This is a genomic window from Veillonella parvula (assembly GCF_018378075.1).
Classification (GTDB): Bacteria; Bacillota; Negativicutes; order Veillonellales; family Veillonellaceae; genus Veillonella; species Veillonella parvula_K.
In genome coordinates this window covers 1-57,671 of the sequence record NZ_JAGZYE010000009.1, presented here as the reverse complement: position 1 = coordinate 57,671, position 57,671 = coordinate 1, and the positions used below count along the sequence as shown (strand labels likewise).

62 protein-coding genes, 4 tRNA genes and 2 pseudogenes (1 of these 68 running past the window's edge) are annotated in these 57,671 nt (G+C 37.9%); 54 read left to right on the top strand and 14 right to left on the bottom strand.

All coding sequences use genetic code 11. The annotated features are described in order from the left end of the window. A protein-coding gene (gene pgtP, locus KH286_RS08565) for a phosphoglycerate transporter PgtP (RefSeq protein WP_004693689.1) crosses the window boundary here: on the bottom strand, positions 1 to 718 show its 5' portion. 656 nt of this gene lie to the left of the window's left edge; only the first 718 of its 1,374 coding nucleotides appear in the window; its start codon is at positions 716 to 718; its stop codon lies beyond the left edge, outside the window. Between the two features lie 212 nt (positions 719 to 930). Between pgtP and KH286_RS08560 the strand changes: the two genes are divergently transcribed. Both KH286_RS08560 and KH286_RS08555 read left to right on the top strand, forming a co-directional pair. Further along, positions 931 to 1,143, top strand: a complete 213-nt coding sequence (locus KH286_RS08560; RefSeq protein ID WP_004698357.1) for a hypothetical protein — start codon at positions 931 to 933, stop codon at positions 1,141 to 1,143. Between the two features lie 66 nt (positions 1,144 to 1,209). Beyond that, the gene (locus KH286_RS08555) at positions 1,210 to 2,295 is read left to right on the top strand and encodes a hypothetical protein (RefSeq protein ID WP_004698384.1); all 1,086 of its coding nucleotides are present in this window, start codon (positions 1,210 to 1,212) and stop codon (positions 2,293 to 2,295) included. Positions 2,296 to 2,380: 85 nt separating this feature from the next. Here the strand turns inward: KH286_RS08555 and KH286_RS08550 are convergent, their stop codons facing one another. Continuing rightward, positions 2,381 to 3,172, bottom strand: coding sequence for a carbon-nitrogen family hydrolase (locus tag KH286_RS08550; protein WP_004698326.1), 792 nt, complete (start codon positions 3,170 to 3,172; stop codon positions 2,381 to 2,383). Positions 3,173 to 3,341: 169 nt separating this feature from the next. Here KH286_RS08550 and KH286_RS08545 point away from each other — a divergent pair, with 169 nt between their 5' ends. From KH286_RS08545 to KH286_RS08485, 13 genes are all read left to right on the top strand, one after another. After that, positions 3,342 to 3,905 carry a nitroreductase family protein gene (locus tag KH286_RS08545; protein WP_004698371.1) on the top strand — a complete coding sequence of 188 codons (564 nt, stop codon included), beginning with the start codon at positions 3,342 to 3,344 and terminating at the stop codon, positions 3,903 to 3,905. 68 nt (positions 3,906 to 3,973) lie between these two features. Further along, positions 3,974 to 4,777 carry a polysaccharide deacetylase family protein gene (locus KH286_RS08540; RefSeq protein WP_004698353.1) on the top strand — a complete coding sequence of 268 codons (804 nt, stop codon included), beginning with the start codon at positions 3,974 to 3,976 and terminating at the stop codon, positions 4,775 to 4,777. A gap of 11 nt (positions 4,778 to 4,788) precedes the next feature. Next, complete coding sequence (locus KH286_RS08535; protein ID WP_004693677.1) at positions 4,789 to 5,727, top strand: phosphodiester glycosidase family protein; 939 nt, start codon at positions 4,789 to 4,791, stop codon at positions 5,725 to 5,727. 8 nt (positions 5,728 to 5,735) lie between these two features. Then, a complete protein-coding gene (locus KH286_RS08530; protein ID WP_101928966.1) occupies positions 5,736 to 6,680 on the top strand; it encodes a hypothetical protein in 945 nt (314 codons plus the stop codon). A gap of 72 nt (positions 6,681 to 6,752) precedes the next feature. Next, entirely contained in the window at positions 6,753 to 7,928 is a 1,176-nt protein-coding gene (locus KH286_RS08525; RefSeq protein WP_101928967.1) for a glycosyltransferase family 9 protein, read from the top strand. Then, positions 7,915 to 8,241, top strand: coding sequence for a hypothetical protein (locus KH286_RS08520; RefSeq protein ID WP_101928968.1), 327 nt, complete (start codon positions 7,915 to 7,917; stop codon positions 8,239 to 8,241). The genes KH286_RS08525 and KH286_RS08520 overlap by 14 nt, the downstream gene beginning before the upstream one ends. Before the next feature lie 544 nt (positions 8,242 to 8,785). Beyond that, on the top strand, positions 8,786 to 10,138 hold the full coding sequence (locus KH286_RS08515; RefSeq protein WP_008602782.1) for a pyruvate carboxylase subunit B: 1,353 nt from the start codon (positions 8,786 to 8,788) through the stop codon (positions 10,136 to 10,138). A 449-nt stretch (positions 10,139 to 10,587) separates the two neighbouring features. Continuing rightward, positions 10,588 to 11,928: a sensor histidine kinase gene (locus KH286_RS08510; RefSeq protein WP_077708186.1), complete on the top strand. Its 1,341-nt coding sequence runs from the start codon at positions 10,588 to 10,590 to the stop codon at positions 11,926 to 11,928. Further along, positions 11,925 to 12,614: a response regulator transcription factor gene (locus KH286_RS08505; RefSeq protein WP_004693664.1), complete on the top strand. Its 690-nt coding sequence runs from the start codon at positions 11,925 to 11,927 to the stop codon at positions 12,612 to 12,614. Before KH286_RS08510 ends, KH286_RS08505 begins: the two co-directional genes overlap by 4 nt. A gap of 668 nt (positions 12,615 to 13,282) precedes the next feature. Beyond that, on the top strand, positions 13,283 to 14,380 hold the full coding sequence (locus tag KH286_RS08500) for a S1C family serine protease (protein WP_024061350.1): 1,098 nt from the start codon (positions 13,283 to 13,285) through the stop codon (positions 14,378 to 14,380). Positions 14,381 to 14,739: 359 nt separating this feature from the next. Further along, a complete protein-coding gene (locus tag KH286_RS08495) occupies positions 14,740 to 15,069 on the top strand; it encodes a PadR family transcriptional regulator (protein WP_004693657.1) in 330 nt (109 codons plus the stop codon). Beyond that, positions 15,056 to 15,631 carry a DUF1700 domain-containing protein gene (locus KH286_RS08490; protein WP_024061349.1) on the top strand — a complete coding sequence of 192 codons (576 nt, stop codon included), beginning with the start codon at positions 15,056 to 15,058 and terminating at the stop codon, positions 15,629 to 15,631. Before KH286_RS08495 ends, KH286_RS08490 begins: the two co-directional genes overlap by 14 nt. Before the next feature lie 9 nt (positions 15,632 to 15,640). Further along, the gene (locus KH286_RS08485; protein WP_024061348.1) at positions 15,641 to 16,069 is read left to right on the top strand and encodes a hypothetical protein; all 429 of its coding nucleotides are present in this window, start codon (positions 15,641 to 15,643) and stop codon (positions 16,067 to 16,069) included. A gap of 276 nt (positions 16,070 to 16,345) precedes the next feature. On the opposite strand, the gene pyrE is transcribed toward KH286_RS08485, so the two are convergent. Beyond that, complete coding sequence (gene pyrE / locus KH286_RS08480; RefSeq protein ID WP_004698369.1) at positions 16,346 to 16,933, bottom strand: orotate phosphoribosyltransferase; 588 nt, start codon at positions 16,931 to 16,933, stop codon at positions 16,346 to 16,348. Further along, a complete protein-coding gene (gene pyrF, locus KH286_RS08475; protein ID WP_008715622.1) occupies positions 16,930 to 17,649 on the bottom strand; it encodes an orotidine-5'-phosphate decarboxylase in 720 nt (239 codons plus the stop codon). The genes pyrE and pyrF overlap by 4 nt, the downstream gene beginning before the upstream one ends. A gap of 188 nt (positions 17,650 to 17,837) precedes the next feature. On the opposite strand from pyrF, the gene KH286_RS08470 reads away from it, so the two are divergent. Genes KH286_RS08470 through KH286_RS08455 form a run of 4 tightly spaced genes read left to right on the top strand, consistent with a single transcriptional unit; the run spans position 17,838 to position 20,935 of the window. After that, entirely contained in the window at positions 17,838 to 18,467 is a 630-nt protein-coding gene (locus KH286_RS08470; RefSeq protein ID WP_008715623.1) for a 3'-5' exonuclease, read from the top strand. A 14-nt stretch (positions 18,468 to 18,481) separates the two neighbouring features. Then, positions 18,482 to 19,144 (top strand): deoxyribose-phosphate aldolase, encoded by a 663-nt coding sequence (gene deoC / locus KH286_RS08465; RefSeq protein WP_004698377.1) that lies wholly within the window; start codon positions 18,482 to 18,484, stop codon positions 19,142 to 19,144. 53 nt (positions 19,145 to 19,197) lie between these two features. Next, a complete protein-coding gene (locus KH286_RS08460) occupies positions 19,198 to 20,499 on the top strand; it encodes a pyrimidine-nucleoside phosphorylase (RefSeq protein ID WP_021147799.1) in 1,302 nt (433 codons plus the stop codon). Positions 20,500 to 20,509: 10 nt separating this feature from the next. Next, complete coding sequence (locus KH286_RS08455; protein WP_174892240.1) at positions 20,510 to 20,935, top strand: cytidine deaminase; 426 nt, start codon at positions 20,510 to 20,512, stop codon at positions 20,933 to 20,935. Here KH286_RS08455 and KH286_RS08450 read toward each other — a convergent pair. Further along, positions 20,913 to 22,370: an ArnT family glycosyltransferase gene (locus KH286_RS08450; RefSeq protein ID WP_021147801.1), complete on the bottom strand. Its 1,458-nt coding sequence runs from the start codon at positions 22,368 to 22,370 to the stop codon at positions 20,913 to 20,915. The two genes, KH286_RS08455 and KH286_RS08450, sit on opposite strands and share 23 nt — an antisense overlap. A gap of 4 nt (positions 22,371 to 22,374) precedes the next feature. Then, positions 22,375 to 23,010 (bottom strand): phosphatase PAP2 family protein, encoded by a 636-nt coding sequence (locus KH286_RS08445; RefSeq protein WP_021147802.1) that lies wholly within the window; start codon positions 23,008 to 23,010, stop codon positions 22,375 to 22,377. A 159-nt stretch (positions 23,011 to 23,169) separates the two neighbouring features. Here KH286_RS08445 and KH286_RS08440 point away from each other — a divergent pair, with 159 nt between their 5' ends. Next, the gene (locus KH286_RS08440) at positions 23,170 to 24,654 is read left to right on the top strand and encodes a HAMP domain-containing sensor histidine kinase (protein ID WP_021147803.1); all 1,485 of its coding nucleotides are present in this window, start codon (positions 23,170 to 23,172) and stop codon (positions 24,652 to 24,654) included. Between the two features lie 4 nt (positions 24,655 to 24,658). Beyond that, on the top strand, positions 24,659 to 25,378 hold the full coding sequence (locus KH286_RS08435) for a response regulator transcription factor (protein WP_021147804.1): 720 nt from the start codon (positions 24,659 to 24,661) through the stop codon (positions 25,376 to 25,378). Positions 25,379 to 25,481: 103 nt separating this feature from the next. On the opposite strand, the gene KH286_RS08430 is transcribed toward KH286_RS08435, so the two are convergent. Next, complete coding sequence (locus KH286_RS08430; protein WP_004698373.1) at positions 25,482 to 26,300, bottom strand: MetQ/NlpA family ABC transporter substrate-binding protein; 819 nt, start codon at positions 26,298 to 26,300, stop codon at positions 25,482 to 25,484. A gap of 143 nt (positions 26,301 to 26,443) precedes the next feature. Then, positions 26,444 to 27,346 (bottom strand): 1,4-dihydroxy-2-naphthoate octaprenyltransferase, encoded by a 903-nt coding sequence (gene menA / locus KH286_RS08425; protein ID WP_021147805.1) that lies wholly within the window; start codon positions 27,344 to 27,346, stop codon positions 26,444 to 26,446. Between the two features lie 242 nt (positions 27,347 to 27,588). Here menA and KH286_RS08420 point away from each other — a divergent pair, with 242 nt between their 5' ends. From KH286_RS08420 to KH286_RS08400, 5 genes are all read left to right on the top strand, one after another. Continuing rightward, positions 27,589 to 28,533 (top strand): hypothetical protein, encoded by a 945-nt coding sequence (locus KH286_RS08420; protein ID WP_021147806.1) that lies wholly within the window; start codon positions 27,589 to 27,591, stop codon positions 28,531 to 28,533. Between the two features lies 1 nt (position 28,534). Next, on the top strand, positions 28,535 to 29,314 hold the full coding sequence (locus tag KH286_RS08415; RefSeq protein WP_021147807.1) for a hypothetical protein: 780 nt from the start codon (positions 28,535 to 28,537) through the stop codon (positions 29,312 to 29,314). Between the two features lie 132 nt (positions 29,315 to 29,446). Next, complete coding sequence (locus KH286_RS08410) at positions 29,447 to 29,818, top strand: RidA family protein (protein WP_021147808.1); 372 nt, start codon at positions 29,447 to 29,449, stop codon at positions 29,816 to 29,818. 1 nt (position 29,819) lies between these two features. Continuing rightward, entirely contained in the window at positions 29,820 to 31,067 is a 1,248-nt protein-coding gene (locus KH286_RS08405) for a serine dehydratase subunit alpha family protein (RefSeq protein WP_021147809.1), read from the top strand. Between the two features lie 156 nt (positions 31,068 to 31,223). Then, a complete protein-coding gene (locus tag KH286_RS08400; protein ID WP_004698339.1) occupies positions 31,224 to 31,856 on the top strand; it encodes a hypothetical protein in 633 nt (210 codons plus the stop codon). 76 nt (positions 31,857 to 31,932) lie between these two features. Here the strand turns inward: KH286_RS08400 and KH286_RS08395 are convergent, their stop codons facing one another. The 3 genes from KH286_RS08395 to tadA all read right to left on the bottom strand — a co-directional run bounded on the left by KH286_RS08395 (position 31,933) and on the right by tadA (position 33,768). Continuing rightward, entirely contained in the window at positions 31,933 to 33,120 is a 1,188-nt protein-coding gene (locus tag KH286_RS08395) for an MFS transporter (RefSeq protein WP_101928969.1), read from the bottom strand. Positions 33,121 to 33,178: 58 nt separating this feature from the next. After that, positions 33,179 to 33,269: transfer RNA gene (locus KH286_RS08390), tRNA-Ser, on the bottom strand. Beyond that, entirely contained in the window at positions 33,223 to 33,768 is a 546-nt protein-coding gene (gene tadA / locus KH286_RS08385) for a tRNA adenosine(34) deaminase TadA (protein WP_024061301.1), read from the bottom strand. The genes KH286_RS08390 and tadA overlap by 47 nt, the downstream gene beginning before the upstream one ends. Before the next feature lie 83 nt (positions 33,769 to 33,851). On the opposite strand from tadA, the gene KH286_RS08380 reads away from it, so the two are divergent. From KH286_RS08380 to KH286_RS08260, 25 genes are all read left to right on the top strand, one after another. After that, entirely contained in the window at positions 33,852 to 34,478 is a 627-nt protein-coding gene (locus tag KH286_RS08380) for a trimeric intracellular cation channel family protein (RefSeq protein ID WP_004693621.1), read from the top strand. Positions 34,479 to 34,626: 148 nt separating this feature from the next. After that, positions 34,627 to 36,441, top strand: a complete 1,815-nt coding sequence (locus tag KH286_RS08375; RefSeq protein WP_021147812.1) for a DUF4127 family protein — start codon at positions 34,627 to 34,629, stop codon at positions 36,439 to 36,441. A 10-nt stretch (positions 36,442 to 36,451) separates the two neighbouring features. Next, positions 36,452 to 37,573 carry an acyltransferase gene (locus tag KH286_RS08370; RefSeq protein WP_021147813.1) on the top strand — a complete coding sequence of 374 codons (1,122 nt, stop codon included), beginning with the start codon at positions 36,452 to 36,454 and terminating at the stop codon, positions 37,571 to 37,573. A gap of 282 nt (positions 37,574 to 37,855) precedes the next feature. Beyond that, entirely contained in the window at positions 37,856 to 38,713 is an 858-nt protein-coding gene (locus tag KH286_RS08365) for an aminotransferase class IV (protein ID WP_021147814.1), read from the top strand. Positions 38,714 to 38,768: 55 nt separating this feature from the next. Next, positions 38,769 to 39,815 (top strand): methionine ABC transporter ATP-binding protein, encoded by a 1,047-nt coding sequence (locus KH286_RS08360; RefSeq protein ID WP_021147815.1) that lies wholly within the window; start codon positions 38,769 to 38,771, stop codon positions 39,813 to 39,815. Next, positions 39,796 to 40,449, top strand: coding sequence for a methionine ABC transporter permease (locus tag KH286_RS08355; protein WP_008715638.1), 654 nt, complete (start codon positions 39,796 to 39,798; stop codon positions 40,447 to 40,449). The genes KH286_RS08360 and KH286_RS08355 overlap by 20 nt, the downstream gene beginning before the upstream one ends. 9 nt (positions 40,450 to 40,458) lie before the next feature. Then, positions 40,459 to 40,755 (top strand): YerC/YecD family TrpR-related protein, encoded by a 297-nt coding sequence (locus KH286_RS08350; protein ID WP_004693609.1) that lies wholly within the window; start codon positions 40,459 to 40,461, stop codon positions 40,753 to 40,755. A 65-nt stretch (positions 40,756 to 40,820) separates the two neighbouring features. Next, positions 40,821 to 41,615: a TSUP family transporter gene (locus KH286_RS08345; protein ID WP_021147816.1), complete on the top strand. Its 795-nt coding sequence runs from the start codon at positions 40,821 to 40,823 to the stop codon at positions 41,613 to 41,615. An 11-nt stretch (positions 41,616 to 41,626) separates the two neighbouring features. Further along, positions 41,627 to 42,394: an SDR family NAD(P)-dependent oxidoreductase gene (locus KH286_RS08340; RefSeq protein ID WP_021147817.1), complete on the top strand. Its 768-nt coding sequence runs from the start codon at positions 41,627 to 41,629 to the stop codon at positions 42,392 to 42,394. Positions 42,395 to 42,520: 126 nt separating this feature from the next. After that, the gene (locus KH286_RS08335; protein WP_021147818.1) at positions 42,521 to 43,372 is read left to right on the top strand and encodes a hypothetical protein; all 852 of its coding nucleotides are present in this window, start codon (positions 42,521 to 42,523) and stop codon (positions 43,370 to 43,372) included. A 22-nt stretch (positions 43,373 to 43,394) separates the two neighbouring features. Next, on the top strand, positions 43,395 to 43,739 hold the full coding sequence (locus KH286_RS08330; RefSeq protein ID WP_012863982.1) for a YkvA family protein: 345 nt from the start codon (positions 43,395 to 43,397) through the stop codon (positions 43,737 to 43,739). Positions 43,740 to 43,855: 116 nt separating this feature from the next. Continuing rightward, positions 43,856 to 44,275, top strand: coding sequence for an acyl-CoA thioesterase (locus tag KH286_RS08325; RefSeq protein ID WP_012863983.1), 420 nt, complete (start codon positions 43,856 to 43,858; stop codon positions 44,273 to 44,275). Further along, positions 44,268 to 45,071: a glutamate racemase gene (gene murI, locus KH286_RS08320; RefSeq protein ID WP_012863984.1), complete on the top strand. Its 804-nt coding sequence runs from the start codon at positions 44,268 to 44,270 to the stop codon at positions 45,069 to 45,071. The genes KH286_RS08325 and murI overlap by 8 nt, the downstream gene beginning before the upstream one ends. A 12-nt stretch (positions 45,072 to 45,083) precedes the next feature. Continuing rightward, positions 45,084 to 45,623, top strand: a complete 540-nt coding sequence (locus tag KH286_RS08315) for a hypothetical protein (protein WP_004693598.1) — start codon at positions 45,084 to 45,086, stop codon at positions 45,621 to 45,623. 12 nt (positions 45,624 to 45,635) lie between these two features. After that, positions 45,636 to 46,286 (top strand): coenzyme F420-0:L-glutamate ligase, encoded by a 651-nt coding sequence (locus KH286_RS08310; RefSeq protein WP_004693597.1) that lies wholly within the window; start codon positions 45,636 to 45,638, stop codon positions 46,284 to 46,286. A 192-nt stretch (positions 46,287 to 46,478) separates the two neighbouring features. After that, complete coding sequence (locus KH286_RS08305) at positions 46,479 to 48,191, top strand: hydantoinase/oxoprolinase family protein (protein ID WP_101928974.1); 1,713 nt, start codon at positions 46,479 to 46,481, stop codon at positions 48,189 to 48,191. Continuing rightward, complete coding sequence (locus KH286_RS08300; RefSeq protein ID WP_101928975.1) at positions 48,181 to 49,605, top strand: histone deacetylase family protein; 1,425 nt, start codon at positions 48,181 to 48,183, stop codon at positions 49,603 to 49,605. Before KH286_RS08305 ends, KH286_RS08300 begins: the two co-directional genes overlap by 11 nt. Positions 49,606 to 49,768: 163 nt before the next feature. Continuing rightward, entirely contained in the window at positions 49,769 to 50,524 is a 756-nt protein-coding gene (rph, locus tag KH286_RS08295; protein ID WP_004693589.1) for a ribonuclease PH, read from the top strand. A 1-nt stretch (position 50,525) separates the two neighbouring features. Next, positions 50,526 to 51,101: an XTP/dITP diphosphatase gene (locus tag KH286_RS08290; protein WP_012863989.1), complete on the top strand. Its 576-nt coding sequence runs from the start codon at positions 50,526 to 50,528 to the stop codon at positions 51,099 to 51,101. A gap of 66 nt (positions 51,102 to 51,167) precedes the next feature. Then, positions 51,168 to 51,665, top strand: a complete 498-nt coding sequence (locus tag KH286_RS08285; protein WP_004693585.1) for a metallophosphoesterase family protein — start codon at positions 51,168 to 51,170, stop codon at positions 51,663 to 51,665. 77 nt (positions 51,666 to 51,742) lie between these two features. After that, the gene (speD, locus tag KH286_RS08280) at positions 51,743 to 52,525 is read left to right on the top strand and encodes an adenosylmethionine decarboxylase (RefSeq protein ID WP_008715652.1); all 783 of its coding nucleotides are present in this window, start codon (positions 51,743 to 51,745) and stop codon (positions 52,523 to 52,525) included. 288 nt (positions 52,526 to 52,813) lie between these two features. After that, entirely contained in the window at positions 52,814 to 54,019 is a 1,206-nt protein-coding gene (locus tag KH286_RS08275; RefSeq protein WP_101928976.1) for an NAD(P)-dependent malic enzyme, read from the top strand. Positions 54,020 to 54,399: 380 nt separating this feature from the next. Further along, positions 54,400 to 54,476, top strand: a tRNA-Pro gene (locus tag KH286_RS08270). 10 nt (positions 54,477 to 54,486) lie between these two features. Beyond that, positions 54,487 to 54,560: transfer RNA gene (locus KH286_RS08265), tRNA-Gly, on the top strand. A gap of 101 nt (positions 54,561 to 54,661) precedes the next feature. Continuing rightward, a tRNA-Arg gene (locus KH286_RS08260) sits at positions 54,662 to 54,738 on the top strand. 135 nt (positions 54,739 to 54,873) lie between these two features. Here KH286_RS08260 and KH286_RS08255 read toward each other — a convergent pair. From KH286_RS08255 to KH286_RS08245, 3 genes are all read right to left on the bottom strand, one after another. Further along, on the bottom strand, positions 54,874 to 55,122 hold the full coding sequence (locus KH286_RS08255) for a tyrosine-type recombinase/integrase (protein ID WP_180773335.1): 249 nt from the start codon (positions 55,120 to 55,122) through the stop codon (positions 54,874 to 54,876). Beyond that, positions 55,100 to 55,555, bottom strand: coding sequence for a tyrosine-type recombinase/integrase (locus tag KH286_RS08250; protein ID WP_187658817.1), 456 nt, complete (start codon positions 55,553 to 55,555; stop codon positions 55,100 to 55,102). The genes KH286_RS08255 and KH286_RS08250 overlap by 23 nt, the downstream gene beginning before the upstream one ends. A gap of 137 nt (positions 55,556 to 55,692) precedes the next feature. Continuing rightward, on the bottom strand, positions 55,693 to 56,028 hold the full coding sequence (locus KH286_RS08245; RefSeq protein WP_077708207.1) for a hypothetical protein: 336 nt from the start codon (positions 56,026 to 56,028) through the stop codon (positions 55,693 to 55,695). Between the two features lie 187 nt (positions 56,029 to 56,215). On the opposite strand from KH286_RS08245, the gene KH286_RS08240 reads away from it, so the two are divergent. The 3 genes and pseudogenes from KH286_RS08240 to KH286_RS09630 form a co-directional block, all read left to right on the top strand. Next, on the top strand, positions 56,216 to 56,866 hold the full coding sequence (locus KH286_RS08240) for a hypothetical protein (RefSeq protein ID WP_077708208.1): 651 nt from the start codon (positions 56,216 to 56,218) through the stop codon (positions 56,864 to 56,866). A gap of 384 nt (positions 56,867 to 57,250) precedes the next feature. Then, positions 57,251 to 57,499 (top strand): annotated as a pseudogene (locus tag KH286_RS09635) (hypothetical protein); the annotation flags it as partial. Positions 57,500 to 57,610: 111 nt separating this feature from the next. After that, positions 57,611 to 57,671, top strand: a pseudogene (locus tag KH286_RS09630) (IS200/IS605 family transposase); the annotation flags it as partial.

Genomic DNA, 57,671 nt, shown 5'->3' with positions numbered 1-57,671 from the left:
TATGCGGTGCTTCAGAACTTCTGTGCGCCTTATGAGCTGTGTCGGCGATGATTTCACTTGTTGGTGGTAAGCCTTCACGTTCAGGGCTTTCTTTGATTAAGAAAGAAATGGCAATTGCTATGATAACTGCAATAAGCGCTGGTACACCATAACTCCCTAATTGCCAGTGATCTGTAGTAGTGAAATATAATGCGGCGGCTACGATTGGTGCTACGATACCACCACCGAGATTGTGTGAAATATTCCAGATAGCTCCATAACGGCCACGTTCCTGTTTTGGGTACCATTTAGCTAAGGTGATAAAGGATGGTCCTACACCAAATCCTTGGAAAAAGCCATTTAGTACTACTAAAACTAAGAAGAAGGCGAGACTATCGGCAAAGCTCATAAAGATATTGATAATTGCACAGCAAATGAGACCGAAAGCCATAAACTTGGCAGGACTTGCTTTGTCCGCAAGACTACTCATAAAGCCTTTACTTAAACCATAAGCGATAAGCATACCACTAGATAGCAAACCAATTTCTGTTTTGCTCATATGGAGGATATCTGATAAAAAGTGTGTTGATAAGGCAAAGTTATTACGAACAATATAGTACGCAGCATAACCTATAAAAATACCAATTAATGATTGCAACCTATATTTATAATATAGATTCATAATCATGCTTTGTGGAACTGATGATTTTGCCTCTTTAGGTTGTAGAAATGAAAACATAGTTATTACCTTTCTTTCTTAATAACTAAATCCTATTGCATTGTTAATACTACCATTTCTATAGAATTCATGTAAATGATTTATGAGATAAAAATATTAATTTGTAACTTTAAATTGCTTATTATTAGCTGAAAATGTGTATAGAAAATATTTGAATTATAGACAAGTACTTCTTAATATATTAGATTAAATATATTGGGAGGTTATTATCTATGAAATATTTACGCCGTGAACTTAATCAAGTGGAAAAAGAATATGTAAAACAATTTGGTGAAGATTCTTTAAATCGTGTCATCCTTCATGATCTTGATACAAAGGATAAACAAGAGGTGCAAGATACTATTGATATTCTAAAAGAAGCAATTGCAAAAAATAAACCTCTAGAACAGGTTCCAGAGGATATGTGGAAGCTTATTGAGTTTTAATGTATATGACTAACTATATGAGATGTATAGCCAGTTTTTTAATATAATTATTTGATGGAGACTTGAATGAATTTAAAAGGAATTGTACTAGTTGCGACAGCATTGGTTTCTAATATAGGAATAATAAATGCTGAGCAGATACCCATTCCATCTGTATCAACGCCATTAGGCGCAAAAACTACTCAACTTGATAGAGTACAATCTCAAGAAGTTATGCCTTATTTGGAAAGTAAAGTTACGGGCGAAACAGAATTATCTTATGCTGTTATGTCCGTTGCTAAAAAAACATTTAATGAACAAATGTTGCTACATCGAGAGGTAGAATCACGTATGCACGCTCATATTGAGGAACATAATAGAACAATAAGAAGTGTGCCACAACGAGACCTTATTAAAAATCCTTATACACGAGAAGAAATTGAAAAACAAATTGTAAAGGCCATTAATTTTAGAGAAAGCAGTAAGTATCCAGTTAATGACAAGGAATATTACAATCATATAGATATAAATAAAGTAAATGATTTATCTGGTTTTCCAAAGAAAATACCTTCTTTTGCTAAACAGGTTGATATTCATTTAAAGCCGCCTAAGGCGATTGAAGATGGTCGGTATATTCAAGTTTCTTTTACAGGCAAACCATCAGAACTAAAACCTTATATTCAAGATGCAGAAAGTCATGCTAAGGTTATTATTACTAAGGGTGAGGCTGAACGTGTTTCTATTAAACCGTACGAAGATGTTAAGACGAATTATAGAAAATACTTGTCTACTATATTGCCAAAAGAATGGATTGAAGTAACTAATATATTCAATAATATGTATCAATATAAAATGGCGCTAAGCAATGAGAATATTAAGCGAAAGGTTGATCGTGAGCTCTCTAACCAAATGAATAATCAAATGGTTTTGGACTTAGAGCAAGATACTAGTAAATTAAGTTCTGATAAAGTGTTGCCTAATGATGAAAATAAGACTTTACAGAAAAAATATTTAGGTTACTATTCGTATAAAGAAGTAAAGCGACCATTTAACGCAGAGTACACATTCTACATCTTTAAATTTGATTATTCATATAATATGTTTACTGTTGCAGGCATGGCCGTTAATCCAGAGCAAACTAGAGTCATTTATTTCCTTACTACAGTACAATAAAATAAAAAAGGCACATTGTCATATGAACAGGCTATCTAACAATGAAATAATTTTAGATGGGTGTTCAATACAATGTGCCTTTGTTTTATAGTTTGTAGAGTTCAGGTTTGCGATCTCTAAAAATGTTAATTTTATTGCGAATATCCTCTACTACGGTGAGGTCGATATCTACAGATGAGATGCCCTCCCTAGTGTCCATTTCGAGGAGGTTTGTACCCCATGGATCGTATACAGCGGAGTGACCAGTGCTTTGAACTCGACCTACTGTACCACAGCCGTTGACAGCACATAAGAAGAGTTGGTTTTCAATAGCTCGCACTTCGTTTAATACTTGCCAGTGGCGTAAACGCATAGTAGGCCATTGAGCAGGTACAAATAATAGCTCTGTATTTGATAATGCAGCCATTCTTACGAGCTCAGGGAAGCGAATGTCGTAACAGATAACCGTACTACAAGGAATGCCATCCAATTCAAAATGAGTGGTATGCGTACCGCTAGCGAAGTATTGGTCCTCTTTAGCAGGACTAAATCCGTGCATTTTGGAATACTCTCCTACGAGCTTGCCTTCACGGTTGTAAGCATAGGATGTATTAAATACTAAATCCTCTTTTGCTACGGCTACAGAACCGCCCACAATGTTTACATTGTGTTCTTTTGCGAATGTACTTAATAAAGCTTTTGTTCTTTCTCCATTTCTGTCAGAAATATTGATTAAATCCTTAGATGGATGAAATCCTGTATTCCATGTTTCGGGCAAGACGATAATGTCAGGCTTTTCTGATAGGGCTTGTGAAAGTAATTCTTGGACGCGCGCATAATTGTATTCCACTTCGTTTACATAGACGTCCATTTGTATAAGGCTTAAGCGTTTTTTCATAAGAAATCCTTTGTCTATTGGATAAGCATAATTTTAGAAATATGTATTATAATTAGAATATTAAAGCATTATTGAACGGATTACAATATAGCTCTAAATAATCGTAGAAGTTTTGAATGATTTTAGATACCGAAGATTTATATGAATTTAGATGTTTTGGTGAAATATTATGGAATTAACAGAAGTTATAAACTCTCGTACTAGCGTACGTAAATATAAAGAAACTCAATCAGTAGGGGTCAACATAATTCAGGAGTTAGTATCTCTTGGTATGCGAGCTCCATCGCCTAAAAATCGTCAGCCCTGGCAGGTTATTCATGTGACGACAGTGGAGAAAGAACATTTTGTGAATTTAGGCTTTCAGGTGTTAGAGCAATATAAAGAACATAAGGAACATTTTGGTAGTTTAGAGATTAGTCTTAAGGCTATGCAAACTGCTAGTGACTTGCTATTTGTGTTTAATCCTTATGATCACTTGCCTGACTATACTCGCGTGTGGGAGAAAAGTGACTTACAAGCTATTGGCGCTTTTATAGAACATATTTTATTGGGGGCAAAAGCAATTGGGTTAGGTACACTATGGATGAATGATGTGTATTTTATGCAGTGTGAAAGCAAAACCTTTTTAAATATTCCTCACGATGTACAGGCAATCATTGCTATAGGTATTCCAGATGAAACTATGTATCCTAGACCTCGAAAATCGATTGATGAAGTACTAATAAAGCGTTAATTTTTACTATTCTTCATGGAAATGTTATAATATTCTGTATATAATTGTGTTCTAATAGAGGAGGACCTATGAAACGGATTCCGTTGGTAACACTGTTAGTTTTGGTATTGGCAATGGTTGTGGCAGGTTGTGGATTGCTTTCACAAAAAACAGAACCTACTAGTTCAGTACCGCCTGCAAAAGAAGTTAAGATGGTACATCCAACGGGTATTCCTGTTCTTATGTATCATAAAGTCGGCGACGACAAAGATAATGATGCAGTTATTCGGGAGGATTTGTTTAGAGAACAAATGAAGTTCCTCAAGGATAATGGCTATAATCCATTGACGATGGATCAATTGTATGATTATGTTGTAAATGGTGCTGCGGTGCCTGAAAAACCTGTTGTTTTAACCTTTGATGACGGTTATGCAGATACATATTCTATCGTATATCCAATTATGAAAGAATATGGATTCCCGGCGACTGTATTTATCAATCCTGGCGATGTTGGGACGCGTCTAACTTGGGATCAGGTGCGTGAAATGCACAAAAATGGTATTACTATTTCAAACCATGGTTTCCAACATATAGAAATGGGCCAATTGTCAGAAGCAAAACAAATTGAAAATATTACAAAGGCCCAAGAGGCACTTGCTAAAGAAGTAGGCATTAAGGATAATCCTTGGTTCTGCTATCCATATGGAGATAAAAATGAATTCACCGACTCAGCATCTAAGAAAGCTGGTATTAAAATGGGGCTGGCTATGAAATCTGGCTGGGCTCATACTGGTGATAATCCATATAATATTTTGCGTGTTTGGGTAGGTAATGCGGTGGATATCAAGCATTTTGAAGAACGCATTAGCACTGAACATTTCACTGATTTATAAGGAGAAATACATTGTTCAAAAAGAATTGGGTAAAGTTCATCATTATGGTGTTCTTATTTACCGTTGTCACATCACCCTTCGTGGTGCTCTTTGGACCATTTAATAATGTAAAGCGCGCTGTAATTGGTGCTATCTTACAATCTCGCCATCCTCATTACATTACATGGTTGTTTAATGAAGACGAGTTACAATCTATTTTGGGGACTGTAGGGGTTGTTAAAAGCCAAGATTTGTTCAAGTTTAATGCTCGTGAAGATAAGACTTTAAATCTTGAAAAAATCCAGTCTGCTCGTTATGTAGGCTATATTTTAGAAATTCCTGATCCTCGTCGTATTCAAGTAGGTACAGCGGCTAATATTCAAGAAAAAGGCGATACTACAAGTAATATTGCAAAAATGAATAATGCTGTAGCAGCGATTAATGGCGGTGGTTTCCACGACCCTAATGGTACTGGTACAGGCCGTTTGCCATATGGTTTCATCTTGCATGACGGTGAGTACGTTATCGGTAAGGATGTAGGCCCTGATGAAGACGTAGACTTTGTAGGTTTCTCTAAATCTGGTAATCTTATCGCTGGTAACTATGATAAAACTCAGCTTAGTGATATGAAGGCCATGGAAGGTATTACCTTTGGTCCGCCTCTTATCGTTGATGGTAAGAAGATGATTACCGAAGGTGATGGTGGCTGGGGCGTAGGTCCTCGTACTGCTATCGGTCAAAAGAAAGATGGCACAGTGCTATTCCTTGTAATCGATGGTCGCCAACCAGGGTATTCTATTGGGGCTACCTTGCGTGACGTACAAGATATTCTATTTGAAAAAGGTTGCTACATTGCAGCAAATTTAGATGGCGGTTCTAGTTCAACTTTGTACCTAAATGGTAAAGTCGTAAATAAACCTGCCGATTTGTTAGGGGAACGCATGATCCCAACGGCGTTTATCGTGAAATAGGAGGACAGATGAAACCTTTTACGCGTGTACTGAGCGCCTTTGCGGTAGGTATTCTTCTGCAAGGTGGGGTATACCTATACCTTGATCAATATATGTTTGCGCCGACTACAGAGTTTAACGTAGCAGGCGCATCAAAAGATGATACTAAAAACTTCCCTGATGTGAAGGAAGGCACTAAATATGTATCCTATGACCGTCAATTCATGGCCGTTGTTACAGAAAACTCTTTGAAAATTTACAAGGCTAATGAAAGTACCCCTACGAATATTGATTTGAAGGGGCGTTCGATTAGTTACTTCAACTGGATGCCAGACCGTAACTATGCTATCATGGGTTTATATGACTCCAGAGATGTTGTCATGGCTCGTCTTAATGCGGATGATCCAGAACATGAGGTTGATACGAAACTTGAAGACTTGCCTCGGGGCAGTAAAATCGTAGATGCTGCGTACTCTGAAGCGACGAATGTGGTTTATATGAAGGTAAAAGTTCAAGAACATACATATCGTATTTATCGTACCGATGCTAACTACGATACACGTCGTGTTTACATGCAAGCTACTGATATCGGTCATATCGGCGTATTCTACGATGAGGATAACTTCTTCTACGATAATGTGAGAACTGGGGATGTCTTCATGTTTAATGGCATTGAAGGTGGTTGGCGTGTTATCAACCCTGAAGGGCGCTTCCGCTTTATCGGTGTTGATATGGACAAAACTATCTATATCGCTCGTGTTGATGAGGATAATAATGCATTGACTGTTTACACTGGTAAACTAGGTGTAGGCTTCAATCCAGTTTACAAATACAACCACCCTACTACATTTAATGAGTTGACATTATCAGATGTAAAAAACATCATTAAGAATGGTAGTGAAGAAACTACTAAGGTAACAGAAGATACTACATCTTCTAAATCATCCAATAGTAGTAGTAAAAAGAAATCTTAAGAAAAAGCCTTTATAATGTTCTTTCATTATAAAGGCTTTATTCCTATAATAGTATGTACCCTAAGGATATCTATGAATATATTATTTGTACGCCTTAGTTACATAGGTGATATTTTGCATGCTACACCTGCTGCGCGGTGGATTAAGAAACAGTATCCTGATGCTAAGTTGCATTGGATTGTAACGCCTAGTATGGTAGAGCTTTTACAGGACAATCCCTATGTAGATGAGATAATTCCCTGGGAACGGGATGAATACGAGGCTCATTCTAAAAAACTACATATCCCTACAATGTGGCGCATGTGGTGGGATCTTAAGGCCAAATTAGAACCTTATAAATTTGATGTAGCCATTGATGTACAAGGACGTCTTATAACAGGGTTAGTACTATTAGCTTCAGGAGCCCCCATTAGACTTGGCCTTGGTGGCACAAAAGAGTTGAATTGGTTGTTTACTAACTATAAAACGAAGCCTAGTACAGAACACATGATTAAGCGCTATGTAGAGGTAGCTCAGTTGTTAACAAAGGCTGTTACTGAACATGCAAATTTAGATACATCGCTTAACATAGCTAAATGCGGTGTTGAAAGCAGTTCTCCACTAAATGAATCTAGTGCTAATACGCTGTACCACATGGATTTTCAGGTGCCATCAAATTTACATAGTTGGGCAGAAGAACAGTGGAAAACGATTGATAACGACATTTCTTTGAATCGTGGGGAGGTGGATACACCTCTACGAGTTGGGCTTGTATTAGGCACCTCTTGGGCAACGAAAGAATGGCCTCAGGAAAAATGGTACTCCCTCATTAAATCCCTTCAATATAGAGCAAATTTTGTTTGTTTAGGTGGCCCTAAAGAGGCTACTCAATACAAACCCTTGATGGACTCGCTAACAGATGAGGGCATTGATAAAATTGTACTGAATATGTTAGGGAAAACGACGCTTCAAGAATTAGGGGCTTTAATTGAAAGTTGTGATGTAGTAGTTACTGCTGATACTGGAGCTCTGCATATTGCGTTAGCTTTAAATAAGCCTGTAGTAGCACTCTTTGGCCCTACGGATCCTAAATTATGGGGACCTCTGACGGGAACCTTTAAGGTGCTCGTAAATGATGAATTAGATTGCTTGGGCTGCCGAAAACGACGTTGTCCTAAGCCTGATCAATATTGTATGTCTGGTATTGAACCAGTACGCGTAAAAAAAGCAATTTTTGAATTGATAGGAGATACACATGGCAAAGTTTAAAATCCAAAAAGGTTTATCCGATGCGGATATGATGAAAAATTTTAAGGATACGGAAAATTTTGAAGATACTATGCTCAATATGGAGCGAGATGCTAAGAAGCCAGTAGTTTACCAAAGTCCAAAGCAAAAAGAAGATGCATTTTACCGTGAGTTCTTAACTGAAAAAGTAGAGACTATAATTGGTAAAATGCTCCTTGATATCAAGATGGAGTATTTTAAAGAAGGAGAAGGGGCCTTTTCTATTCAAGTAAAACGGGAAGGTAAAAATATTGTCCTTGAAACTGCGCCTAAAAAGGTTAAGCCTGAGAAGTAATGCGTATAATGGGAACTCTTAAATTTTAAAGATTACGTCAGAGCCTGTCCGTAAATGGACAGGTTCTTTTGTATGTTTATGCATTTAAAAATATCGACTAAGTTATTAATAAAATTGATGAACTCATAAGCATACAGATGTTTATCGAATTACTACATTTATAAATACCGATATATTTTGAAAAGTATTTAATAATAACTAAAAATTATTACGATATAATTTTTAGTTTCTCATTAAAATGAGCAATTACAAAAAAATTAATTTGATTAAACATACATGCTAAACTCTAGTTCCTCTGCAGTTTTTTGTGATATTCATCACGAAAAAATCATCTTTGTATACATGAAATTATGAGTAAATAGCATAATGTGGTTGTTGACAAAGAATTTTATAAGTAGTCTAATATAAGTATGTATTACGATTTTAGCGCGTTTGGCTAGTGTGAGCAGACATCGAAAAAATCGTAAAAAAAATAGGTATGAGATAGTTGCTTGATGAGTGTATAAAGTTACATACACAGACTATTTCGATTTGGAGGATTAACATGGCTAAAAAATTAAGAATTTGCGAAACCGTTCTTCGTGACGGTCATCAATCTATTTTGGCAACACGTATGCGCTACGAACAAATGGAGCCAGTGCTCGGCCTTTTAGATGATATTGGTTATGAAGCTCTTGAATGTTGGGGCGGCGCTACTTATGACAGCTGTCTTCGTTTCTTGAATGAAGATCCATGGGAACGCCTTCGCAAATTGAAAGCTAATTTGAAAAATACCCCATTGCAAATGTTGCTTCGCGGTCAAAATTTGTTGGGCTATAAACACTACTCCGACGACGTAGTAGAAGCATTCTGTAATGCGGCTGTAAAAAATGGTATCGACCGTATCCGTATTTTCGACGCATTGAATGACCCACGCAATATGGAAGCTGCTATTAAGTACTCCAAAAAAGCTGGTGCACACGTTCAATCCGCTATGGTATACACAATTTCTCCAGTTCACACAACTGAAAGCTTCTTGAAAGTAGCTGAAACTTTGGTAGAAATGGGTACTGATTCCCTTTGTATCAAAGATATGTCCGGTTTGTTAGGACCTGCTGATGCATATGATTTGGTTTCTACTTTCAAAAAACGTTTTGGCGAATTGCCAATCGACTTGCATAGCCATTTCACTTGCGGTCTTGCTAGTACTACATACTGGGAAGCTGCTAAAGCTGGCGTAGATATCATCGATACTGCTATCTCTCCATTCGCTCATGCAACTAGCCAACCAGCTACTGAAACTATGATTGAAATGTTCAAAGGTACTGAATGGGATCTTGGTCTTGACCTTGATAAATACATTCCATTAGTTGACCACTTCCGTAAAGTAAAACAACAAATCGCTGAAGAATTCAACTTGAAACCAGCTAGTGATGTAATCCCTGCTGTTCGTCGTTACCAAATTCCTGGCGGTATGTTGTCCAATACTCAAAACCAATTGAACGAAATGGGTATGGGCGATCGCTTCTTTGACGTTATGGATGAAATGCCACGCGTTCGTGAAGACTTGGGTTACCCTCCATTGGTAACTCCAACATCCCAAATCGTTGGTACAATGGCTATGATGAACGTTATGATGGGTGACCGTTACAAAATGGTTCCTAACGAAGTTAAAGATCTTGTTCGTGGTAAATATGGTCAATTACCTGGTACAATTTCTGATGAAATTCGTCAAACTATCATTGGTGATGAACAACCTATTACTTGCCGTCCAGCAGATCTTATCGAACCTGAATTGGAAGGTTACCGTCAAGATTTAGCTTCTAAAGGCTACAATGGCATCACTGACGAAGACGTATTGACTTACGCTATGTTCCCAGAAGTTGCTATTAACTTCTTCGATGCAAATCGTCGTTAATCCAAATTTTAAAAGAGGATTCTTAGGAATCCTCTTTTTTTTGACCATATTTAAACTATCCTCATAGAGAAATAGTATAATTCAGTATATATTTTGTTTTATTAAATGAAGAGATTCAATAGTTGTTTCATTTTTTATATTTTAGCTTTTTTATAAACAGTATAGACGAGTTCCTATTAAAAGGGGAGACTAAGGAACTATGAAATATCAGATATTACCAATTTTCATATCGCCATAAGATACATGGGTGCGTGTGAAAATATAATTTTTACGAAAAGTATTAGATATTAAAAGGGTCGAGATACCTTTGAATAATCGGTCAATTATAAACTACGTATGAAAGAATAGTGAAAAATATGTTGGATATTTGCGTGTTTTACTTGCGTTAAGTTATAAAAATAGCGTAAACTATAGAGAGTATCTACTATTTATGATATTGAGGTAATCCTGTGAATTTACAAATACGAATTTGGATATCCAATGTTGTGCTGTTTGTTGTACCTATTTTAATAGCAATTATTTTATTTTTGCTATATTTTACAGGTTTGCGCATATTGGCCAATGCCGGTTACTATTTGCGTATTGAGCAGGAACAACAGTTTAAAAGTGTCAGTCGAATAACTGAAACCATTACCTTTTATGGGTTAGAAAATGATCTAATTAATAGCTTGGTTAAGCCTAGCTATAGCTTACTTGATCCAAAGGAAGTATATGTTGAAGTACTTGATCAAGGAAGTATGGTGTATAACTACGGTAATCCACAAATCTATAGTGCTTCTGCCATTGTTGGTCTTATTGATGTTAACCCTGAATTACAGGGCATCGTATATCAATCCAATAATACTTTCGTTTATGAAATGAGAAAGTACGATGGACGTCATTCCTATGTATACCATATTGCGATTAGGCGTGCTACTCATGGTAGTGATAGCTTAATGGAATCCGTATCTTTCTATATTATCGTAGTTTCCATATTGCTCTTTATTGTTACATTTTTTGCTATTAACCGATTTGTTACACGATTTATCATGATTCACGTTAAGAATATGACAAAGTCGTTAGAAATGGCGAATCGTCAAATTGAAATGGAACAGGAGCAACAAAAAGAGCTACTCGCTGGTATATCCCATGATATACGAACTCCATTGACGGCTATTAAAGCGTATGCTGAAGGTGTTCGTGATGGTATTGCACCAACGGAAGAGCAACAAAAAAGATACATGGGAATTATTTTGAAACGGGCCAATGATTTAGATTCTATGTTAGAGGAACTATTCCTCATAACAACATTGAACTATAAAAAAGAATCTCGTCCATCTGAACGAATTGAATTAGGTCAGTTTGTACGTGACTTTGTAGAAGATCATTTAGCTCCGTATCAATCGAAGGGACTTGAGATTAAGGCCCGTATAGCTACGGAAACACCTTTTATCAATGCTAACCCACAATTGTTACAACGTGTTTTGCAGAATGTGTTGAACAATAGTGCTAAGTATAAAATGACCGATATTGGTCATTGCGTCATAGATGTAACGAGTGATGATGATTTTGTATACTGTGTCATCAGTGATGATGGACCAGGTGTGCCGCCAGAATCTCTAGAGCGTCTGATGCGCCCATTCTATCGTGTAGATTCGTCTCGTACGAATCCTCAAGAAGGTAGTGGCCTAGGATTGTCGATTATCCGTCGAATTATGGAAATCTTTGAAGGCCGAGTTATGATTGAAAATGTAAGGCCACATGGTCTACGTATTATATTAGAGTTTCCTAAGCAAGGAGAAGAATCATGAGTGAACATATCTTAATTATTGAAGACGATTTGGATATTGCCAATATTGAGCGTGATTATTTAATGGTGGCGGGCTATGATGTAACGATTATGACTAATGGTACAGATGGCATTGAAGCAGCATTAAATACTCCTGTAGACCTTATTATCCTTGATGTTATGTTGCCAGAAATGGATGGCTTTGAAGTTTGTCGTCAAATTCGTGACAAAGTTCGTGTACCAATCGTTATGGTAACTGCGCGTCTTGATGATATCGACAAAATCCGTGGCTTAGGCGTAGGCGCTGATGATTATATTGAAAAGCCATTCTCTCCATCTGTATTGATTGCGAAGATTAAAGCTATGTTGGCGCAATATAAACGTTTAACAGAGCGCGATGCAATGGAAACAAACGCTATTCAATCCGGTGAAATCCGTCTCGACCCTAAAATGATGAAAGTATGGGTGAATGAAAAAGAGGTTCATCTTAAAAAGAAAGAATTCCAGTTGTTAGAGTTCTTGATGCGTAACCGTGATATTGTATTTAGCAAAGAAGAATTGTATTCTCGTGTATGGGGACTTGACTCCTATGGTGATTATGCAACTGTAGCGGTTCATATTAATCGTTTACGTGAAGAAATTGAGGATAATCCATCCGATAGTAAGCATATTATTACAGTGTGGGGTGTAGGGTATAAATTCGTTTAGTATCGAGAATATGCATTCACATTATACTCACGTTGTTCGTGGCTGTTGATTAGATATGACTTTATAGAGATTTTATTATAGAGATATAATCAAAGGTTTAAGAATTGTTTATATAGTTACTTTGATAGTTTAGATATTCCATGTATACTTATTTAAGTAAGGCTGACTATGACTCTAGATAAGTAATATTTTAACTTCTCTCTCTTAATAAGTTCTCTCTAAAGCTTATCTAGATCACATATACTCTCTCTCTCAACAGTCCTTACACTCTCAAACTATATGCATAAAGGGCATTTGCTAGCGACGGCTAGTAAATGCCCTTTATGTTTTTTAGATTTTAGATATTTGAATACATTCTATACAGCTTCTTTCAGGATTCTAGGTATTTATCTAGTGGAGGATATACGGTTATAATAATTATACTTTCATAAGAAAAGTTATAAATTGATATCTTGCATTGTAAAAGCAGGCGTACTATAATAGGTTCATCAAAATCAATTTTATAAAATTAATTTTGAGATGATTTGAATTAGTGTGAGACGTGGCGTATTTATAAAGTATCATAATTATATGATTTATGATTTGATTCTTATTTTAACTTTTATAATCATCATTAAGATGTTATGGGTGATGTAGAAGAATATTAAGAAGAATATAAGGAGATCTACATGACATTTTCAAAATATAAGAAAACAGTAATTGCGTGTATTCTTGCTTTGGGTATTGGGGTAGGCGGAGGATACTATTTCTTTGGCAGCCCTGTTAATACGCAACCAACAAACGTGAGAGAACAAACTAAACAGACTAAGCCTATTACTGAAGCGCGTAATACCTATGTAGTGCAAGCGGCTAAAGAATCTGGGCCAGCTGTAGTAGGGATTACAACACAAGTATTTCAAAAGGATATATTTAACCGTACAATCTATGCTGGAGAAGGTGTCGGATCTGGTGTACTTATCGATAATGATGGACATATTGTAACCAATAAACATGTGGTAGCAGGGGCTAGAAATGGGGAGGTTACAGTATCATTGTCTGATGGCAGTACGGTGACGGGGACTGTTATAGGTTCAGATTCACAGACGGACTTAGCAGTTGTAAAAATTAAACCTCCAAAAGATATTAAACCTATCAAAATTGGTGACTCTGACTCCTTGCAAGTGGGGGAGCCAGCTATTGCTATTGGCAATCCTTTAGGTCTTGAGTTTAAAGGTTCAGTTACCTCTGGTGTTATTAGTGCCTTAGCACGTACAATTGATGATCAAGGTCAACGATTCCCATTGATTCAAACTGATGCAGCCATTAATCCAGGTAACTCAGGTGGTGCGCTTATTAATGCAGATGGTGAGTTAATTGGTATCAATAGCTCTAAAATCTCTAAAGAGGGAATTGAAGGTATGGGCTTTGCTATTCCAATTAATTCTGCGATGACAATTGTTGATTCTATTATTAAAAATGGTAAGGTCATTCGCCCTTATATTGGGGTGTGGGCTGTAGACCGTCAAACTGCAGCGCGCAATAATGTAACCTATGAAGGTGATGGACTTCTTGTTGTTCAACTTGATCCTAATGGTCCTGCTGCACAAGCTGGTCTCGTAGAAGGGGATACGATTGCACAAATTGATGGTAAAGATATTACTACATTACTTGAATTAAAAGAACAAATTGATGCTAAGAGCCCTGGAGATACAATTTTGGTATCCTATACTCATAACGGCAAAATGAAGAGTGCACAGCTTAAATTAGGGGAAGCGTCTTCAAATTAGAATCTAGTAAATAAAACTTAATTAAGTATTCCAATAATGCACTAATTTCTTTTGTAGTGTTAGAAAATCCTCATCTTTTAGATGAGGATTTTTAGTTATAATAGGGTGCTTTAATAGATTTTGTATAAAAAATACCATAAATAAGAAAATTTTTTTGAAAAAATTTTTCCCTATAAACGCAGAAATTAACTGTGTTTATAGATTAGAAATAAGAAAAAATATATTAAATTTCAATATTTTTTTACAAAGTACCTTGCGTTCCGAGGTACCTTATGTTATTATGTATTTGTCAGTACATGATAGTGACCGTAAGAGAGCTTTCACATTGGCAGGCAAGCACAGCCTAAAAGGGAGGAACTATGCAAGTTCAATTAAAAAAAGGTGTTATGGACATGCTGGTGCTAGCATTATTAACACAAAATGATCGTTACGGATACGAAATCGTAAGCACCATTTCGGAATATATTGAAATATCTGAAGGAACGATATATCCATTGTTTAACAGACTGAAAAAAGAAAAGTATGTTGAAACGTATTTAAAGGAGTCTTCTACAGGCCCATCACGGAAATACTATCATATCACGAACGAAGGCCGTGCAGCATATAACAAGATGCGTCAAGAATGGGATGATTTTTCTGGTGTTATCAATATGCTGTTGAAAGGAGTCGATAATAATGAACAAAAATAGCTTTTTGGATGCATTGCGTAATATATTTAAAAAAGCGCGTGTTGCAGATGTAGAGAGTATTATAGAGGTTTATGAAGAGCATTTTGCGGTAGGTTATGAAAAAGGGCTTACCGATAGTGAGATCATTAAATCCTTAGGGTCTCCAGAGGAAATATATGCATCCTACGTAGATGCAGGTATTATTACTGACACAATGAATCAAGATGGTAGTGAAAGTAAATCCGTTAATATGCAGGAAATTTATGCACGATTTGATGATTATAAAGAGCGTCTTTTACCTCAATTACCGGGGATGGCTAAAAAAGCATCTAAGACTTTGCTCTCTATTGGAAGTGCCTTATCCTATATTGTAGGTGCTCTTATATTCATTATTACACCGGCTATCTTGTTCTTACTAGGTAGCTCATGGCAACCATTTGAGAATGTTACTGCATTTCCAGTATTGTCCATTGTAACTTTAGTGGCACTTGGGGGTGTAGGTTTATTTGGTGGACTTACATGCGTCTTTGTTGGTACAGAGCTTCGTGGCGTACGTGAACGTTATTTCCGCAATTTAAATTAAGGAGGACCTATGAGACGTATTATAATTACAGCAATTTTAACAGTAATCTGTGCTGTTGGAGCATGTACATCTTTTGCTGTTAATGATTTACCTAATTTTGGTGAATGGATGAAAACGAATGAACAACAGTTTAGAAAACCACATAGACATGATGGTCCTAATCAGTATATGGATAAACATATGATGGATAGAAATAATCATATGATGCCTCAAGATAGTATGGGGCCAAATAATGGCCAACATATGCACCAAAATGGTCAAAATCAAATGATGCCTCAAGATGGTATGGGACCAAATAGTGGTCAGCATATGCACTCAAATGGTCAAATGCCTCCGCAAGGTCAAATGCCTATGCAAGGCCAACCACCTCAACAACCTAATGGCAATGCACCACAACAACAAACTGATCAAGGTGCACCGCAAACTACACAAAACTAATGATACTTTATGAGTTCATTTCTCTCATAAGATATAGAGAACGTGGTCATGAAAGTGCATTCATGGCCACCATAGAGTCACACACTCTATGTGATACATTCGTATCAGAATCTCTCTCTTACACACAATAACTACACACAAACAAAAAGAGCTCCTTAGCGAAGGAGCTCTTTTTGTATCTATTTATAAATATTAGATAGTACTTGATGGTTTGGGAATATATTATTAACTTCTCAATGAAAAACGACCTATACATGTATATAGGTCGTTAAAAAATTATTTGATATGTTTAGAGCCACGTTCTGTCATAGCTACGCCGTCTTTGCAAAGAGGGCATTCTTCAGGTTTATAAGTTGGAACTTCAAGATTAAGTAATGCTTGTACCTTTTCGTGAGGTACACCGAATTCTGCTTTACCCCCAGAACGGTTAACAAGAAGGCCTACACCTACGATTTCACCACCGGATTGGTTTACCACATTTACTACTTCTTGTACAGAACCACCAGTAGTTACGATATCTTCAACGATAAGTACTCTTGTGCCTGGCTCGATTTTAAAGCCACGACGTAATGTCATAATGCCTTTTTCGCGTTCTGTGAAGATAGCACGGGTGCCAAGCGCTTTACCTACTTCGTGAGCAAGTAAGATGCCACCGGTCATAGGTCCAATAACAAGTTCCACATTTTGATCGCGGAAGCGTTCAGCTAATTCTTTACAAAGTTTTTCTGTATATTTTGGATGTTGTAATACATTAAATTTTTCAACGTACATTGGACTGTGGAGACCAGATGTCAAAAGGAAGTGACCTTCTAAAATAGCTTGAGTGTCGATCAGTAATTGTTTTACTTCTTGTTCTGTCATCATTTGGATACTTTCTCCATTTCTTCAATAATTAAACGAACCGCTTCACGAGGGTTTTCGGCTTGTGTAATAGGTCGACCGATAACAAGGCGAGATGCTCCATCTTGTAGTGCACTAGCTGGTGTAGCAACCCGTTTTTGGTCGTCTGTTGTTGCAAAGGAAGGGCGAATACCAGGGGTAACGATGAGGAAGTCATCGTCACATGCTTCACGAATCATTTTGGCTTCTAATGCGGAACATACAACACCATCCATACCACAGTCTTTAGCGAGTTTTGCAAGGCGAATGACTTGGTCGGAAATTGGTAGCTGACCACCAATAGCAGTCCAAGATTCATCGTCAAAGCTAGTTAATGCGGTGATGGCTAATAATTTTGGGCGTTCCACGCCTAGTTCTTTGCCACTCTCATGAGCTGCCTCAACAGCAGCTTTCATCATGACAGGACCACCTTGACCATGTAAAGTAATTAAACTAGCACCGAGACGTGTTAAGGAAGCTACGCCATGGGCTACGGTATTTGGAATGTCGTGCAATTTCAAATCAAGAAATACTTGTTTGTTTTGCTCCTGTAAAAAACGAATTGTTTTTGCTCCTTCGGCGTAGAATAGCTCCATGCCGACCTTGTAAAAGCTAACCGAATCACCGAGGGATAATACGATTTCTTTCACTGCATCCATCGTGGATACGTCAAGGGCAACGATTAATCTGTCATCTGCCATGTTGCAACCTCCATACTACATACATATCTAAATAATTTTCACATACTGAGGGCCTATCTGTCAATTAAAATTGGTGTGAATGAGGTGATTATTGGTCACCTTTGAACAGTAGATTATAGTCTATTTCATGCTATAATAAGTAGAGTAAATGAATATAATTCTTATATATAGATTTTGAAAGGAGTCCTATGTTAGATTTTGTTGCATTAGACTTTGAAACAGCAAATAAATTTAAAAATAGCGCGTGCTCCTTGGCGGTTATTACCGTAAAGGACGGACAAATTACCAAAAAGGCATATAGCCTCATCAAGCCTCCGTTTATGAGTTTTGATGATGAATGTATTGAAATTCATGGTATCCAACCGAAGGATGTTCTTCATGAAAAGACCTTTGATGAGTTGTGGAATGCCATTTATGAAAACCATTTAAAAGGGAATATTATGGTGGCTCACAATGCGAAATTCGATATGAACGTATTGCGTGCTACTTTAGATTATTATAAAATCCCTTGGCCAGAACTAGATTATGCATGTACAGTTAAACTTTCACGTGCGGTATGGCCTGATTTAGTTAATCATAAGTTGAATACAATGGCCGCATATATTGGAGTTGAGTTTAAACATCACTATGCACTGGATGATGCAGAGACTTGTGCAAAGGTTGTATTAGAAGCTGCTAAGTTGAAAGGCGTTAATAGTTTACCAGATTTATTAAAGACTACAGGCGTACCGTTAGAACCATTCATTGATGATAAAAATCGCTCTGCTCAAGATGCATTACATAAAGAGCCAGAACCAGAACAAATGTCGTTCTTTTAGTAAGGAGAGGTACTATGTTGGGGAAAGAATTATTAGCTTATGTAGATCATACATTATTGCGTCCTACAGCTACATGGGATGATATTAAAGAAGTTTGTGAGGATGGTATAAGGTATAAAACCGCATCTGTTTGTATTCCTCCAGATTTTGTAGCATCTGCCCATGAAGCATATCCAGAACTTAACATATGTACCGTTATCGGCTTCCCTTTAGGATATGAAACAACAGAGGTAAAGGTGGCAGAAACGAAACAGGCTATTGAAGAGGGCGCTTCTGAAATTGATATGGTTATTAATCTTGGAGATGTAAAGCAAGGTGATTTTGAAGCGGTAACTAGCGAAATTGAGGCGCTTAAGAAGGCTTGTGGTGATAAAATTTTAAAAGTTATTATCGAAACTTGTTATCTTACAGATTCTGAAAAGGTGGCGCTTTGTAAATGTATTACAAATGGTGGCGCAGACTATATTAAAACATCTACTGGATTTGGTAGCGGCGGTGCAAGCCTTGAAGATATTAGACTCTTTAAAAAGCATATTGGTCCTAATGTACAGATTAAGGCTGCAGGTGGTATTCGCTCTATTACGGATATGAAAGCCTATATTGCAGAAGGTTGTAGCCGAATTGGAGCCAGTGCAGCTGTAGAGTTACTAAAGAATCACTTGAACGAAGAAGTATAATAGAAAACCACCTAGGCTATGCTTAGGTGGTTTCTTAGAATGGCGGTGTAACTATGCGTATGTATGATATTATTCTGAAGAAAAGGGCGAACTTGCCGTTAACAGATGAGGAAATCCGCTTTGTCATAGATGGTTATGTAAAGGGGGAAATCCCTGATTACCAAGTGAGTGCGCTCTTGATGACCATAGTTTTTAATGGTATGAATGCTCGCGAACTAGGAACTTTGACCTTGGCTATGGCTCAATCAGGTAATATGGTAGACTTGTCAAATATTGATGGGATTACCGTAGATAAACATAGTACAGGCGGCGTGGGAGATAAGACAACACTTATTATTGCACCTCTCGTAGCCGCTTCTGGCGGCAAGGTGGCTAAGATGTCTGGACGTGGACTTGGTCATACAGGTGGCACTATTGATAAGATGGAATCTATTCCAAATTTAAAGGTATCTTTAGAGCAAGATGCTTTTATCAATCAAGTTAATAAAATTGGTCTTGCTGTTATTGGTCAGTCGGAAGGGCTTGCACCTGCTGATAAAAAGCTATATGCTTTGCGCGATGTGACGGGAACTGTTGATAGTATCCCTCTTATTGCATCCTCTGTTATGAGCAAAAAATTGGCTTCTGGTGCTCAAGCAATTTTGTTAGATGTAAAGGTTGGCAGTGGTGCCTTTATGAAAAACATAGAGGATGCTCGTGAATTGGCTAAAGCAATGGTAGATATTGGAAAGGAAAATGGCCGTTCAGTTAAGGCTATTTTGACGGATATGGATCGACCGCTAGGCCATGCTATTGGAAATGCGTTGGAGATTCGCGAGGTTATTGATACGTTGAAAGGTCATGGTCCAGAAGATTTAACGCATGAATGTATTATCATGGCTGCCCACATGCTCGTATTGAGTCATATATGCGACTATGAAACGGCTCTCAGTCGTGTGCAAGAGGCACTCGACTCTGGTGCCGCATTAGAACGATTGCGTATGATGATTGATGCTCAAGATGGCGACAGCCGAGTTATTGATGATGAAAGCCTATTAGCCATTGGCAAATTCACCTATGATGTTACAGCGCCTCAAGACGGTTATATTACCCATATGAATACAGAACAATGCGGGATTGCATCCGTTATGCTTGGAGCCGGTCGCACTGTTAAGGATGGTCCTATCGATTATAGTGCGGGCATCTTGATGCACAAGAAAACAGGCGACTCAGTTACAGTAGGTGAATGTATAGCTACCTTGTATGCTTCTGATGAGAGCTTGCTTTCTAATGCTGCAAAGACATATTTAGAGGCGATTACCTTTGGCGAAACTGCACCAATCATGGCGGATACGATTCTTGATATAGTGGAATGAGGAGATCCATATGATAGAAAAGGAAACTCATATGACAGAACAGGAAATTCAAAACCTTATAGATCGCGCCATCGTTGCTCGTGAGAAAACTTATAGTCCGTATTCCCATTTTGGCGTAGGTGCAGCTATTCTCTGTGAGGATGGGACTATTTATGAAGGGTGTAACATAGAAAATGCTTCTTATGGCTTAACGAACTGTGCAGAACGAACCGCTATATTTAAAGCTGTATCAGAAGGGCATACAAATTTTAAGGCTCTTGCCGTAGTTGCTGATACGGAAGGGCCTTGTGCACCATGTGGTGCTTGTCGTCAGGTAATGGGAGAGTTTAACATTCCTATTATCATTATGAGAAACATGAAGGGCAATATAAAAGTAGTATCTATTGAAGCGTTATTACCATTTAGTTTTTCATCTAACGATGTAATTGATAGATAGTACCTTCAGCATTGGAATATTCCAAAGACAAATTATCTGAATTTATTGTATCTGGAAGATAATCGTCACCATAAACGAGTAGATATATTTTTTTATTTGTTGGTAAGTCATTTATAGATATAAACGGCATGACATCTTTAGCGTTCCAAGAAATAGTAGTTGGATCAGGGGCTACTTCATTGGGGCCGAGTAATTGATATACTTCATGACCGCTATAGTAAGTAGGTGAAACGCGATATCTACCACTACCTTGTACAAGAATGGAGTCATCACTAATAGACTGGCTAATAAATTGGCTAATACTAGGTGTTGAGGCTTTCTTCATTTGTGGTACTGCTACTGCAAATGTAAGCACTATATAAGCAATACCCATAACGAATGCCGTTTTATAAATTAAGTTGATACGTTTGTAGCACATAACAGCTATTAATATAGTTAACGGTGTTAAAGCAGGAAAACTATAGGTGGAGTACTTAGTTGCCATACAAGTGAAAAATAGGATAACTATACCAGCCCAGACAGCTAAAAAGCTATGGAATGGAATATTGGTAAACCAATTCTTGCGATTACTATAAATTGACTTCGGTAATATAATGGACCAAGGTAATAATGCTATGATTGTTATAGGAATGTAATAGTACCAAACATTGAATCTTGGATGCTCAGACACTGTAGCACGAAGCCAATTATGGACACCTAGAAAGACATTGATAAAGTCATTTCCATGGGTGATATACATATAATAATACCAACTACCACCGAGGCTTAGAAATAGTAACAGTCCAGGTATAATCTGTAGACTAAATAATTCTCGAATATCTCGTCTGATTGCAAGGTAAACTAATATGATGAGACCTGGCAATAGGAATCCAATTGGACCTTTAGTCAATACGGCAAAAGCAGATGCTATATAGGCTAATAGATAGTAACGTTTATAACCTCGTTGACCTGTTTTATGATGTATGTATCCTATGTAAAAGCTCATTAAGGTAGCATTAAAGTATAGTCCTAGGGTCATATCTGTTATAAGAGATTTTGCGATAATCCAATATTCTGCTGACACGGATACGATAATGGCGCTCACAAGAGCAATAACGTGGTTTGTTTGTGCTTTTACAAAGCGATAGATTAGAAAAATATTGCAGAGAGCTAAAAGGCTAGAAAAGAATCTAGCGCCAAAGTTTGTAATGCCAAATAGTTTGAAACCAACAATGAGTTCCCAATAATAAAATATAGGCTTATCATACCAATAATGACCAAAAATTTGTGGAGATAAATAGTTTTTGGTTAGAAGCATTTCTTTTGCGGTTAGCGCATAATTAGACTCTACAGGATCCGTAATACTAAGATATGCATTTCCAATAAAATAAATGATGGCAGAGAAGATAAGGACTATCAAAATATGATAGTTCTTATTTTTTAAGACATACTTCATAGCCTTAACCTTTCATGCTAAATTGTTTACTCAATGGTTGGTTTGCTTTTTTTATAAGATATAGGCTTAGTTTTGTATTTATGAGTAATCGGAAAATATTATATTTAGGGTGATTTAATAGCGTATCAATCTTAGAAGATAAATAGTTTTGATAGACTTTAAATAACAAATATGTGATGAGGATACCCATGATAACGTCTAGAGGATAATGATGACCAACAAAGACTTTCGCAAAACCTGTTAAAATGGTTCCACTTAGTAGAATAGAACCTAGTCTCTTATAAACTGCTAAAATTGGTAATGAAATAGCAGTCATTGCCATAGCATGGGTGCTAGGAAAACTAGAATCAGCTACATGAGGAATAAGTAGATTTACTGTGTGTGTGACGAATGGTCTTGGTTCTTGCACTATGAAACCAATGATACTATGAGCTATCATGGTAATACCAAGAAATGCGATAGTATGTATGCAGGTTTTTATAAGTCTTTTATCTTTAAAATAGAGGCCTAATCCAGATAAGAGTATCAGTAATAAAGCAAAGACTATTGAAAGGTATTTTACAATGTATATCATACTTGTATCTAGCCACGTATATGTACCTGCTAGGCTGTTGATAAGTTGAAAGATTTCGTAATTCATATATATCTCCTTTTTATTTGATGACTTTCTTGTATGAATACATCATAAAGGAGAAATATTACGAAAATATAACGATGAAATTACATCTTCTAAAAGATTGATTTCTATATCATGACAGATAAGATATAGGTTTGTATAATAGTTAAAAAGGAGGTATCTATGCTTTTTAACTGGTTTAATAGCTTAGGCGTACGGCGAAAGATGATAATTAGTAATTTATTAATTATTATCATACCTTTTATTGTTTTACTTACCGCCTTATCTATAGTATGGGGGGTTATTCGTTATACTAATCCTGTAAATCATCGTCAGTGGATGATGCTAGCGCCTAGTACAATTCAGTCTCAAGTATTTCAATTGGGGTTAGAACAAATAAATAAGAAACTTTCAAAAGAGTCTACATCAATAAGTGATATTTTGGATAGTAGTGCTGTTTTAGAAGCACAAGGCTTAGATATAGTCATTCTCAAAGATAATAAAATAGTTTATGCTACGCCAGATATAGAGCCTAATATAATGTTATCGAACGTTAAAAATATGATAAATGGCTTAGAGTCTAATCATTATTTGAACTGGGAAGGCAACCAATTTACCTATGTGAATTCCTATGATATGGGACTTACAGTGTATGGTGCTGGTAGAATCCCATTTATGACTAAAAGTATGGGGCCAGAATCAACGGATAAGAAAATGGTGGAAGGCGCTTTTGGTATAGGTATTTTAATGATAATAGCTATTATCATTGGTATAGGCCTATATATATCCAATCGATTAGGTGAGTATATTTTGAGACCTGTCATAGATTTGAAGCAAGCTGCTGATGATCTCAAAAATGGGATAGTGCCAAAAAGAATTGCTGTAAGAAATCACGATGAATTAGGGGTTACTTGTGAGGCATTTAATAATATGCAGGAATCATTGCTTAAAGCCCGTCAAGAGCAAGACCTTTATGAAGAGCGTAGGCGCGAAATGATAGCAGGGGTTTGTCATGATATTTCAACACCACTTACATCGGTAAAGGGGTATGCTAGTGGTATTATTGAAGGTATTGCAAATACAGAAGAGAAGCAAGCACGCTATGTGCAGCGGATTTATGATATGGCGGGGCGTATTGAACATTTAGTTAATATGCTATCGGACTTTTCGCAACTAGAGTTAAAACAAATTCACTACAATCGAGATACATATGCATTAGATGATTTAATTCGAGAGTATATTAGAGAGCGACATTTAAATAATCATGAACTTATCGTTTTACATGAATCGTATAGTGCCGAAGATAGTTTAATAGTAATTGATCGGATACAGTTTTATCGTGTTTTGGATAATCTTGTATCCAATAGTATAAAGTATAGACGTGGCGAATCTGTATCTATTGATATATCTACAGCTAAGATAGATAATGGCTGTAAACTGACTTTTTCAGATGATGGGAAAGGTGTTCCTACAGAAATGTTAAATCGTTTGTTTGATATTTTTTTCCGTACTGATGAAGCACGTACAGAGGTAGCTAATGGTAATGGCATTGGGCTGGCTATTGTAAAACAAATCGTTGAAGATATGAATGGTTCTATTCATGCTGAACATAATGATAGTGGACCTGGACTATCCATTGTGATGGAGTTTCCTTTGGATAAGGAGTAAAAGTATGGGAAAAGTTTTAATTATTGAAGATGATATGGGTATCTATGAGTTAGAGCGAGATTATTTAGAAATCGAAGGCTATGAAGTAGACATTCAAACTAATGGCGTTGATGGGTTAAAGGCAGCCCTTGATTATGAATATGACTTAATTATTCTTGACATTATGATTCCTAAAAAGGATGGATTCTCTGTGTGTCGAGATATTCGTAAGGAAAAAGAAATACCTATTATTATGGTCAGTGCTAAACGTGAAGATATTGATAAAATTCGGGGGCTAGGACTTGGTGCTGATGATTATATGATTAAACCTTTTAGTCCGGCAGAGCTTGTAGCACGTGTTAAATCACACATTCAGCGTTATAATCGCATCCGTAATAGTCTAAGCCCTACAGTTGTGTTGGACGCAAAAATTACTGCAGGTAGCTTAGAGATATTGCTTGATTCTCATCAAGTTTTTTTAGGTGGTACTGAGGTGAATTTGACTCCACGTGAATATGACATTTTAGTTCTTCTTGCATCTAGCCCTAATCGTGTATTTACAAAAGAAGAAGTATTTGAAAGTATCTGGGGGATAGACTCTTTAGGAGAAACTTCAACAATTATGGTTCATATAAATAGATTAAGAGCTAAAATTGATAAACAATTCCAAAATGAAGAGTATATTGATACTGTTTGGGGTGTAGGGTATCGTTTCCATAAATGGGATAATTATATAAAACAATAGTATAAAATATTAAATAAAAAAGGCGTCTCAATGGAGACACCTTTAAACATAATTTTGACTAGTATATGAAGAAAGCTAGCCGCTGAGGCTAGCTTTTTGATGCTTAGAATGCAGGAACAATAGCACCTTGGTATTTTTCTTGGATGAATTTGATAATTTCAGGACTATGAAGTGCAGCCATCAATTTTTTGATGCGAGGGTCATTTTCATTGCCTTTAAGTACAGTTACGATATTTACGTAAGGGGAATCGTTATTTTCAATTGCCAATGCATCTTTGCCAGGGTTAAGACCTGCGTTTAATGCAAAGTTAGTGTTGATAGCGGCTAAGGCTACATCGTCAAGGGAACGAGGTACTTGTGCTGCTTCTAATTCTACGAATTGATATTCGTTAGGGTTCGCAGTAATATCTTGCACTGTAGATAAGATGTTTGTAGAGTCTTTTAATGTAATTAGACCTTGTTTTTGTAATAACAATAATGCACGGCCACCGTTTGTAGGGTCATTAGGAATAGCGATTTTAGCGCCTTTTGGAAGATCTTTCAAATCTTTGATTTTACGGGAGTATAAACCCATTGGCTCAAGATGAACACCACCGGCAGATACTAAGTCAAGTTTGTGAGCTTTTGCGAATTCCTCCATGTAAGGTACGTGTTGGAAGAAGTTGGCATCAATCTCTTTGTCCCCTAAAGCCAAGTTAGGTGTGTTGTAATCAGTAAATTCTGTGATTTTTAATTCGATACCATCTTTTGCTAAGATTGGTTTAACTTGTTCCAAAATTTCTGCGTGAGGTACTGCTGTTGCCCCAATTTTTAATACTTGTTTGCCATCGCTAGCAGCTTGTTTGTTGTCGTTACCACAGCCTGCGATTAATAAAGCGCCGCCAAGGATGACAGTAGCTGCTAATGCTAAAAATTTTCTCATTAGACACACTCCTTATACAATAATTACATATAAAATATTAAATCTATAGTACTAAATAATTTCCTATCTATCAAGAAGGAATTATTATAGGTTCTCCATAACTAAAAACTATGGAGAACCTATAATATAAGTATGTTCATTTTTTAAATTAATTTGCCCATGATAAGTCCAATCGCCCACATTAGTTGATAAATCATAGCGGCTCCAGCGGTAGTACCCATAGCCTTATCTAATTGGAACTCATCTGTATTGGTAGATAATGTATGAATTGTTTTGAAAGCTAGTGGTGCTGCAAGGAACGCTAATAAGGCGAACCATGTCATATGGCCTACTATAATCCAAGCAATGATCCAAATAAAATTGAAAATATATGAGATACTCATTAAGCTGAGTGCTCTTTCACGACCAAGCACGATTGGCAACGTGTGACGTCCATGGCTTTCATCATTACGAATATCTCGGATATTATTCGTCAACATGATGGAACCAACTAGCAATGTAGATGGAATTGCAGGAATTAACAGGGCTAAGGATAATTCTCGTATCCAGGCATAGCCTGTAATGAGTACGATAGCAAAACCCATGGCGATACCAGAGGAAATTTCCCCAAATGGTGTTCGAGAAATTGGTTTTGGACCGCCAGAGTAAAGGAAACTAATTAGAATACATAAGAAGCCTACCGGGATGTAGTACCAAGTTATAGTAGCAGATAAATAAAGACCAATAATAATGGGTACAAACATGAGTACTTTAATCATCGTTATAATGAGCTCTGGTGTTATAACGCCACGTGTGATAGAACCAGCATTACCTACCTTTTGACCAGCATCGAGTCCAGATTTAAAGTCTTTATATTCATTCCATAAATTAGCTACAATTTGGGCTGTTACAACAGCTAAAAATATGAGCATTGTATGGAAAATGGCAAGACCTGTACCCTGAGCAGCACCAAATGCATAATAACTAAAGGCGGCACCTAAAATGGTAGGCCCCAATGTAGCAGCTAATGTGCGAGGCCTAGTGAGGGGAATTAATTCTTGTATCATGTTAAAAGCACACCGAGTGTGCACTCCTTTCCATTTCTCATACATATATCATCTTTACATGTCTATTTATGTATTGTATAGCAGAAAGGTAAGCTTGTAAATTATACTATACAGTTATATATGTCGATATAGTATAATAATTAATATATGCAGTATAGATTCTCCTTTAAACTCTTAATATATACTGCACAGATTATCTAACAATCTATACATAGTGTATTGTTAAAAAGGTGAGGTGTCTTATGAGAACTCTCAATAAAAAGTTGATGACATTGGCTTGTGCCACCTGTTTAACTGTGGGTATGGGGGCAGTGGCATGTGCTGATACGGTAGATTTAGGTTATGGTATGTACGGCACAACTTCCCCAACTGTGAAAGCTGTAGAAGTTATGCATATTTCTACTGATACAAGATTGCGTAATCAAGAACAAGATAAATTTCTTAAAGTAGCAAATAAATCTGCTGTTGATACTATTAATAATGTTGTGAAAGCACAGACTGGTGTAGCTGTTGAACCAGTGAAGGGGGACTTTCTTGATGGTTACTCCTTCTATCAATTGCAAGGTACTGATAAACAAGGACATCATATAGGTGGTTTAATTGTTATTAACTATTCTAAAAATGCAATTGATCAAGTTATAGGTATGAATAAGACTATTTTAGAGAAGGGGGCAGATGCGGAAAAAGCCGCATTAAAGCATTCTATCTCTAAATATGTAGAATCTTACTCTAAAGAGACGGCCCAACAACAATTACAAGGCCTGAAGAGCAATACTATTGAAGGTGCTAAATTAGCTAAAGATCTAAAAACGATAAATGATAAGTTACCTTCTCAAATTATAGGTGTCTTTGATAAAATGCTTGCCACAGATAAGAAATCATCTCCTAAAAGTATAGAAGAGATCCGTTCTTATGTAGACTTTATGGCAAAACAAGTAAGCCTAGATGCAACGCATGTGGCCTATAAACCTGTTCAAACACGCTATGGTACAGCTGTGACAGGCGATTTACGCGGTAGTCTAAAATATGATGGCTTTAGAAATACTTATTCCTTAATTGGTTATGCTGTTCCTACAGATAAAGGTGTATCTTTACAGATTTTAATGTCTGATGACTCTAGCTATGATTATTGGGCTAATGAGTTGAATCATATGTATCAAACACAATCTCTCAAGGGAGGTAAATAATATGAAATCTTTGAAAGTATTGGCTTGTGCAGCTTGCCTAATGGGTACTGTATCTGGCGTAGGTTTTGCTAAGGATGTACAAACAATTGCAGGATCCATGGTAGTGCCTAATAATGTAAATATTGTTTCTGCGTCTAAAACAAATACACGTGATTTTGTAGAGAAACAAATGCAACAGAATCCCTCAAAATCTACGATGGCGAATATGATGGCAAAGGAATTTTTCCAAAACTTTGGTACTAATTTTGATATATACCAATTGCAAGGGGCAGATAAAACTGGTCAAAAAGATGCATTCGTAGTGGCTGTAGATGTTAAACAAATAGCGCAACAAGTGGCTAAAGAAAAGGCTAATGACCCTATGTTTATAGCGGCAATGGCCGCTCTTGATAAAGGTCAAATTGATCCTGTAACAGAGCAACTTCTATTAGGAACAATAAATAAACAGATTCCCACTAGCACAACAGTAGTTCCTTTGAATGGACCTATTAATGTGTCTAGTCGTGATTCCCAAAAAGCAACGATTATGCCTAAAACACTTAAAACTCTAACCGTAGAAAATGCAGAACAAGTACATCCGGTGGCTGGTACAAAATATCAAACATATGCAGCAAGCTCTCGCTTGTTATATGCAGATGGAAATGTACAAACTCCACTCTATGCAAATGCTGCATTTGTGTTGAAGCCAGGAAAACCAGTGTTGTATGTAGGTATAACAACTGATGTACAACGTGATTATTTCAAACCAATATTTGATAATGCATTTAAATCAATTAAATAATTGGTTATATACGTACTTTTGTGTAATATGTGATATATTGAGGTAAGTCATATATATCGAGGCATCAACATGAGTTTCGCACCTTAAATATAGTCATATTAATTTATATTTATTTATAAAAGGAGATTTATCATGAAAACAATTTCTACAGACAAAGCACCAGCAGCAGTAGGCCCTTACTCTCAAGCTAAAGTTATTGGCGGTTTATTATTTGCTTCTGGTCAAATTCCACTCAATCCTGCAACTGGTACAGTTGTTGAAGGGGGCATTGTAGAGCAAACTGAACAAGTATGCAAAAATATTGAAGCCGTATTGACTGAAGCTGGTACAGACTTTTCCAAGGTTGTTAAAACAACTTGCTTCTTAGCTGATATTGGTGATTTCAAAGCATTTAATGAAGTGTATGCTAAATATTTCACTTCTAAACCAGCTCGTTCATGTGTAGCAGTAAAAGACCTTCCATTAGGCGTTATTGTAGAAGTGGAAATTATTGCGGAAGTATAAGATGGATTATATTTCTTTGTTACAGTCAGAGATGCGTCCTGCCTTCGGTTGTACTGAGCCAATTGCATTGGCTTATGCGGCTGCGAAGGCAGTCTCTGTTTTAGATGAGTTTCCTAACCATATTCACGCAAGATGCAGCGCGAATATTATCAAAAATGTAAAATCTGTAGTCATTCCAAATTCTGGGGGGCGAAAAGGACTAACGGCGGCCACTACACTGGGTGCTATTGTAGGTCATCCAGAGCGTGAACTAGAGGTGTTGGAATCTGCTACAGACGAAGATCGCAAATGGCTTGGTACATTGCTTGATGCTAACTTCTGTACCGTTTCACTTGCTGAAGGCGTAGATAATCTATATATAGAAATCACTGCAGAAACAGATGAACATACAGCGGTTGTTCGCATTGAAAATGACCATACGAATGTAACCTATGTATCAGTAGATGGTGAGATTGTCTCTGAAACAGTCAATGAAATTAAGAAAGCGGCTAAAACAGAATATGCCATGACCTTCGATAGCATTTACGAATTTGCTTTAACAGGTGATATTTCTGGTATCCTACCTCAAATTAAACAGCAAGTTGAGTATAATACTGCAATTTCTAAGGAAGGTCTGTCCAATGATTATGGATCTAATATTGGACAATTGTTATTGTTAGATGAAGAAAATCCATCTCTCGAAACGAAATGTAAGGCTCGTGCCGCAGCTGGCTCTGATGCGCGTATGAGTGGTTGCCCATTGCCTGTCGTTATCTGCTCTGGCTCTGGTAATCAAGGTTTAACCGTGTCTGTACCAATCATTACGACTTCCGATGAACTTGGTAAAAGTGAAGATGAATTGTATCGCGCTCTCGTCTTTGCTAACTTGCTAACGCTTTACGTTAAATCTGGTATTGGTAAATTGTCTGCATACTGTGGCGTTGTATCTGCCGGTGTGGTAAGTGTAGCAGGTATTGCCTTCTTGAAGGGTGATAGTAAAGATATAATCGAGAACACTCTTGTAAATGGTCTTGCAAGTTTATCTGGTATCGTATGTGATGGTGCGAAACCATCCTGTGCAGGTAAAATTGCAATTTCCCTTGATGGCGCCTTTATGGGATATAAACAAGCTCGCCTTAACAAAAACTACCAAAAAGGCGATGGACTTGTAGCATACTCCGTTGATGAAACTATCCGCAGTATTGGTGCTGTGGCACAAGGCATGAAAGAAACGGACGTAGTTATATTGAATGAAATGCTAAAACACTAAGTTTTAAAATAAATTAACCCCCGATGCAGAAAAATTTTTGCAAAGGGGGTCGTTTTCTTAGCCTTACTAAGAATATGATGTATAGTTGGTGATATATAAAGGTATATTAGAATAAGATATTCTAATTATAATCTAGATAGTTTGAGGTGTGTTTATATGAGTGTGTTATTACCTAAAAAAGCTAGCTTTCCCCAAAAGTTTGTTTATTTTTATCATAAAGTATTTCCGAGTGCAGATAAAAGATATTGGCGTACATACAAATTGAAAATTTGCGATGAGATAAAAAATCTTTCAGTGCGTGATTTGAGCTGGGAAATAATTAAAGGACGAGCAGAATTAGACAGTAAGTTTACTTTTATATGGAGTTCCGTTGTATTTGGTGTGATAAGTGCGGGAATTTTCACTTATGGATTAGATTTAGCTACTCAAGTAATTGTATTAGGACCAGCCACTAAAGAGTTTATGATTACTACTGTTTATTTTGATTTTTTATCTATGATTTCTTTATTTACTCTTGTTGTCTCTTTTGCTGGATGGTTAGTAGCTTTATTTATGGAGCTTCCAGGAGGGCGTGCTTGGTGGTTTTACGGAATTTTCTTTGTGATTAGTGTTCTCCTTGTCGTAATAGGATATTTAAAGCATACAATAATTATTGATTTTGTTTTTTTGTTGTTAAATACATTTTGCATAGCTATACTACTGGGAATTGTAGCAGATTTAAAGAAGCAAAGGGCATTGATTAAAATATCTATTATGGAAGATAGACTGAAAGAACTAGATAAGGTATAAATATATAATTTGGCAAAAATTCAAATATTTTGATACTAAAAAACCGTTGTTTCCAATTTAGAAACAACGGCCTTTTTTATTGTAATTTTTTAGGATCTTTAAGTATCAATGAAGCCCCAAGACCCACTACTAGGAATGGTACGAGTGTCATCATAGCGGCAGGTAAAGAATAGGTATCCGCAAGGTTACCTACTACAGGTGCGATGATACCGCCGATAGTTTGGCTCACCCCGAGGGTAATACCGGACGCAAAGCCGATGCTTTTAGCAAGGTAGGTTTGGCCTAGTACAATAACGGGGCTGTAGCTAAGAGCTTTAGCAGCGCCAATCATGAGTAGTAACATATAGGCTACAGGCATCATGATAACAGGGGAGAAGGTTGGCACTTCTGTTAATAGGAACATAGCTGGCAACCAAATCAATAGGGATAGTCTAATGATTTTGATGGGACCATATTTGTCGCCTAATAGACCGCCAATATATGTCATGAAGATACCGATACTAAAGAATATGGTTAATGCAAAGCTCCCTTGCTCTGGGCTAGTGCCGAGTTCACGAGTCCAGAAGATAGGAATAAATGCATTGATAACGCGGAAGTTTACTGATTGGCTTAGGATGATAATAAACAAGATACCAAAGTATTTCCAGTAATTCTTTAGCGGCTTAGCCACTAGTGTAGGGTTTTCCATAGCTACCGCTTGGTCGATAGTGCGTGCTTGAGTTACTATGCGCGGCATGAGGACGAATAAAACTGTTGAGATAATAAGACCCACTATGGTGAAAGCTGCCAGTCCATGAGGTCCTACTGTATAGGCAATAGAGCCCGCAAAGAGTGGACCGATGGCAAAACCAGAGCTACCACCGATGGCAAAGGTCCCCATGGCTTTACCTTTTTTACCACCTCCGAGGCGATTCATGATTTTCGCTCCTTCAGGGTGGAAGATAGAGGAGCCTACACCAGCTAAGGTAGCACAAACAAGCAAGCTTTCATAAGAGGTTACAAAACCCATGGCACCTGTGCTACAAGCTGAGAGCAGAACACCTAAGGCGATGAGCCGTGGCTGATTGATCTTGTCAGAGACATAACCTAATAATGGCTGTAACAATGAAGATAATGCTGTATTGGCTAATATGAGAAAGCCTGCTTGCTCTAAACTAAGTCCATAAGTGTAGATAAATAATGGCAAGAGGGCAGGTAATACACTTTGACAGGAGTCGTTAATCATATGACTCACCGTAATGAGATAAGGGTAATATTTTTTCATAGTAGTGGTCCCTTCGCAAAAAAGCGCTAACCATGGTTAGCGCTTTATATATTTTATATGGCAGAGGAGGAGGGATTTGAACCCCCGCGCCGGTTGCCCGACCTACCGCATTTCGAGTGCGGACCCTTCAGCCTCTTGGGTACTCCTCCGTGTTTTACGGCGCTCTTTAAAAAAGTCTTTCATGATTTGACTACATTCATCACCAAGGATCCCCGATGCTAATTCGGGTTCATGATTTAAACCAGGGTGAGAGAGTACATTGAAAAGAGACTCTACAGCGCCTCCTTTGTAATCACTTGCACCATATACAACACGGTCAATACGACTGTTGATGATGGCTCCAGCGCACATCGGACACGGCTCTATCGTAACATACAGGGTACAACCAGTCAACCGCCAACGCTTGAGTACATCGCATGCTTCGCGGATGACGAGCACCTCTGCATGAGCCGTTGCATCGTTATCTAATTCGCGGCGATTATGGTGGCGTGAAATGATTGTATTGTTTTGAACTAAAATGGCGCCGATAGGAATTTCTCCTAGAGCATAAGCTTTGTGGGCCTCCTCTAGGGCAAAACCCATAAAATATTCATCACGGCTACGCTCATCCATATTTTTAATCTCTATAGGTGTAATGTTCTTTGTCATTCTCATACCTCTTAATGTATAATATCTTACATAAAGTCTATCATAGTGTGCGCAGTTATGCGAATAGATTGTGTGAGGGTATTATGGATATTATTTGGTATATATTTGATATGATTGGCACTATTGCCTTTGCTATCTCTGGAGCACTTGTTGGGGTGGCGCGGAGAATGGATATATTTGGTATGGCTGTATTGGCACTGGCCACGGCAATCGGTGGTGGAATTGTACGGGATGTTCTCTTGGGGTATTTTCCGCCGAATTCGTTACGCAATATTGTATATGTAACTGTGGTTATTTCCGTAACAATTATCGTATTTATTATCTATAACAGCCGTTATCGCAAGCATGCTATGGGCCCTCGTAGCCGAGCAAGCTATTTATTAGCCGACGCTGTGGGGCTAGCATCGTTTACAGTAACTGGAGCATCTGCAGGGTTTAAACTATATCCTGAGCTGCCAATTTTCATTGTTTTATTAGGAACTATTACTGCCGTTGGAGGTGGTATTATCCGAGATATGCTGGCTCAACGGATTCCCTCTGTTTTAAAAGAAGATGTGTATGCTCTACCTAGTGTTATTGGGGGCATCGTTTATTACTTAATGGTTATTTCTAACTGGGTTGGAGAGGCTGTATATGGTGCTTTTACCGTTGTACTAGTTATCCGTTTACTAGCTATTAAATATAATTGGAGCTTACCCAAAGTGCGCTAAAGCTAAAGGCACTGCATTTGAGAAATAACAGGTAAATGATATAATTATACTATTAAGTATTTCATAAAAGTGTCAGAAAAAAAGAGTATTATATAAGAGTTAATTTTCGAGTCGAGAGTACTCGTGTACACAGAAGGAGATTTGCTTTATGACAAATAAATGGTTGAAAGTAGCATTAATGGTTACAGCCATTGCTACAGGTACATCCATCAATATTGATGCAGAAACCGTATTATATGTACCTCAAGATGATCGTCCTGTAAGTTTGCAATATACAGTCGATACAGCTCGTGAGGCGGGTATGACTGTGTTGACACCACCTCAACACTTGATTTCTGGTAAGACGTACCAAGGTCAAGCTGATCAAATTATGGCTTGGGTAGAGCAAAATGCAGGTCGTGCTGATGTTATGGTATTAAGTACAGATACTCTTATTTATGGAGGTCTTGTAGATTCTCGTAAACATAATATTCCGCTTAGTACGTTGCAAAATCGCTTGAAACGTATTGAAGGTTTAAAAGCGCGTAATAAAAATGTACGCATCTATGGCTTTGGCACCGTAATGCGTTCTCCACGTGCGAGCGGTGGTGGTACTGAACCGGCCTACTATGCGGAATATGGCCCAACAATCTTCCAAATTGCTGCATTACAAGATAAATTGGATTCTGGCTCCTTAACGCAAGAAGAAACTCAAAAATTGATGAGTCTGCAAGCCTCTGTTCCTGTGGAATACTTGCAAGACTGGTTTGACCGCCGTCAAAAAAATATGAAAATCAACAAAGAGTTGATTGATGAAACTCGCAGTGGTGTATTCGACTACTTTGCATTAGGTCATGATGATACATCTCAATTATCTCAATCCGCACTAGAAGGTCGTTACCTCAACAAATATTCCAAGGATATTTCTGTTGAAAAATACGGTAGCTTCCCTGGTGCTGACCAACTTGGTCTCTTGTTGATGGCGCGTTCCCGTACCGATGTGAGCACAGAAAAACCTACATTCTCCGTAATTTATCCACTCGGTGGTGGCGGTAAAACATTGCCAGGTTACGAAGATCAAACGATTGATAAAACAATTGCTCAACACGTTGAGGCTGTAGGTGGCACAATGGTGACACAAGGTAAACCAACTGTATTATTGGCTGTTAATACACCTCTTACAACGAGCACAGGCGAGTCTGAAAACTTCGAAAACTTCCCGATGATCTCCAACTCTACAAATGCTTTCGTAGATCGCATTCAACAAGCTGTTGACTCTGGTGTGAACGTAAGCGTTGCAGATATTGCTTTCAATAATGGTGCAGATAATACATTGGTATCCGCTATGTACAAACGAGATTTGTTGTACAAAATCGGTGCGTATAATGGTTGGAATACAGCAAGTAACACAGTAGGTTACGCTATTGCTCAAGGATTATTGCTTAAATCTATGAGTCCAGAAGGTCATCGTGATATGTTGACGCAACAATATTTGGATAACTGGGCATATCAAGCAAATATTCGTAAAGATATTTATCGTATGCAAGATTCTATCAGAACAGATAATGTTCGTTACTCTGGTGAATTAAATGAACGTCTTGAAAGTTATTTAGGTGAACGCATTCAAGATTTCGCTGAAAAATACCTTAAAATCAATCCTCGTACAGTAAAAGCTACATTCCCATGGGGACGTCTATTTGAAACGGATATCACTGTTTATGACAAACCAGTGGTACCACTTGAAAAAGAATTACGCTTGAAACGAGAAGCTGAAGCAAAAGCTAAGGCTGAAGCAGAAGCTAAGGCTAAGGCAGAAGCGGCTGCTAAAGCAAATGGTCAGGCTGTACCAGCACAAGCCGCACAACCTGAAAAAGCTGCAACGCCTCAAACACCTACATCTACCCCTCCTGTAGTTAAACAACCAGCTACAGAGTCTCAAGGTCCACGTGTGGTACCGACACCTGCAGTGGCACCTGGTCAATAGTGAATAGGCAATGGCTATGAAAAAAGCATTTTTACCGGAAATTACTTATATGCGAGGCCTCTGTATGCTCGGTGTTATCGGCATTCATGTAGGATCTTACGCATTGCAAAATCCTTTTGTAAATTTAGAACTCATCAGCGTGTTAGAAATTCTCTCTCGCTTTGGAGTGCCTGCGTTTTTCTTCCTCTCTGCATTTGGCTTGTTTTATCATACCTCGGTAGAGGGACCATTCTCATATAAGGAATTTATGCACCGCCGCATTCAGGTGGTGCTATTTCCATATATTACGTGGTCCATCTTTTACTTGCTATATACAGGGATGACAGCTCATAACCTTGGCAATTTACATCCAGGGCCGTTGGCGATAAATCTACTCTTTGGTACCTCTATGTATCATCTATATTTTATGGTTATTTTGCTATGGTTCTACGTGATGATGCCATTATGGCGGGCCATGGTGAAAGTCATCTTAAAACGGCCTGTATTTTGGCTGGTGTTACTTTTTGTCATCCAAGTTGGTATCGATTATGTTTCGTCTTACATGCTTGGCCGTTGGGTAACAGAAAATCTAAGCAATCAGCCAGTTCTTAAATATCTTTTTGATATGCGACTCAACTATTGGGTTATTCATTATGTGTGGATTTTCCTTTTAGGTGCCGTATGTGCTGAACGATATGAAATCGTCTGCGAATATATGTGGCGTTATCGTTACCTTTTAGGCGTCAGTGCGGTAAGCTCTATATTATTGATGCTTGGCTCTTATTACTATGTCATGGACGTATGGCATTATACTGTGTTAGAAGCAATTTACACGGTACATCAAATGAGTCCTATGGGCGTTCTTTATACAGGATTGGGAACGATGTTTAGTTTATTCCTATTCCAAAGGCTACCTATGAATGTGACTATGGAGTCCATTTGGTCTGAGATAGGCGATAAATCGTATGGTATTTATTTAGCGCATCCATTTTGGTTGTTAATCATTTCTGGTGTGATGGCTAAATATAATCTCTTGTATACGGTGACCAACGTGCTAATTATGTATGTTATGGCGTTGGGATTATCCTATTTGTCTACGGTGGCTCTTAATTATGTGCCTAAATCTATCCGTAAATTTATACTGGGGCATTAGTTTAGTATGAGAACTATTTTATAGAGAGCCCTAATTGGTGCTAGTACGTTAATGGTGTACGTAGTTTTAGTTAGTTTTGTAGTGCTGATTTAGTATAAAAATAATATTTGTTATACATCCGCTAGGATATAGTTTTTAACTATGGTATCCTAGCGGATTTTTGTATATCGAATTAATATCTTTCACAAAGTAAAGTGTGAAAATTTAAAAGTAATTGTGTTATAATAAGTCCATGATGATTACCACTTGATAGAGTAACGAAATAGAAAAAGAGGTGCTCCTATGCAAGAATTAACATATTTTAACGGTGAATTCGTCGAATCAGGTGCCAAAGTTATCAGTATTGATGACCGTGGCTATTTGTTTGGTGACTCTGTATATGAAGTTGTTCGCGTCGTAAAAGGCCGTTGCTTCGCTTTGTCTTACCACCAAGATCGTTTGTATCGCTCTATGCGTGAAATGGATATCCCTGTAAAAATGACCCCTGATGATTTGACAGAATTGCACGAAATTTTGATCGAGCAAAGTGAAATCAAAGAGGGCTATATTTATTTACAAATCTCTCGTGGTGTAGCATCACGTCACCATGCTTATGATCGCTCCAAATTAGAACCACAAATGCTTATGTTTATCCGTACCTTGGATTTAGATGAAGTTAATAAATTGGGTGAAGGTGTAAAAGCGATAGCTTTACCTGATGAACGTTGGGAGCATGTAGATATTAAGACTACAAACTTGATCCCGAATATCTTGGCACAAACAAAAGCAGAAAAGAAATTTGCCTATACAGCAATGCTATTTCGCGATGGTATTTGCACAGAAGGTGCAACATCTAATGTGTTTGCTGTTAAAGATGGTATCTTGTACACGCATCCAGCGGATAATCATATCTTAAAAGGTATTACGCGCCAAATGATCTTAACGCGTGTAGCACCATCTTTAGGTATTACCATTATTGAGAAAGAATTCAATCGTAATTTTGTAGATGATGCGGATGAATTATTCTTTACCGATACAATTGGTGGTGTCATCCCAATTACTAAGCTAGACAGAAATTTAGTATCTGGTGGTAAACCAGGTGCCATTACACTTCGTCTACGCGAAGCACTAGAAAAATTGATGGAAGAAGGGCTACCTTGATAGATAAGTTGCTTTCATCAAATGATACACATTTACCTTAAGAAAGGAAATTATTTTGATACAATTAGAACACATTAGTAAAGTCTATGAAGGTGCTACTCGTGTGGAAGCGTTGAAAGATATTAGCCTAAATGTGAAAGAAGGCGAAATCTTTGGCATTATCGGCCAATCCGGTGCCGGTAAATCCACCTTGATTCGTTGCATCAATATGCTCGAAGCACCTACATCTGGCTCTGTTATCGTAAATGGTACAGATTTAACAACACTTAGCAAATCTGATTTGCGTAAAGCGCGCAAAGATATTGGCATGATTTTCCAACATTTTAATCTCTTGTCCTCTCGTACCGTATATGACAATGTGGCATTTCCGTTGGAATTACAAGGAATGAGCAAATCTGAAATCAAGGAACGCATTACGCCAATTCTTGATATTGTAGGCCTTACAGACCGGATGAACAACTATCCATCTCAATTGTCTGGTGGTCAAAAACAACGTGTTGGTATTGCTCGTGCATTGGCCTCTAATCCAAAGGTTCTCCTTTGTGACGAAGCTACATCTGCCCTTGATCCTCAAACAACAGATTCTATTTTGAAATTGTTGAAAAATATTAATGAGAAGATGGGGCTCACTATTGTACTCATTACACATGAGATGCACGTTATCCGTGAAATCTGTGATCGCGTGGCGGTTATTGAAGGCGGTGTCATCCTCGAAGAAGGTAGTACTATTGAAGTATTCACACATCCTCGCGAAAATACGACAAAAGAGTTTATTAGCTCTGTAGTGAGTGATAACTTACCTCCAGAAGCATTGGAACATCTAGAGTTGCATGATCAATGGATTGCAGGGACCGCACCATTAGTACGCCTCAAATTTACAGGACAAGCAACAGATGAGCCTGTAGTAGCAGGCCTTGTAAGACGCTTTAATTTAGATGTAAGCATCCTTTTTGGGGGCATTGATTACATCCAAAATACGAGCGTTGGTCGTCTCATCGTTATTTTGAATGGTGACCCAGAAAATGCGCAAGAAGGTTTGGACTACATCAAAACGTTACCAATTGAAAGCGAGGTGATCGGTTATGTCAGAGCAAATCATTAATCTACTCATAACTGGTACCCTTGATACATTGCAAATGACGATAATTTCTACCGTAATGGCAATGTTATTAGGTATTCCTCTTGGTGTTGTTCTGGTCGTTACTTCTAAAGGTCATATCTTGGAGAATGTAACACTCAATAAAGTATTGGGTGCCATTGTCAATGCCACGCGTTCTGTACCTTTCATCATCTTGATGGTTGCCATCATTCCGTTTACTCGTATGGTGGTAGGTACCTCCATTGGTACAACTGCAGCATGTGTGCCGTTGACCATTGCGGCCATTCCATTTTTGGCACGCCTAGTAGAAACGTCTATTAAGGACATCAATTTTGGCGTTATCGAGGCGGCTCAATCCATGGGGGCAAGCCCATTACAAATCATTTGGAAAGTATTATTACCAGAAGCATTGCCAACAATTATTGACAATGTAACGGTGCTTATCGTTAACCTCATCGGTTACTCTGCGATGGCTGGTGCTATTGGTGGTGGTGGTCTTGGGGATATTGCTATCCGATATGGTTACCAACGTTTCCAAGCCGATATTATGATCGCTACAATCATCATCTTGATTGTATTGGTACAAGTTGTACAAATGATTGGTGATGCTTGGTCTAAAGCGATGAATAAGAAGTAGGAGGATCCTATGAGTATCAATGAAAAATTGAGAAGTCAACAAAATGACGAATTGTTCACCGCCATTTTAACGCTTGAAAATACAGAGGAATGCTATGCATTTTTTGAAGATATCTGTACGATTAACGAATTAAAAGCATTATCTCAACGCTTACAAGTAGCAAAAATGCTTCGCGCAGGGGATAGCTATGAGAAAATCGTAGAAGAAACGGGTGCGAGTACTGCTACGATTAGTCGTGTAAAGCGCTGTTTAGTATATGGTGCGGATGGTTATACATTGGCCCTCGATCGTCTAGGTGCAAAATAAAATAAATTAGCATGACAACGGTGGCCTTTGGCGACCGTTGATGTGCTATCTGTAGGAGGTTTATTATGGAGTGGCTCATTGCGGTAACAGGTTTACCATTTGATATCCTTATACTCGTTTTACTCGCCGTAGCTGGTGCGTTTGCTGGCTTTGTAGACTCCATTGTGGGCGGCGGAGGCCTCATTTCTGTACCTGCCATGTTATTAACAAATCTTCCACCTAGTATGGCTCTGGGCAGCAATAAATTATCCAGTATTTTTGGTGCTGGCAGTGCATCGATTACATTTTTGAGAAATCACATGGTTGATTTTTCCCTAGTTCGCAAATTATTGCCTTTTACCTTTGTGGGTTCTATGCTTGGTACATTGGCGGTTGTTTCTTTACCACCGCTATATGTAAAGCCTATTATCATCATATTACTTGTTTGCGTAACACTCTTTGTGGTGTTCAAAAAAGACTGGGGTGAAATCAATCGTACATCTCAGGTAGCAGGAAAAGCGCTATATATTTGTATGACTTTTGCTCTTGGCATCGGTGTATATGATGGCTTTATAGGCCCTGGTACAGGTACATTTTTGATTATGGGCTTTATCTTTACAGGTTTTGATTTCTTGCATGCGTCTGCTAACGCAAAGATATTGAATTTTACTAGTAATTTGGCGTCTCTATTGGTGTTTTTATATTTAGGACACGTCAATGTTAAGTATGGTCTTGCCACCGGGGCAGGTCAAATTATAGGTGCTTATTTAGGCTCGCATTTGGCAATTGCGAAGGGCTCATCTTTGGTGCGAGTTGTATTCTTGTCGGTAACGACAGTTATGTTGTTGAAATTAGTCTATGACTATATTTCAACATTATAGGAGGGCAAGGTATGCCTCATAAAAGTGATGTTCAAGTGGCCTTGATTAGTGGTGGTACATCGGGTATTGGATTTGCTACGGCAAAGCTTTTACTCAAAGAAGGTTGGTGTGTAGTCATCAATGGTCGAAATGAAAAAGTTGGTCAAAAGGCTAAAACTAAGCTACGTCGTTATTCCTCTAAGGTACAATATATTCAAGGTGATGTATCTAAAATTGAGGACTGTCAGCGAATTGTAAAAGAAACAGTAGATTTATTTGGTGGGGTGTCTGCTCTTGTAACAGCTGCAGGCTATTATGAAGAAGAGTTGCTAGCTGATGTTACAGAGGCAGCTTTTGATGAAATGTTTGGGACTAATGTAAAAGGTACTGTATTCTTATGTCAAGCGGCGCTTCCCTATTTACGATCATCAAAGGGCAGTATTGTAACAATCGCTAGTGATGCAGGTTTACAAGGTAATGTAGCGTGTTCTGTATATGGTGCATCAAAGGGGGCTGTAGTGAGCTTTACAAAATCTCTATCCCTTGAAATGGCACCTCACAGCGTTCGTGTAAACTGTGTGTGTCCTGGTGATGTAGATACATCATTAGTGGACAAACAGATTGCTAATGCCAATCAAGATGCGGCAGCTGCAAAGGCTGAAATGGGCCAACATTACCCATTAGGTCGCATTGCTAAGCCCCATGAAATTGGCGAAGTAATTGTATTTTTGTTGAGTAATAAGGCTTCTTTTGTGACAGGTGCAGCATGGACAATCGATGGTGGACTCACAAGTTGGTAATATAGAAAATATTAGAAGCTGTTATATATGGATAATTAGAAAAATTCATTTCACTTCTATCAATAGAATGGTATAATAATACTAATAATAAGACCTATAGTTGGTTCACAACAAAGGAGAATACTTATGGCAGAATATAATGGCGTAACACTTGAGCCACTTATGGATGGATCTCAAGATCGTGACTATCAAGTTGAACAATTTATTTTCTGGGGGGCAGGTCGTGCGGCAGCATTGGCATTATCCTCTAAATTCAGCAGTGTCGCTTTGTGCGCCAATGCTACGTACATGGTAACTCGTATTGCTCATCTTTATGACGTAGAATTGCAAGCTGGTGCTGTAGTTGGTTTAGTAGGTGGTCTTAGCACAGCTGTAGGTACAGCTGCAGTATCCCTTCTAATTCCAATTAAAGCTGTTCGCGTTCCTGTAGCTATCGGTTTAACTTATGCTATAGGTAAAATTGCAAATATTTGGATTCAAGATGGTATGCCTTCTGATATCGAACGTTACAAACCGATGGTTGCTGAATTCCTTGAAAATGGTAAAGCTATTGCTTCTGAAATCGTTCGTGATGCAAGTGCTAGTATTCCTTTCACTCAAGGTCAACGTGATGTATGGGCTGGGATTGCTAATGAAACAGGTCTTGCTAAAGAATCTTTAAAGCAAGTTTACGAAGAAAAAGTAACACCTGCCATCAATAAATGGAATAATGAAACAAAATACCAAATTCATGATAACGCAGCAGAAGTTGTAGCAAAGGTTTCTGATGCAGCGAAAGAAAAACTTGATTCTGCTAAAGAAGGTATTGAAGTAGCTAAAGAATTCGCAAAAGGTGGTGTAGAAGTGGCAAAAGCTTCTGCACAGGTAGCAGTAGAAACTGCAAAAATTAAAGCTTCTGATGCTGTAGAGACAGCAAAAGATGTTGCTACAAACACTGTTAACACAGCGAAAGATAAAATTGGCGGTTTGCGTAAATAAACGCTGAAGGATTATTATTACTATGAATCCATTTAAGATTATTAAATATGGTAAGTATTTTAGCGAATCAAGATTTTTAGGGTTTCTTGGTCGATATGGTAAGAAACTTGCCTTTGTACAACAAGCAGTAACCTTGTTCCTTTGTTTTCGCGACAAGGATACTCCCAAATATGTAAAAGCGGTCATTGCAGGTGCCTTAGGATATTTGGTATTACCTATTGATATTGTACCGGATACGATTGCTGTATTAGGTTGGGTAGATGATGTGGCAGTACTCGGATTAGCCTTTAAGATTGCGAATCGTTATATCAAAACGAGTCATCAAGAAGAGGCAAAAAAATTCTTTCCATTTGGTAGCAGTCGCTAACTTTTACCATTTTAGGCAGTTTGATCCACAGTGATTGAACTGCCTTTATTTATTTGACACCCTAAAGTAATAGATATAGAATAAAAATTGTATACTATTTAAAAAGGACAGAATTTATGCATATTGCTTCAGTAAATGTACGATTTTATGAAACTGATATGATGGGGATTGCTCACCATAGTAATCATTTTAGATGGTTTGAAATGGCGCGCATTGAATTCCTTCGTAAGATCGGTGTCACTTTGTGGGATATGATGAATGAGGATATTGTATTTCCCATCATGAATGTATCTTGCAATTATAAAGAACCTGCGAATTTCGATGATGAACTTCACATCGAAACGTATTTGGTTAAGATGACGAGGGCTCAAATGGTGTTTCGCTATCGCATGCGCCGTGCTAGTGATGGTGCAATACTTGCTACGGGGGAAACTAAGAACGCCTTTATGTCAAAATTAACAGGAAAAATTGTGCGATTAGACGATACTTTCTATCTGCCTATGTTAGCAGCTGTTGAGGAGATGCCGCATGAGTAATGTACAACAATTGCCTATCGGTGTATTTGACTCTGGTGTAGGCGGACTATCTGTGTTAAAGGTATTACAAGAACAATTTCCTAACGAAGATTTTATCTATATCGGTGATAATGCGAATAATCCTGTAGGTAATCGCAGTGATGATGAAATCACTTATTTAGCGTGCCGTATTGCGGAGACGCTAGAAAAGCAGCCTGTTAAGTTGATGGTGATTGCTTGTAACACCTTCACCGTTGTGGCTCTTGATGCGGTACGTGAACTTGTATCTGTGCCAGTTATTGGTGTATCACAAGGTGTAAAAACAGCTATTAATAAAAGTAAAAGCAAGACTATCGGTATTATGGCGACCGTGGCCACTGTAAATAGTCATATTCATAAGCATGTGGCTTTAGAAGTTGATCACGAGGTTTTTGTTTGGGAACAACCTTGTCCAGAGTTGGCGGGGCTTATTGAACAAGGTCATTTAGATGATTACTTTGTTCGTGAAGTATGCAAGGATTATTTAGAACCTTTATTATCTCGAGAAATTGAGGTTGTTGTTTTGGGGTGTACTCATTTTCCATTTGTACAACCTTTACTAGAGGAACTAACATCGTGTCGCATTCAGTTCATTGATCCTGCTTTTGAAACAAGTGAATTGGTTCGTCACAGACTAGAGAGTAAAAATCTTTTCAATCATCAAGATACTGTAGGCACCGTGACATTGTATTTTACAAAGGATGTCGAACTTGGTGATACGTTGAGTGCATCCTTCCTTGATACAAGCCGTCGTACCATTGAACATATTACATTATAAAGGAGATACCCTATGTGGTTTTATAACATCCTCAGTGCAGTAATAGCTATTATTGTGGCTGTTGCAGCTCTGTACTTATTATTCCGTTTGTTTGTGTTGAAACAAGGTAATGAAAATATTGTCTTATTAGCGAAACGGGCAACGAACTTCCAAGTATCTGATCGTAGTTTTGAGTCCATTACTTTGTTCTGTGATATACCATTTGTAAATAAAGGGCGCCAATTGGGCACAATAATGGACTTATTTCCACGTCCATTATTACCAGAAGAACATTTTGATGCAGTTAAAGTAAATGCTTGGGCTATGGATATTAATCGTCCGCGTCAAGATGGATACTTTGAAGCTATAATTATCAAACCACGCAAAGGTGGCACAATTCGTGTATATGTTACATTAACAGGTAAAACTGGCAATATTCGAGAAGATATTAAGGGATTCCCTTATATGGACATCGATATTTACTACCAAATCGTAGGCCGGACAGACTATCATATCGATAAACAGCGTATTCGTTTGACTGCTGAAGAAGTTCAAGCAGCAATGGTTCAATAAGGAGGCATAACAATGGCAGAATTAGAGTTAGTATGTGTGCCAACACGTATCCTTACAGATAATGATGACATCGTTGATGCTATCGTTGAATTTGGGGGACATAATATTGGACCTGAAGATATCGTATGCGTTGCTGAATCTGTAGTAGCTATTACGCAAGGTCGTTTTACACGTCCTGAAGAACTAAATGTGTGCTGGCAAGCTCGTTTAATTAATCGTTTTATCCATCCAGATGGTTCCATGGCATCTATTTATGGTATGCAATCGGCTATGAATTTGGATGGTAAATGGAAGGTATTAGGTGCTTTTATTTTAGGTGCTATTGCTAAAATTTTCCGTAAACCAGGGGTATTCTATGCAATTGCTCGGGCTGCATCCTTAACAGATGATGTAACGGGGACTATGCCTCCATTTGATAAGCACATTGTATTTGGTCCAAAGGATCCCGATAAAGTGGCTGAGAAAATTGTATCTCGCACAGGTTGTTATGGTGCCGTTGTAGCTGACGTTAATGACTTGAAGCGGTCCGCTATTTTAGGCACAAGCCGTGGCATTGATGCTAAAAAAATTGCACAATTGTTGATTGATAATCCATTTGGTAACGATAGTCAAATGACTCCGATTGTTATCATCAAAAATTACGCATCTGTATCTGGTAAATAACAGAAGGCTGTACTCATCACATAGAGATGGGTACAGCTTTTTTATATAATGAGCCTGAATATGGACTATACGCAGATTTGAATAGGGATTGCATATTAGATCAAATAGAGAGTATATGGTAGCTTAAATGGAGTTTTCTTTACTACGTTTTGAGTTTGTATGGATTCTTTATTAATACTAAAAGGAGGTTATATGTTACTAGGGTTAGACGTAGGTGGAACTTTTACCGATGCGGTTATCATTGATGCCCATCGTGTAGTGGCAACTGCGAAGAGGCGGACTACAAAGGATAATCTAATGAATGGTATAGGTGAGGCCTTAGATGCGGTTTTGGAGGGCTATGATACATCAAATATTGAACAAGTAACCTTATCTACTACCGTGGTGACAAATACCATCGTAGAAGCGAAGGAGCAAGTAGTAGATCTCTATGTGATTACAGGTCCAGGCCGTAATGTAGATGATATATTCCCCGTGGAACCTATATATCTTCAAGGTTATACAGATCATAGAGGTATCGTTGTAGAGTGTACCCCTGCTGATGCTGTACGTGGTATAGCCAACATGGTTCAAGCACGTAGTGGTACCGATTTGGCTGCTGTGTCCGCTAAATTTGGGGTGCGGAATCCTCAAGAAGAACTATCTATTACAGAGGAATTGAAAAATACGTATCATACAATTTCTAATGGCAGTTTATTAAGTGGTTCTTTAAATTTCCCTCGTCGTACTATTAGTGCTTATTTTAATAGCGCTGTGACACCCGTATTTACGGTGTTTAAGAAAAATGTTGAAGATGCTCTCAGTGCACGGAATATATTGGCTCCACTTCACATTTTAAAGGCCGATGGTGGTTCTCTACCTATGGAGCATATGGTGAGCCGACCTGTAGAAACGGCCTTTACGGGACCTGCTGCAACAGTTCTTGGACTATCGGCTCACGGCGTTATAGGTAATAAGCATACAGTGGCTCTAGATATTGGGGGTACTACAACGGATATATCCCTTTGGAAGCATGGTAAACCATTGATGACAAAAAATGGTGTATCTATCCGTGAGTATCCAAGTGCAGTGCGATCCTTTGCCGTTACTTCCGTCGGTATTGGTGGGGAATCTGTAATTCGCCTTAAAAATGGTAATCTTACCGTAGGGCCTGAACGAGTGGGGCCATCGGTGGCTCTTGGTGGTGTAGAACCTACATTAGGGGATGCACTTATCGTGCTCGGTCACGCAAACTATGGTGACTTTAATCTGGCATCACGAGCTTTACAAGATTTAGCGGATGCTATACAGGCTACATTACAATCTAAAAATGTAAATACCTCAAATAATCAATTAACTCTTATTAAGACTGCCTCTGATGTAGCACGACTAATCGTAGAAAAAGCGTTGCAAACGATTCAACATGGTATTAACGAGGTCGTAAAAGTAGAAAATAAACGACCTATTTATGTGGTAGCAGATATTGTAAATCCTGATGTATTTGTACCAGAACATATCGTTGTGGTAGGGGGAACAGCGCCAAATTTAGGTCCAAGTATCGGTGAGTATCTAGAGTTACCTGTTACGATTCCTGAGAATGCTGCCGTAGCAAATGCTATAGGCGCTGCACTAGCTTTATCTACCATCGAACTTACTATTCATGTAGATACAAAACGTCGGTTGTTAGTCATTCCTGAATTAGGGATTAAACAGCAAAATTGTACTTTAAAACGAGCGGAACAAGTTGTAGAACGAGCTAAAGAGGTTCTTAGTGAAGAGGCTTTACGTTTAGGTTTAGATACAGCGCAAGAAATCGAGGTCATTAACATTGAGGATTTCCCTGTGGTAGAGGGATGGCAATCTATGGAGCGTTTAATTACGGTAAAAGTACAACTGGCGGCGGGGGTGAAACACTATGTGGAATAAAGGACTATCCTATCGTGAGCGTCATGGCCTTATAGAAAAGAATATGAATACGAAACTGAATGACGACGTGAATTCTACTATTGATAAAGCTGAATATAATAACAGTTTAGGTCTAGTATTCTTCCCTGCGTTTGACTGGAAAATTTCTGAAACACATCCTGAACGACAAGAGCGTTTACTTTATACGCGTGATCAAATCGTAGAGGAAGGTCTGTTAGATATACCGAATATTAGAGAATATAATCCAATAGTAGCGGATTGGGATACAATAGAGCGGGTTCACGTTGGTGCTCCAGATTTAGAGTCTTGGGTGACTGAAGCTCATCGGGTATCTGCTGGAGGTGCTATTGCGGCAGCTGATGCAGTCATGCGCGGTGAAGTAGACCGTGCTTTTGCGTTAGTAAGACCACCAGGTCACCACGCAATGGCTATGGTTCATGGTATTCGTGGCTTCTGTACGATTAATATTGAAGCCGTTATGATTCAACACATGCGCCAAACCTATGGAATCAAACGCATTGCCGTAGTAGATACTGATGTACATCACGGTGATGGCACTCAAGATGTGTTTTACCACGATCCAGATACATTGTATATTAGCTTTCACCAAGATGGACGAACCCTCTATCCAGGAACAGGCTTTATGGATGAATTTGGTGGACCTCAGGCTATCGGTAGTAATATAGATATTCCACTACCTCCTGGTACCGGTGACGAAGGTTTGATGAAGGTCATGCGTGAGCTTGTATTGCCTATTCTTGAAGAGTTTAATCCAGATATCGTCATTAACTCGGCAGGACAAGATAATCACTTTAGTGATCCGTTGGCTAATATGCAGGTAACTGCGAAGGGTTATGCAGAATTAGTCGATTTGCTACAAGCAGATATAGCTGTACTTGAAGGAGGCTATTCCGTACAAGAAGCGTTGCCATATGTAAATACGGGTATCATTTTATCCATGGCAGGCCTTGATTACAGCAAAGTCGTAGAACCTGCCTTTGATCCTGTTAAATACAAACAGAGTCAAAATGTAACTAGTTACATAGATGATTTAATCGTTAAGTGGAAAATACAATGGGCTAACCGTCATAAGATGGCCGAAGACGAGCGCGTACGTGCAGGGGATGTTTGGTCTAATCATTATAACGTGTACTACGATGAAACAGGCGTACAAGAGGAGCGCCTTGAAAAGGTGCGCATGTATAAAAACAAGGTAGGCTGGCATAGCGTGCTCTCTCGAGGACAATACGGACCGTATGGGTCGCAAAGTGTATATGCTATGTTCATCCCTTGGCAAGCAGATGAAGGGACGCGTCAAGATGCTATTGTAGAAGCAAAACGAGCCAAAACAGAAGGGGGAGCAAGCCGTTACGTTGTGGTAGATCCACTCGGCAACGGCCAATATGAACTATAATGTTAATCTCCGTAAATGATAACGCCAGTTATCATGTTAGAATCGTAAATTATAATATGATTCGTAATGCTGAAAAATAGAAAAATTATGATATAATATAAGAAATAACGCCCCTTTGTGTAAGGGGCGTTCTAATATTTAGTTTTAGAATGGTGAGGTTCCTATGCGCAGTGATAATAGAACAGCGGGTCAATTGCGACCTATTAAAATAACACGGAATTTTACAGAGTATGCAGAAGGTTCTGTACTTATTGAGTGTGGTAAGACCAAGGTTATCTGTACAGCTACTGTTGAAGATTCTGTGCCACGCTGGCTAAAAGGTTCTGGGCAAGGATGGGTAACTGCGGAATACTCATTATTGCCACGTTCTACGCAAACTCGCGTGAGCCGTGAGGCTGCAAAGGGAAAACAAACAGGACGGACTGTAGAAATTCAACGCCTTATCGGTCGTGCATTGCGTGCTGTTGTGGACCTTGAAGCATTAGGAGAGCGTTCTATCACTATCGACTGCGATGTGATTCAAGCGGATGGCGGTACACGAACAGCCTCGATTACAGGTGCCTTTGTAGCTCTCGTTGATGCGGTGGACTTCACTTTTGGCGGAGCTGGAAAATTTCCAATTACTAACTTCTGTGCAGCCATCTCCGTAGGTATTGGTCCAGATGGTCCTATTACGGACCTTTGTTACGAAGAGGATAGTGCCGCCATTGTAGATATGAATGTAGTCCGTACCGGTTCTGGTAATATGGTTGAAGTACAAGGTACAGGTGAACACGGTACATTTAATCGTGATGAGCTCAACGCTTTACTTGATTTAGCAGAGGCTGCTACAGATGAGCTCATGGCTAAACAACGTGAAGTACTTGGTGCGACAGCAGATAAAGTAGGTAAAGAGTATCCTACAGCTCCGGAGGTATAAAATGGAACAAATTGTGCTTGCTACAGGCAATAAAGGAAAAATTCGTGAGTTTTCAGAGGCATTCTCTCATTTGTCTATCGATTGCGTACCTGTGAAAGATGTGATTTCCGTTGAGGAACCAGAGGAAACTGGCACCACTTTCATGGAAAACGCTCTGTTAAAAGCTCGATACTACGCTAAGGCTACGAATCGACCTTGTTTAGCTGATGATTCTGGTCTTACTGTAGATATTCTTGATGGGGCTCCAGGTGTATATTCTGCGCGTTATGCAGGTCATCATGGTGATGATAATGCAAATAATGAGAAATTAATTCGTGAACTACAGGGTAAACGTGACCGTACAGGCCATTATGTATGCGCTTTAGCGCTTGTATATCCTGATGGTCGAGAAGTTACTGCGGAAGGCTATTGTGATGGACTCGTTCAAGATGAGCCAAAAGGGGAGAATGGTTTTGGATATGATCCATACTTCTATGTACCTGAATTTGAAAAGACGATGGCAGAGCTTAGTATCGACGTAAAAGAAACGATTAGCCATCGTGGTCGAGCATTACGCGAATTAATTAGTAAGCTTTGATATTTCTGAACTATATGGTATAGTTCATATAAATATATAATATAGTGGCATTAGAGATTAAATACAATGAAACGAATTGGCATTTTAAGTGATACTCATGGGTATCTAGAGGATATCGACCTCGTCTTGGCTGCTACCGCTGATCAAGACATTGATATGTGGCTTCACGCTGGCGATTTTGGAGATGACGCACGTTATATGCAGGAACATACGGATATTCCTGTATATGCTGTGCGTGGGAACAACGACCGTGTGCAACCGCTTGAACCACGAGAGCAATTAATTCCTCTTGAAGACACCTATATTTACATGACACATGGTCATGAGGTATCATATTATAATCGAATACAAAAACTGATTGAGTTAGGAACTGACATGGGTGCGCGACTCATCGTGTCCGGTCATAGCCATCATCATGGGGAGGTTCGTGCCCGTGATGCGGTATTTGTAAATCCTGGTAGTATTTCTTTGGCTCGTGATCGCTCCGGTGGTACCTTTGCCATCGTTACCTACGATAATGGACAGTTTGATGTAGAGTTTGTGTATAAACAAGATATTGTTTAGTTATATGGTGAAAGCTTCGGTTTTGAAACTTTCAAAAGGAATAGTAAGTCTATGCATGGAAAGGGTTATGACATATCATGGATACACCAGTTAAAGCAAAGCCTAAAATGAAGTTATATGGTTTTAACAATCTCACGAAAACATTGAGTTTTAATATTTATGATATTTGTTATACTCGTACGGAAGAAGAGAAAAAACAATACATTCAGTACATTGATGAAGTATACAATGCGGATCGTTTAACGGCTATTTTGACGGAAGTTAGCCATATCATCGGCGCCAATATCCTTAATGTAGCGAAACAAGATTATGATCCACAAGGTGCTTCTGTTACAATTTTAATTTCTGAAGAGGAAATTGAAAAAGAAGATGTAGTTATGCATTTAGATAAATCGCATCTTACTGTACATACGTATCCTGAAAGCCATCCGCACAAAGGGATTAGTACATTCCGTGCCGACATTGAAGTGTCTACATGTGGACAAATCTCTCCGTTAAATGCACTTAATTACTTAATTCAAAGTTTTGACTCTGATATTCTTACCTTGGATTATCATGTACGTGGCTTTACTCGGGACGTGTCTGGTAAGAAAATTTATATTGATCATCGTATCAATTCTATTCAAAATTACATCAGTGCAAAAACTCGCAATATGTACAACATGATTGATGTAAATGTATATCAAGAAAATATTTTCCATACTAAGATGATGTTAAAAGAATTTGATTTAGATAATTATCTTTTTGGCATTACTGAGTCAGAGTTGAGCGATCGTGAAATCAAGCAAATTAAACATCAATTAAAACAAGAAATGATGGAAATCTTCTATGGACGCAATTTGCCATCTGTAAAAGCTTAAAGACAGCTTTTATGACATTGTTGTTATAGCTTTAATCGTATAATACAAATATAGACTTGAAGTAGATAAGCCTTATATGGTTTATCTACTTTTTTATAATTTACTTTATTACTACTGGAGCTTAATCTTTATTACTACGGGAGCTTAATGATAGTTGTTTTTAAAAAAATCGAAAAACTATATCGAAAAAACTTGAATTATGATTTAGCATTTTGTATAATACAATTAGTTAAAGGTATAAATTACCGACTCTAAAGAGTCCGAGTGTATCCACAAAGGAGAATTGTTATGGACGTACGTGAATTAGCTGTACAAAAAAAACGTGAATTAAAAGGTTTCCTTACTGTAGGAACAAAATATGAATTAAAAGACGCTCATGATTTATCTGTAGCTTACACACCAGGTGTAGCAGAACCATGTTTGCGTATTAAAGATAATGAAGCAGAATCCTTCGAATTAACTTGCCGTTCCAACATGGTTGCCGTTGTATCTGACGGTACTCGTGTACTTGGTCTTGGTGATATTGGCGCTGCAGCAGCATTGCCAGTAATGGAAGGTAAATCCTTATTGTTCAAAAAATTCGGTGATGTAGACTGCATTCCATTGGTTGTAGATACAAAAGATGCTGATACATTGATCAATACAGTAAAATTATTGCAAAAAAACTTTGCTGGTATTAATTTAGAAGATATTTCCTCTCCTAAATGCTATGAAGTTGAAAACCGTTTGAAAGAAGAATTGGAAATTCCTGTATTCCATGATGACCAACACGGTACTGCAATTGCATGTTTAGCTGGTGTAAAAGGCGCTCTTCGTTTAGTTAAAAAAGATTTAGCTACTGCTAAAATTGTTGTAAACGGTGCTGGTGCGGCGGGTGCTAATATTGCTCGCTTATTGTACCTTGCAGGTGCTCGTGATATCACATTGTTGGTATCCTCTGGCGTATTGCATAAAGACTACAAACGTCTTGACTCTTTACAAGCTGAATTAATCGATTTACTTAAACTTGAAGAAAAACATGGCGATTTGGCTGAAAATGCTAAAGGTGCTGATATTCTTCTTGGTGTATCTGCAGCAGGTGCTTTCACAAAAGAAATTTTGGAAAACTTGGCTGACGATGCAATCGTATTTGCAATGGCTAACCCTAACCCAGAAGCAACATATGCTGATATGAAAGCTGCTGGTATCCGTGTTGCTGGTACAGGTCGTTCCGACGCTCCTAACCAAATCAACAACGTAGCAGTATTCCCGGGCGTATTCCGCGGTGCTATCGATGTTCGTGCGGCTCAAATCACTGACGAAATGAAATTAGCTGCTGCTGACGCTTTGGCTCATTTGATTCCTGATAGCGAATTGAACGAAGAAAACGTAATGCCATCCGTATTCGATCCTCGTGTTGCTCCAGCTGTTGCTAAAGCAGTTGCTGAAGTTGCTGTAAAACAAGGTATCGCAAAAAATCCTCAAGCAGTAGAAGATGGTAGCTACGAAGGTTAGTTTATTTGCTTTACTAGCATTTTAAAATCTTATATAACTATAGAACAATACAACATGCACCTCGAAAGGGGTGCATGTTTTTATATGCTCGATTAAGTATATGATTGGCTTTATACTATTAGGGCGAATAATCTATAGATTAAAATGATATAGAGGCGTAGGCGTATAGGATAATAGAAGTAAGGATAGATATATATTAAAGAATGTATTAATGTATAAGTAAAAAAATTAATGAAGTTGTAAAAAAGTACTTGTCACTAGTTTCTATCAATGATATAATAATTTTCGTTGCAGAGCGATACTCGAGAGAGTAAGAACTCAGCAAGAGTAGTGGTTGACATCAACTACCGGGTTTGCTATAATAGCAAAGTAATTAATGACGGGGCATAGCGCAGTTTGGTAGCGCACCTGGCTTGGGACCAGGGGGTCGCAGGTTCGAATCCTGCTGCTCCGACCATTTTTTATTTGCGGGTGTAGCTCAATGGTAGAGCCCCAGCCTTCCAAGCTGGTCGCGAGGGTTCGATTCCCTTCACCCGCTCCATTTTTTTTTGCCTTTTTTAGGGTATACTAAGATAGGGTGTAGTTGACGATACATAGTACATAATTTATACTATAATAGATAATTATATAGGGAATCCACATGGTTCAGTAGCTCAGTTGGATAGAGCAACGGCCTTCTAAGCCGTGGGTCGGGGGTTCGAATCCCTCCTGGATCACCACTAAGAATGCAGTCACTGCAAGGGTTTACAGCCTTTGCAGTGACTTTTTTATTATCCTGAAACAGTGCGATAATATAAATTTACGCAATCGTTTGCGCAATTAACTATGCTATCGATTTTGAGTTAAGAATCAAATTATAGATAGATATTTTCTACTAATTGGAATTCTTCTTTTTTATCATTGATTGGATGAGCATAGACCTTTATAATCATTTCTGTTGTATCATGGCCTACTAATTTTGCAATAGTGGTATATGGTGCGTTTGCATTTATAAGATTACTAATATAGGTATGACGGGCTGCATGAGAAATAAGAGGTTTATTAATATTGAGTTGTGTTCCAACTGCTTTAAAATAGCGATTAGTAAAGTTCTTTTTTTTCAATAGGGCCTGTTCCAACTTGATTAGCTAAAACCCATTTACTCTTAGAGTTCTCTTTTGCTTCTAGTAGTAATTTAACTAACTTAGAGCTAGTGAAAGGAACTACTCGGTTACTGCTTTTTGTCTTAGTTGCTTTACGTGCTAGTCCTAATTCTGTTTTACCCCATGAAGCGTTGATATGAAGTTCTCCATGTTTATCGTCTAATATCTCTACTTTATTCCAGTATAGCGCCTGTAATCCTCCAATTCGAATACCTGTTTGAAACAATAATAATATTGTATATTCCAGATTGTGCCCTTTAAAGTAGTCTAAGAATAAATTGACCTCTTCATGTGTTAACGCTTGTTTAGGATGGAGTGGGGCAGTAGTATTTGGTTTGATTATCCCATCATAAAAGTACTGAGGGATTAAGTCTAAACTATATAGTTTTCGCAACGTCTGCCGTAATATAACAAAGTTTTTTTGATAGCCGTTGTATGCTGATCAATAAACCTTTGTATTAATCCTTTATTAAGTTTTTTTATGGCAATTTTACTAAAGTAAGGTTTAAATCGTGATTCAATAAGATGAAGTTAGAACTTTTTTGTAGCAGTGGCTTTATCTCGTTTTGTAAAGCAATGGAGACAAAAAGAGTAATAGTTTTTATCCGCTGCAGTATTTGATGATTTTAGTTTTAACTTTCTTGCTGCTAATTCATTGATATAATTTAGTTTATAAACAACTTCATCACGCTTCATAATTATCTTTTGTCGATGTTTTCGTAGCTTTTTTACTGGTAAAACTTTTAGAATTATAATTTTTCCGTTTTCATCTATATATAAAGGTAGATTACGGAGGCAGTAATAGCGAATCCCACTCTTTTGTAGGATATTAGAAATACTTCCTTTACTTATAGGAAGTGGAAACATATAATCTCCTTTCTACGATCGGAGCGTATTTGTCCGAGAATGTTGGAATATAGTTTTCTTCGATAAGTAAATTGAGTTATTTGATGAAACAAAAATTTACAGCTACAGTGCTAGTATCTAATAGTATAGAGTCTTAAGTGCATTAAGAGAGAATTCATGTTATAGTAAATTTAAAGAGGTGAGAATAATGGAACATTACATTGAAATTATTGTTATGCTAGCACCTGGATTTATTGCTAAGGAAGTTGCTAGAGCATTAGGAAATGTGAAATCAAGAAGTAGTTCGATAGACCAAATATTAAATTATTTTGTATATAGTATTTTTTGTTTTTTTACAACGCTACTTATATATACAATTATCAATAAGTTGCTTGGTATTGATAGCCTGCAATATTTTCAACTTGTATTCTTGGCCATATTAAGTGGGGTTAGTGTCGGATATGCTTGGCAGTCAATAGTAAAAAAAAATGTTAAGCGTATAATCGATAAGTATACAAGTGCGAATAATGGTTATATGTATTTTCAAGAAGATAGCATGCTCAATAATTGTATGTTAGATGGCAAAGATCATTTAATTCAAATAATTAAGTCAGGGAATGTGATAGCAACAGGGAAATTTCTAGGAGCAACATTTTCGAATGAAGATACTACTGAAATAAAAATAGATAGCCATCCAGTGTATGCTAGCTGGCTATCTGATGAAAGATATAGTGAGTCTTTTGGATACCTACATTCTATATTTGATATTAAAAATGATATCGAAGTTAGAGAATATGACTATCCAAATGGTTTCTTTGAAGAGGGATTCTCAGCAGATAAAATTACTTCTTCGGAGTAGGTGATGGGGGTGGCGGAGCAGGACGAACAGGCTTGCCACTAGTAGTTTTTTGTGCTCCGTCTCTGCGTTCGTATCCTTCGTTGATAGGATTTTGAGAGTTTTTAGCCATAATATTCCTCCTTTCTATAAAGATATTTTTATTATATCAAAATTATATTGATATGGACTCATTTTTCTAGATATATTATTTACTAGACAAAATACATGGATGTTTCCTTGTATTTTATAGGGGGAGCATCCCTTTTATTGGATGCCGAATAGGAATTACTATTCTCGTTTAAAATAGAAGATAGTAATTATTCGCGAAGAAAGGTAAAGAGCCGCCTAATGATAAAATGAAGCTGGACTAGAAATCACAATATTTCATCATAGGAGGTAGAATGTTGTCCAGATCATATTCACAAGCTAGTAAAAATTCCACTTAATTTAAGTATATTGAGTTTTATGGGAGGTTTAAAGAATAGCCTCAAGATATTCCATAAACATGCCAATTTAAAATATAAGAATGTGGAAATAGATATTGATCTGCACCCATTTTCTTGGATAGATATAATTAAGCTACTCTTGGGGAATGAGTTCGGTATTCTACCGGACTCATTCCTTTTAATTTGTACGCCGAATAGGTATGACTAATCCCCCAGTTAAACTGGGGGTCAGTAAAATTTCTTAGAGAAAAGGAAAGAACCTCCTAGTGCTAAAATGGAGATGGTCTGGCAACCACAACATTTCAACATAGGAGGTTCAATGTCAATGAATGACGTAAAAAGCTTATCACATAGTAAATGGAGATGTAAATATCATATTG

Bases quoted from the DNA above. Each gene is read 5' to 3' on its own strand.
- KH286_RS08330 (WP_012863982.1), top strand. From the start codon at position 43,395: ATGAATCCATTTAAGATTATTAAATATGGTAAGTATTTTAGCGAATCA.
- KH286_RS08440 (WP_021147803.1), top strand. From the start codon at position 23,170: ATGCTTTTTAACTGGTTTAATAGCTTAGGCGTACGGCGAAAGATGATA.
- KH286_RS08525 (WP_101928967.1), top strand. From the start codon at position 6,753: ATGAATATATTATTTGTACGCCTTAGTTACATAGGTGATATTTTGCAT.
- pyrE (WP_004698369.1), bottom strand. From the start codon at position 16,933: ATGATGACAGAACAAGAAGTAAAACAATTACTGATCGACACTCAAGCT.
- KH286_RS08340 (WP_021147817.1), top strand. From the start codon at position 41,627: ATGCCTCATAAAAGTGATGTTCAAGTGGCCTTGATTAGTGGTGGTACA.
- KH286_RS08355 (WP_008715638.1), top strand. From the start codon at position 39,796: ATGTCAGAGCAAATCATTAATCTACTCATAACTGGTACCCTTGATACA.
- KH286_RS08420 (WP_021147806.1), top strand. From the start codon at position 27,589: ATGAGAACTCTCAATAAAAAGTTGATGACATTGGCTTGTGCCACCTGT.
- KH286_RS08520 (WP_101928968.1), top strand. From the start codon at position 7,915: ATGGCAAAGTTTAAAATCCAAAAAGGTTTATCCGATGCGGATATGATG.
- KH286_RS08435 (WP_021147804.1), top strand. From the start codon at position 24,659: ATGGGAAAAGTTTTAATTATTGAAGATGATATGGGTATCTATGAGTTA.
- KH286_RS08310 (WP_004693597.1), top strand. From the start codon at position 45,636: ATGGCAGAATTAGAGTTAGTATGTGTGCCAACACGTATCCTTACAGAT.
- KH286_RS08490 (WP_024061349.1), top strand. From the start codon at position 15,056: ATGAACAAAAATAGCTTTTTGGATGCATTGCGTAATATATTTAAAAAA.
- KH286_RS08495 (WP_004693657.1), top strand. From the start codon at position 14,740: ATGCAAGTTCAATTAAAAAAAGGTGTTATGGACATGCTGGTGCTAGCA.
- rph (WP_004693589.1), top strand. From the start codon at position 49,769: ATGCGCAGTGATAATAGAACAGCGGGTCAATTGCGACCTATTAAAATA.
- KH286_RS08315 (WP_004693598.1), top strand. From the start codon at position 45,084: ATGTGGTTTTATAACATCCTCAGTGCAGTAATAGCTATTATTGTGGCT.
- KH286_RS08240 (WP_077708208.1), top strand. From the start codon at position 56,216: ATGGAACATTACATTGAAATTATTGTTATGCTAGCACCTGGATTTATT.
- menA (WP_021147805.1), bottom strand. From the start codon at position 27,346: ATGATACAAGAATTAATTCCCCTCACTAGGCCTCGCACATTAGCTGCT.
- KH286_RS08515 (WP_008602782.1), top strand. From the start codon at position 8,786: ATGGCTAAAAAATTAAGAATTTGCGAAACCGTTCTTCGTGACGGTCAT.
- KH286_RS08365 (WP_021147814.1), top strand. From the start codon at position 37,856: ATGCAAGAATTAACATATTTTAACGGTGAATTCGTCGAATCAGGTGCC.
- KH286_RS08470 (WP_008715623.1), top strand. From the start codon at position 17,838: ATGTTAGATTTTGTTGCATTAGACTTTGAAACAGCAAATAAATTTAAA.
- KH286_RS08345 (WP_021147816.1), top strand. From the start codon at position 40,821: ATGGAGTGGCTCATTGCGGTAACAGGTTTACCATTTGATATCCTTATA.
- KH286_RS08325 (WP_012863983.1), top strand. From the start codon at position 43,856: ATGCATATTGCTTCAGTAAATGTACGATTTTATGAAACTGATATGATG.
- KH286_RS08505 (WP_004693664.1), top strand. From the start codon at position 11,925: ATGAGTGAACATATCTTAATTATTGAAGACGATTTGGATATTGCCAAT.
- KH286_RS08450 (WP_021147801.1), bottom strand. From the start codon at position 22,370: ATGAAGTATGTCTTAAAAAATAAGAACTATCATATTTTGATAGTCCTT.
- KH286_RS08500 (WP_024061350.1), top strand. From the start codon at position 13,283: ATGACATTTTCAAAATATAAGAAAACAGTAATTGCGTGTATTCTTGCT.
- KH286_RS08305 (WP_101928974.1), top strand. From the start codon at position 46,479: ATGTTACTAGGGTTAGACGTAGGTGGAACTTTTACCGATGCGGTTATC.
- KH286_RS08300 (WP_101928975.1), top strand. From the start codon at position 48,181: ATGTGGAATAAAGGACTATCCTATCGTGAGCGTCATGGCCTTATAGAA.
- KH286_RS08550 (WP_004698326.1), bottom strand. From the start codon at position 3,172: ATGAAAAAACGCTTAAGCCTTATACAAATGGACGTCTATGTAAACGAA.
- KH286_RS08370 (WP_021147813.1), top strand. From the start codon at position 36,452: ATGGCTATGAAAAAAGCATTTTTACCGGAAATTACTTATATGCGAGGC.
- KH286_RS08485 (WP_024061348.1), top strand. From the start codon at position 15,641: ATGAGACGTATTATAATTACAGCAATTTTAACAGTAATCTGTGCTGTT.
- deoC (WP_004698377.1), top strand. From the start codon at position 18,482: ATGTTGGGGAAAGAATTATTAGCTTATGTAGATCATACATTATTGCGT.
- KH286_RS08335 (WP_021147818.1), top strand. From the start codon at position 42,521: ATGGCAGAATATAATGGCGTAACACTTGAGCCACTTATGGATGGATCT.
- tadA (WP_024061301.1), bottom strand. From the start codon at position 33,768: ATGACAAAGAACATTACACCTATAGAGATTAAAAATATGGATGAGCGT.
- KH286_RS08445 (WP_021147802.1), bottom strand. From the start codon at position 23,010: ATGAATTACGAAATCTTTCAACTTATCAACAGCCTAGCAGGTACATAT.
- speD (WP_008715652.1), top strand. From the start codon at position 51,743: ATGGATACACCAGTTAAAGCAAAGCCTAAAATGAAGTTATATGGTTTT.
- KH286_RS08540 (WP_004698353.1), top strand. From the start codon at position 3,974: ATGAAACGGATTCCGTTGGTAACACTGTTAGTTTTGGTATTGGCAATG.
- KH286_RS08350 (WP_004693609.1), top strand. From the start codon at position 40,459: ATGAGTATCAATGAAAAATTGAGAAGTCAACAAAATGACGAATTGTTC.
- KH286_RS08400 (WP_004698339.1), top strand. From the start codon at position 31,224: ATGAGTGTGTTATTACCTAAAAAAGCTAGCTTTCCCCAAAAGTTTGTT.
- KH286_RS08395 (WP_101928969.1), bottom strand. From the start codon at position 33,120: ATGAAAAAATATTACCCTTATCTCATTACGGTGAGTCATATGATTAAC.
- KH286_RS08410 (WP_021147808.1), top strand. From the start codon at position 29,447: ATGAAAACAATTTCTACAGACAAAGCACCAGCAGCAGTAGGCCCTTAC.
- KH286_RS08415 (WP_021147807.1), top strand. From the start codon at position 28,535: ATGAAATCTTTGAAAGTATTGGCTTGTGCAGCTTGCCTAATGGGTACT.
- KH286_RS08560 (WP_004698357.1), top strand. From the start codon at position 931: ATGAAATATTTACGCCGTGAACTTAATCAAGTGGAAAAAGAATATGTA.
- KH286_RS08375 (WP_021147812.1), top strand. From the start codon at position 34,627: ATGACAAATAAATGGTTGAAAGTAGCATTAATGGTTACAGCCATTGCT.
- KH286_RS08555 (WP_004698384.1), top strand. From the start codon at position 1,210: ATGAATTTAAAAGGAATTGTACTAGTTGCGACAGCATTGGTTTCTAAT.
- KH286_RS08530 (WP_101928966.1), top strand. From the start codon at position 5,736: ATGAAACCTTTTACGCGTGTACTGAGCGCCTTTGCGGTAGGTATTCTT.
- KH286_RS08460 (WP_021147799.1), top strand. From the start codon at position 19,198: ATGCGTATGTATGATATTATTCTGAAGAAAAGGGCGAACTTGCCGTTA.
- KH286_RS08545 (WP_004698371.1), top strand. From the start codon at position 3,342: ATGGAATTAACAGAAGTTATAAACTCTCGTACTAGCGTACGTAAATAT.
- pyrF (WP_008715622.1), bottom strand. From the start codon at position 17,649: ATGGCAGATGACAGATTAATCGTTGCCCTTGACGTATCCACGATGGAT.
- murI (WP_012863984.1), top strand. From the start codon at position 44,268: ATGAGTAATGTACAACAATTGCCTATCGGTGTATTTGACTCTGGTGTA.
- KH286_RS08455 (WP_174892240.1), top strand. From the start codon at position 20,510: ATGATAGAAAAGGAAACTCATATGACAGAACAGGAAATTCAAAACCTT.
- KH286_RS08430 (WP_004698373.1), bottom strand. From the start codon at position 26,300: ATGAGAAAATTTTTAGCATTAGCAGCTACTGTCATCCTTGGCGGCGCT.
- KH286_RS08275 (WP_101928976.1), top strand. From the start codon at position 52,814: ATGGACGTACGTGAATTAGCTGTACAAAAAAAACGTGAATTAAAAGGT.
- KH286_RS08405 (WP_021147809.1), top strand. From the start codon at position 29,820: ATGGATTATATTTCTTTGTTACAGTCAGAGATGCGTCCTGCCTTCGGT.
- KH286_RS08245 (WP_077708207.1), bottom strand. From the start codon at position 56,028: ATGTTTCCACTTCCTATAAGTAAAGGAAGTATTTCTAATATCCTACAA.
- KH286_RS08380 (WP_004693621.1), top strand. From the start codon at position 33,852: ATGGATATTATTTGGTATATATTTGATATGATTGGCACTATTGCCTTT.
- KH286_RS08290 (WP_012863989.1), top strand. From the start codon at position 50,526: ATGGAACAAATTGTGCTTGCTACAGGCAATAAAGGAAAAATTCGTGAG.
- KH286_RS08285 (WP_004693585.1), top strand. From the start codon at position 51,168: ATGAAACGAATTGGCATTTTAAGTGATACTCATGGGTATCTAGAGGAT.